At 35.9% G+C, this 47,508-nt stretch carries 44 protein-coding genes and 1 tRNA gene; 13 read left to right on the top strand and 32 right to left on the bottom strand.

Features of this window, described 5'->3' with window-relative positions; all coding sequences use genetic code 11:
- Positions 1 to 585: 585 nt before the first annotated feature.
- From Q4503_RS16910 to Q4503_RS16985, 16 genes are all read right to left on the bottom strand, one after another.
- Positions 586 to 2,040: a flagellin gene (locus tag Q4503_RS16910; protein WP_303602986.1), complete on the bottom strand. Its 1,455-nt coding sequence runs from the start codon at positions 2,038 to 2,040 to the stop codon at positions 586 to 588.
- 511 nt (positions 2,041 to 2,551) lie between these two features.
- Positions 2,552 to 4,024 (bottom strand): flagellin, encoded by a 1,473-nt coding sequence (locus Q4503_RS16915; RefSeq protein WP_303602987.1) that lies wholly within the window; start codon positions 4,022 to 4,024, stop codon positions 2,552 to 2,554.
- 410 nt (positions 4,025 to 4,434) lie between these two features.
- On the bottom strand, positions 4,435 to 5,886 hold the full coding sequence (locus Q4503_RS16920) for a flagellin (protein WP_303602988.1): 1,452 nt from the start codon (positions 5,884 to 5,886) through the stop codon (positions 4,435 to 4,437).
- A 125-nt stretch (positions 5,887 to 6,011) separates the two neighbouring features.
- Positions 6,012 to 7,226 (bottom strand): flagellar hook-associated protein FlgL, encoded by a 1,215-nt coding sequence (gene flgL, locus Q4503_RS16925; protein ID WP_303602989.1) that lies wholly within the window; start codon positions 7,224 to 7,226, stop codon positions 6,012 to 6,014.
- 10 nt (positions 7,227 to 7,236) lie between these two features.
- On the bottom strand, positions 7,237 to 9,225 hold the full coding sequence (flgK, locus tag Q4503_RS16930; protein WP_303602990.1) for a flagellar hook-associated protein FlgK: 1,989 nt from the start codon (positions 9,223 to 9,225) through the stop codon (positions 7,237 to 7,239).
- Positions 9,226 to 9,268: 43 nt separating this feature from the next.
- On the bottom strand, positions 9,269 to 10,351 hold the full coding sequence (flgJ, locus tag Q4503_RS16935) for a flagellar assembly peptidoglycan hydrolase FlgJ (RefSeq protein ID WP_303602991.1): 1,083 nt from the start codon (positions 10,349 to 10,351) through the stop codon (positions 9,269 to 9,271).
- 12 nt (positions 10,352 to 10,363) lie between these two features.
- Positions 10,364 to 11,446, bottom strand: coding sequence for a flagellar basal body P-ring protein FlgI (locus Q4503_RS16940; protein ID WP_215971389.1), 1,083 nt, complete (start codon positions 11,444 to 11,446; stop codon positions 10,364 to 10,366).
- A 70-nt stretch (positions 11,447 to 11,516) separates the two neighbouring features.
- Positions 11,517 to 12,224: a flagellar basal body L-ring protein FlgH gene (gene flgH, locus Q4503_RS16945; protein ID WP_215971390.1), complete on the bottom strand. Its 708-nt coding sequence runs from the start codon at positions 12,222 to 12,224 to the stop codon at positions 11,517 to 11,519.
- A gap of 45 nt (positions 12,225 to 12,269) precedes the next feature.
- Positions 12,270 to 13,058, bottom strand: a complete 789-nt coding sequence (flgG, locus tag Q4503_RS16950) for a flagellar basal-body rod protein FlgG (RefSeq protein WP_215971391.1) — start codon at positions 13,056 to 13,058, stop codon at positions 12,270 to 12,272.
- Between the two features lie 45 nt (positions 13,059 to 13,103).
- Positions 13,104 to 13,877 carry a flagellar basal body rod protein FlgF gene (locus Q4503_RS16955; protein WP_215971392.1) on the bottom strand — a complete coding sequence of 258 codons (774 nt, stop codon included), beginning with the start codon at positions 13,875 to 13,877 and terminating at the stop codon, positions 13,104 to 13,106.
- 233 nt (positions 13,878 to 14,110) lie between these two features.
- Complete coding sequence (gene flgE / locus Q4503_RS16960) at positions 14,111 to 15,406, bottom strand: flagellar hook protein FlgE (protein ID WP_303602992.1); 1,296 nt, start codon at positions 15,404 to 15,406, stop codon at positions 14,111 to 14,113.
- Positions 15,407 to 15,505: 99 nt separating this feature from the next.
- A complete protein-coding gene (locus tag Q4503_RS16965; RefSeq protein ID WP_303602993.1) occupies positions 15,506 to 16,192 on the bottom strand; it encodes a flagellar hook assembly protein FlgD in 687 nt (228 codons plus the stop codon).
- Between the two features lie 10 nt (positions 16,193 to 16,202).
- On the bottom strand, positions 16,203 to 16,622 hold the full coding sequence (gene flgC, locus Q4503_RS16970) for a flagellar basal body rod protein FlgC (RefSeq protein WP_215971394.1): 420 nt from the start codon (positions 16,620 to 16,622) through the stop codon (positions 16,203 to 16,205).
- A 2-nt stretch (positions 16,623 to 16,624) separates the two neighbouring features.
- Positions 16,625 to 17,020: a flagellar basal body rod protein FlgB gene (flgB, locus tag Q4503_RS16975; RefSeq protein ID WP_215971395.1), complete on the bottom strand. Its 396-nt coding sequence runs from the start codon at positions 17,018 to 17,020 to the stop codon at positions 16,625 to 16,627.
- A gap of 316 nt (positions 17,021 to 17,336) precedes the next feature.
- Positions 17,337 to 18,167 (bottom strand): protein-glutamate O-methyltransferase CheR, encoded by an 831-nt coding sequence (locus Q4503_RS16980; RefSeq protein WP_215971396.1) that lies wholly within the window; start codon positions 18,165 to 18,167, stop codon positions 17,337 to 17,339.
- Between the two features lie 39 nt (positions 18,168 to 18,206).
- Positions 18,207 to 19,136, bottom strand: coding sequence for a chemotaxis protein (locus tag Q4503_RS16985; protein WP_215971397.1), 930 nt, complete (start codon positions 19,134 to 19,136; stop codon positions 18,207 to 18,209).
- 255 nt (positions 19,137 to 19,391) lie between these two features.
- Between Q4503_RS16985 and flgA the strand changes: the two genes are divergently transcribed.
- The 3 genes from flgA to Q4503_RS17000 all read left to right on the top strand — a co-directional run bounded on the left by flgA (position 19,392) and on the right by Q4503_RS17000 (position 21,021).
- On the top strand, positions 19,392 to 20,084 hold the full coding sequence (flgA, locus tag Q4503_RS16990; RefSeq protein WP_215971398.1) for a flagellar basal body P-ring formation chaperone FlgA: 693 nt from the start codon (positions 19,392 to 19,394) through the stop codon (positions 20,082 to 20,084).
- A gap of 139 nt (positions 20,085 to 20,223) precedes the next feature.
- Entirely contained in the window at positions 20,224 to 20,529 is a 306-nt protein-coding gene (gene flgM / locus Q4503_RS16995; RefSeq protein ID WP_215971399.1) for a flagellar biosynthesis anti-sigma factor FlgM, read from the top strand.
- 60 nt (positions 20,530 to 20,589) lie between these two features.
- The gene (locus Q4503_RS17000; protein ID WP_215971400.1) at positions 20,590 to 21,021 is read left to right on the top strand and encodes a flagella synthesis protein FlgN; all 432 of its coding nucleotides are present in this window, start codon (positions 20,590 to 20,592) and stop codon (positions 21,019 to 21,021) included.
- A gap of 134 nt (positions 21,022 to 21,155) precedes the next feature.
- Here Q4503_RS17000 and Q4503_RS17005 read toward each other — a convergent pair whose 3' ends face one another.
- Both Q4503_RS17005 and Q4503_RS17010 read right to left on the bottom strand, forming a co-directional pair.
- A complete protein-coding gene (locus Q4503_RS17005; protein WP_215971401.1) occupies positions 21,156 to 21,623 on the bottom strand; it encodes an LPP20 family lipoprotein in 468 nt (155 codons plus the stop codon).
- A gap of 16 nt (positions 21,624 to 21,639) precedes the next feature.
- Positions 21,640 to 22,287, bottom strand: coding sequence for a FlgO family outer membrane protein (locus Q4503_RS17010; RefSeq protein ID WP_215971402.1), 648 nt, complete (start codon positions 22,285 to 22,287; stop codon positions 21,640 to 21,642).
- Positions 22,288 to 22,521: 234 nt separating this feature from the next.
- On the opposite strand from Q4503_RS17010, the gene Q4503_RS17015 reads away from it, so the two are divergent.
- Together Q4503_RS17015 and Q4503_RS17020 are read left to right on the top strand one after the other, a co-directional pair.
- The gene (locus tag Q4503_RS17015; RefSeq protein ID WP_303602994.1) at positions 22,522 to 23,697 is read left to right on the top strand and encodes a flagella assembly protein FlgT; all 1,176 of its coding nucleotides are present in this window, start codon (positions 22,522 to 22,524) and stop codon (positions 23,695 to 23,697) included.
- Between the two features lie 100 nt (positions 23,698 to 23,797).
- A tRNA-Arg gene (locus Q4503_RS17020) sits at positions 23,798 to 23,874 on the top strand.
- 353 nt (positions 23,875 to 24,227) lie between these two features.
- Here Q4503_RS17020 and Q4503_RS17025 read toward each other — a convergent pair.
- On the bottom strand, positions 24,228 to 24,908 hold the full coding sequence (locus Q4503_RS17025) for a hypothetical protein (protein ID WP_303602995.1): 681 nt from the start codon (positions 24,906 to 24,908) through the stop codon (positions 24,228 to 24,230).
- Positions 24,905 to 26,227: an SIR2 family protein gene (locus Q4503_RS17030; RefSeq protein WP_303602996.1), complete on the bottom strand. Its 1,323-nt coding sequence runs from the start codon at positions 26,225 to 26,227 to the stop codon at positions 24,905 to 24,907. The genes Q4503_RS17025 and Q4503_RS17030 overlap by 4 nt, the downstream gene beginning before the upstream one ends.
- A gap of 1,062 nt (positions 26,228 to 27,289) precedes the next feature.
- On the opposite strand from Q4503_RS17030, the gene Q4503_RS17035 reads away from it, so the two are divergent.
- Positions 27,290 to 28,138 (top strand): trypsin-like serine protease, encoded by an 849-nt coding sequence (locus Q4503_RS17035; protein ID WP_303602997.1) that lies wholly within the window; start codon positions 27,290 to 27,292, stop codon positions 28,136 to 28,138.
- Between the two features lie 442 nt (positions 28,139 to 28,580).
- On the opposite strand, the gene Q4503_RS17040 is transcribed toward Q4503_RS17035, so the two are convergent.
- Positions 28,581 to 28,916 carry a PBPRA1643 family SWIM/SEC-C metal-binding motif protein gene (locus tag Q4503_RS17040; protein ID WP_303602998.1) on the bottom strand — a complete coding sequence of 112 codons (336 nt, stop codon included), beginning with the start codon at positions 28,914 to 28,916 and terminating at the stop codon, positions 28,581 to 28,583.
- Between the two features lie 196 nt (positions 28,917 to 29,112).
- Here Q4503_RS17040 and Q4503_RS17045 point away from each other — a divergent pair, with 196 nt between their 5' ends.
- Together Q4503_RS17045 and Q4503_RS17050 are read left to right on the top strand one after the other, a co-directional pair.
- Positions 29,113 to 29,493, top strand: coding sequence for a hypothetical protein (locus tag Q4503_RS17045; protein ID WP_303602999.1), 381 nt, complete (start codon positions 29,113 to 29,115; stop codon positions 29,491 to 29,493).
- Positions 29,494 to 29,649: 156 nt separating this feature from the next.
- Positions 29,650 to 30,432 carry a hypothetical protein gene (locus Q4503_RS17050; RefSeq protein ID WP_303603000.1) on the top strand — a complete coding sequence of 261 codons (783 nt, stop codon included), beginning with the start codon at positions 29,650 to 29,652 and terminating at the stop codon, positions 30,430 to 30,432.
- 136 nt (positions 30,433 to 30,568) lie between these two features.
- On the opposite strand, the gene Q4503_RS17055 is transcribed toward Q4503_RS17050, so the two are convergent.
- The 4 genes from Q4503_RS17055 to Q4503_RS17070 all read right to left on the bottom strand — a co-directional run bounded on the left by Q4503_RS17055 (position 30,569) and on the right by Q4503_RS17070 (position 35,135).
- Positions 30,569 to 32,299: a hybrid sensor histidine kinase/response regulator gene (locus tag Q4503_RS17055; RefSeq protein WP_303603001.1), complete on the bottom strand. Its 1,731-nt coding sequence runs from the start codon at positions 32,297 to 32,299 to the stop codon at positions 30,569 to 30,571.
- A 78-nt stretch (positions 32,300 to 32,377) separates the two neighbouring features.
- Positions 32,378 to 33,016: a response regulator transcription factor gene (locus tag Q4503_RS17060; protein WP_303603002.1), complete on the bottom strand. Its 639-nt coding sequence runs from the start codon at positions 33,014 to 33,016 to the stop codon at positions 32,378 to 32,380.
- Between the two features lie 187 nt (positions 33,017 to 33,203).
- Positions 33,204 to 34,232: an ABC transporter permease gene (locus Q4503_RS17065; RefSeq protein ID WP_303603003.1), complete on the bottom strand. Its 1,029-nt coding sequence runs from the start codon at positions 34,230 to 34,232 to the stop codon at positions 33,204 to 33,206.
- Positions 34,233 to 34,238: 6 nt separating this feature from the next.
- Positions 34,239 to 35,135, bottom strand: coding sequence for an ABC transporter ATP-binding protein (locus Q4503_RS17070; protein ID WP_303603004.1), 897 nt, complete (start codon positions 35,133 to 35,135; stop codon positions 34,239 to 34,241).
- A 154-nt stretch (positions 35,136 to 35,289) separates the two neighbouring features.
- Between Q4503_RS17070 and Q4503_RS17075 the strand changes: the two genes are divergently transcribed.
- Together Q4503_RS17075 and Q4503_RS17080 are read left to right on the top strand one after the other, a co-directional pair.
- Positions 35,290 to 35,502 carry a hypothetical protein gene (locus Q4503_RS17075; protein WP_303603005.1) on the top strand — a complete coding sequence of 71 codons (213 nt, stop codon included), beginning with the start codon at positions 35,290 to 35,292 and terminating at the stop codon, positions 35,500 to 35,502.
- The gene (locus Q4503_RS17080; protein ID WP_303603006.1) at positions 35,493 to 35,732 is read left to right on the top strand and encodes a hypothetical protein; all 240 of its coding nucleotides are present in this window, start codon (positions 35,493 to 35,495) and stop codon (positions 35,730 to 35,732) included. The genes Q4503_RS17075 and Q4503_RS17080 overlap by 10 nt, the downstream gene beginning before the upstream one ends.
- A gap of 23 nt (positions 35,733 to 35,755) precedes the next feature.
- Here Q4503_RS17080 and Q4503_RS17085 read toward each other — a convergent pair whose 3' ends face one another.
- Positions 35,756 to 37,945: a tRNA(Met) cytidine acetyltransferase TmcA gene (locus Q4503_RS17085; RefSeq protein ID WP_303603007.1), complete on the bottom strand. Its 2,190-nt coding sequence runs from the start codon at positions 37,943 to 37,945 to the stop codon at positions 35,756 to 35,758.
- 151 nt (positions 37,946 to 38,096) lie between these two features.
- Here Q4503_RS17085 and Q4503_RS17090 point away from each other — a divergent pair, with 151 nt between their 5' ends.
- The 3 genes from Q4503_RS17090 (at position 38,097) to Q4503_RS17100 (ending at position 40,632) form a co-directional block, all read left to right on the top strand.
- On the top strand, positions 38,097 to 38,297 hold the full coding sequence (locus Q4503_RS17090; protein ID WP_215971412.1) for a PA3496 family putative envelope integrity protein: 201 nt from the start codon (positions 38,097 to 38,099) through the stop codon (positions 38,295 to 38,297).
- A gap of 252 nt (positions 38,298 to 38,549) precedes the next feature.
- Entirely contained in the window at positions 38,550 to 39,203 is a 654-nt protein-coding gene (pdxH, locus tag Q4503_RS17095) for a pyridoxamine 5'-phosphate oxidase (RefSeq protein WP_215971413.1), read from the top strand.
- A 55-nt stretch (positions 39,204 to 39,258) separates the two neighbouring features.
- Complete coding sequence (locus Q4503_RS17100; protein ID WP_215971414.1) at positions 39,259 to 40,632, top strand: sensor histidine kinase; 1,374 nt, start codon at positions 39,259 to 39,261, stop codon at positions 40,630 to 40,632.
- Positions 40,633 to 40,654: 22 nt separating this feature from the next.
- Here Q4503_RS17100 and Q4503_RS17105 read toward each other — a convergent pair whose 3' ends face one another.
- The 6 genes from Q4503_RS17105 to Q4503_RS17130 all read right to left on the bottom strand — a co-directional run bounded on the left by Q4503_RS17105 (position 40,655) and on the right by Q4503_RS17130 (position 46,865).
- Positions 40,655 to 41,479 carry a M48 family metallopeptidase gene (locus tag Q4503_RS17105; protein WP_303603008.1) on the bottom strand — a complete coding sequence of 275 codons (825 nt, stop codon included), beginning with the start codon at positions 41,477 to 41,479 and terminating at the stop codon, positions 40,655 to 40,657.
- 128 nt (positions 41,480 to 41,607) lie between these two features.
- Positions 41,608 to 42,738 carry a sodium ion-translocating decarboxylase subunit beta gene (locus Q4503_RS17110; protein WP_215971416.1) on the bottom strand — a complete coding sequence of 377 codons (1,131 nt, stop codon included), beginning with the start codon at positions 42,736 to 42,738 and terminating at the stop codon, positions 41,608 to 41,610.
- An 8-nt stretch (positions 42,739 to 42,746) separates the two neighbouring features.
- Positions 42,747 to 44,525 (bottom strand): sodium-extruding oxaloacetate decarboxylase subunit alpha, encoded by a 1,779-nt coding sequence (oadA, locus tag Q4503_RS17115; protein ID WP_215971417.1) that lies wholly within the window; start codon positions 44,523 to 44,525, stop codon positions 42,747 to 42,749.
- A gap of 10 nt (positions 44,526 to 44,535) precedes the next feature.
- Positions 44,536 to 44,820, bottom strand: coding sequence for an OadG family protein (locus Q4503_RS17120; protein WP_215971418.1), 285 nt, complete (start codon positions 44,818 to 44,820; stop codon positions 44,536 to 44,538).
- 873 nt (positions 44,821 to 45,693) lie between these two features.
- Positions 45,694 to 45,987, bottom strand: coding sequence for a hypothetical protein (locus Q4503_RS17125; RefSeq protein ID WP_303603009.1), 294 nt, complete (start codon positions 45,985 to 45,987; stop codon positions 45,694 to 45,696).
- Positions 45,988 to 46,208: 221 nt separating this feature from the next.
- Entirely contained in the window at positions 46,209 to 46,865 is a 657-nt protein-coding gene (locus Q4503_RS17130) for a PEP-CTERM sorting domain-containing protein (RefSeq protein WP_303603010.1), read from the bottom strand.
- Between the last annotated feature and the right edge of the window lie 643 nt (positions 46,866 to 47,508).

Consider the following 47,508-nt stretch of genomic DNA (forward strand, 5'->3'; position numbering starts at 1 on the left):
TTAATACGCATACCTGAAGATAAACGTTGCATTGATGTAGCCAAACCTTCACTTGATTTACTTAAGTTACGTTGTGCATTAATTGACGAGCTATTCGTAATTACTGATAAAGCCATGATGAACTCCTGATTACATAATGTAATGATTTAGTTAGTTGTATTAACCAGAAGCTGTTAATTAACCCATAAGAAAGTTACAAACAAATTAACCAAAGCAGCTCTGTACTAAATATGTTAACGGCAGCACTAAAATTAACTTGAATATTTTTTTAAAAAAAAACAAAATAAAAAGTAACAGGCTGTTAAATAACTAAATTAAAATACTTTTTATTGTTTTTATACTTTTATTTAGATAGGTTTTATAGCATTTCTTTGTGTTGGTAGACCCCATATTAAACCACTTATAAATGACAATATATTCGTGATTCTGAATTTGCTTCCACACCTCAAACGTTATGCTGCTTAGCAATAGGGAATTCGTATTAACACGCCTTGGGAATGACGAGAGAAGATCCTTAGAAAATAATAAAAAAGAGCTAAACCTTCACAGTTTAGCTCTTATAAACAAAAGAGTTATTATGTATTATTAACCAAGAAGACTTAATGCTGCTTGTGGTAATTGGTTAGACTGAGCCAATATAGTAGTACCCGCTTGTTGCAATATTTGGTTTTTCGTCATTGTTGCTGTTTCTGAAGCAAAATCAGTATCTTCAATACGGCTTCGTGACGCTGATACATTTTCTGCTACATTAGACAAGTTACTAATAGTGTGGCTAAAACGGTTTTGAACCGCACCTAAATCAGCACGTTGACTATCAATTTGTGCTAACGCTGCATCAATGGTTTCTATCGCAGATTGGGCACCAACACTTGTTGTACCCGATATATCGATATCTTCGACAGATGTTAAGGCACCTGTGCCACCTGTTGCCGCAAGTGCTACACCACCCGCGCCTTTACCTAATATTTCATTAACGGTTGTACCTGAAATACCAATTTTATCAGGAGAAGATAAACTTATAGAAGATGAAACTGACATATTAGCATTAGCACTTGCTAACAATGCACCAGTATTTAGATTATTATTTAATGATAAGGTTGAAGTTGTAGTAGTAGACCCTGCAACTTCAATACCATCAACATCTTCAGCTTTTAAAGTGAGTGTCGTGCCATCAACAATAGCATCATAGCCGTCAGCCTGTAAATCTTCTGCTAAGCGCTCAATATCACCACCGTAATCAGCTAAGTCGTAATCATCTACAGCATTACCACCTTTCATCATACTTATGGTGCCATCATCACCGGAAGATAATGCACTAATTGTAACATCTAATTTAGCCGTTGCTGTTACACCCGTTGCTTTAGCATTAATTGCATCTGCAATATCGGCAGCGCCTATATCAGCAGCTACTGTGACTTCAGTACCATTCATACTTATTGTATCATTAGTTACATCACCAAGCTGAGTATCTAAAATTGTAGCTTCCGCAGCTACACCCAAAACGGTACCAGAACCTGCAACGCCATAAGCTCCTATAGAGTCTGCAGCCATATTACCTAACGAAACATTAATGGTTTCATTCGCATTTGAACCTACTTGGAATTGTTTTGTACCAAAAGTACCATCAAGTAATGCTGTAGCACCAAACTTAGTGGTTTCAGAGATACGGGTTAATTCTTGTTGCAGTGCACCTACTTCTTTTTGAAGCGCGGCACGGTCATCTGCACCATTTGAGCCGTTAGCTGATTGTAAGGCTAAATCACGCATACGTTGTAAAATAGCTGACGATTCTTGCATTGCACCTTCAGCTGTTTGCGCCATTGAAATACCGTCATTAGCATTACGTTGCGCTACACCTAAACCATTAACCTGAGAAGTTAAACGGTTAGCAATTTGCATACCCGCAGCATCATCTTTTGCGCTATTAATACGCATACCTGAAGATAAACGTTGCATTGATGTAGCCAAACCTTCACTTGATTTACTTAAGTTACGTTGTGCGTTAATTGACGAGCTATTCGTAATTACTGATAAAGCCATGATGAACTCCTGATTACATAATGTAATGATTTAGTTAGTTGTATTAACCAGAAGCTGTTAATTAACCCATAAGAAAGTTACAAACAAATTAACCAAAGCAGCTCTGTACTAAATATGTTAACGGCTGAGCTAAAATTAACTTGATGTTTTTTTTATGAAAAAAATGATAAAAAAACAAATAAGGAATTAATACATTGTTAAATAAAGATAAATAATTTAATTTTTATTCGGAATGTATTGTTTTATTAATTGTTATTATCAGAGCCTGTATTAAGCCACCTAAGAATGACGGCGTTCTTTTCCGCCTGAACTCGATTTAGAATCTTAATCGTTATACTACGTAGTCTTTTCGGTTCAATATTTCACAGATTATACGACCACAGGCGTGGGATTCCGTATTAAGTAATCTACGGAATGATAGGCTTTACAACTACGGAACGACGAATATTAAAAAGGCTAAGTTTTCAAACCTAGCCCTTCTACAATATTTTAATGCATCTCCCTATTTAACTTATCCACCTAGTAAACTAATCGCCGCTTGTGGTATCTGATTCGCTTGCGCTAAAATAGTGGTGCCTGCTTGTTGTAGTATTTGGTTTTTGGTCATTACAGCTGTTTCCTGTGCAAAGTCAGTATCTTGAATACGACTTCTAGACGCTGAAACGTTTTCTTGAACATTCGCTAGGTTACTAATAGTATGCGTGAAGCGATTTTGTACCGCACCTAAGCCCGCGCGGTTCGAGTCTATCTGTGCTAATGCAGCATCTATAATTTCAATAGCTGCCTGAGAGTTAACTGCAGTAACACCTGAAATATCTATATCTTCTACCGAATTTAAGGCACTTGCACCACCACTAGCCGCTATATTATTACCATCAAAGCCCTGCCCAAGAATTTCATTAACAGTAGTACCTGAGATACCAATTTTTTCTGCTGATGATAAATGCAGTTCTGCAGAGTGGGATAAAGCGCCAGTTCCTGATGCTAGTAAAGCAGCTGCCGGCCCCATTTCTACAGTACCCGTAGGAGAAGCGGTAATCTCAAAACCATCGATATCTGTTGCGATAACATCTATACCACCAGATCCAGAGTTTAAATCTTGATCAAATACAGCATTGTAACCAGCCGCTTGTAGATCTTCAGTAAGGCGCTCCATATCACCACCGTATGAAGCTAGCTCAAATGTATCTTCAATAGCACCTTCCTTATAAATGTTAAATGTGCCTGAATCGGAAGCGGATAAGCCCTGTATGCGAGTGGTTAACACAGCTTGAGCTGTCACACCTGTGGATTCATCATTAATATTTGCAGCGATAGTAGAAGCACCATCACCACCATTAAAAGATACATCTGTCCCATTAATATTCCAAGTATCTCCTGATGTTCCCATATTAGCTGCTAATAAAGACGCCTCAGCATCACCGATATTATTTGTTGCCGTAGCTGAGGTACCAGCCCCGTTAATTTGATGAGCACCAATAGCATCTGCAGCTGTATTACCTAAAGTAACATTGATAGTTTCATTCGCATTAGCACCTACTTGAAATTGCTTAGTGCCAAAGCTACCATCAAGCAAACTCGTTGTACCAAATTTTGTCGTCTCAGCGATACGTGTCAGCTCTTGTTGTAGAGCCCCTATTTCTTTTTGTAATGAATCTCTATCATCTGAAGAATTTGAACCATTCGCTGATTGCAAAGCTAAATCACGCATACGTTGTAAAATAGCTGATGATTCTTGCATTGCACCTTCAGCAGTTTGCGCCATTGAAATACCATCGTTAGCATTACGTTGAGCTACCGCCAAACCATTTACTTGTGACGTTAATCGGTTAGCAATTTGCATACCCGCAGCATCATCTTTGGCGCTATTAATACGCATACCTGAAGATAAACGTTGCATAGATGTTGCTAAGCCATCACCTGATTTAGTTAGATTTCTTTGGGCGTTAAGTGATGAAATATTTGTGATTACTGATAAAGCCATAATAAACTCCTACTAATTATCGTTAGAAGCTTATTAATAGTAAAAGCCTCCTTACCTTTTTATTTACTGAACGTACTTACTTTGGTTCTTTATTTAAGTAATTCAAGAAGTAAGCCAACCTTAGCTCAGGTGACAAACAAAAAACAAAACACATAAAAAACAACAGCATGCGCAGGTATTATTAGAAAATAAAAGCATATTAGATTGGTATGTATGGAATACTCTTATCTGACGTTTATTAAAGTCAAATAATTGGCAAGTCATGAATAATTAAGTATATTTTGATTATTTTTTGCTATCAAATAAAGCAAAAAAGGAAACCTTACAAGGTTTCCTTTCAATAAATAAATCAAATAAACTGCTAATTTATAGTTTTAAATACTCACAATTGTATAGGAATAACATCAATATTATCCGAGTAATGTCAAGGCAGCTTGAGGTATTTGGTTAGCTTGTGACAACATAGTTGTACCCGCTTGTTGCAGTATTTGATTCTTAGTCATGGTCGCTGTTTCTGCGGCAAAATCAGTATCTTCTATACGACTCCGTGATGCTGATACGTTTTCTGCAACGTTAGCTAAATTACTGATAGTATGAGAAAAACGGTTTTGCACCGCACCTAAAGCGGCTCGTGAACTATCAATTTGTGCTAAAGCAGCATCAATTACGGTTATTGCATCTTGTGCACCTGCAGAAGTCGTTCCTGATATATCAAGGTCCTCTACAGTTGTTAGAACGCCTGTTCCACCAGTAGCCGTTATAGTTGTCCCTTCTGCCATAATGTCATCAACATCAGTACCCGACATACCAATTTTTTGAGATGATGATAACGTTAACGTAGATGATATACTAATATCATTATTAGTTGCACCACCAGCTACAGCAGCACCACCAGTAGCATTATTTGCTAATGTTGCTGTACCTGCGGTACCCGACATTTGAATACCATCAACGTCTGTTGCTTTAACGACTAAAGTGTCACCTTCAACAATGGCATCATACCCATCCGCTAGCATCTCTTCAGCTAGACGATCTAAATCACCACCAAAGCTTGCTAATTCATAGGTATCTACAGCACTACCTGCTTTTTGAAAAGTTAAGGTACTATCATCAGCTGAAGTTAAGCCCGCAAGGGTTACATCTAATTTAGCAGTAGCTATTACGCCTGCAGATGCGTCATTAATCGTATCCGCTATTTCCGCAGCACCTTTACCTGTTACACCAGCATTAGGAATATCAGTACCATTAATGTTTAAATCTGCCGTAGCAACAGCGCCTGTAGTTGCCGATAATAGCCCTGTTGCAGTAGCCGCATTACCTAGCACAGTTGCAGAATCATTAACTTCATAAGCACCAATCGCATCAGCTGCCATATTTCCTAAAGAAACATTAATAGTTTCATTGGCATTGGCACCAACTTGAAATTGTTTCGTACCAAAGCTACCATCAAGTAAACTAGTAGCACCAAACTTAGTCGTTTCAGCTATACGAGTTAATTCTTGTTGTAGCGCACCTACTTCTTTTTGCAGGGCTGCTCTATCTTCAGCGCCATTCGAACCATTTGCTGATTGTAAGGCTAAATCACGCATACGCTGTAAAATAGCTGACGACTCTTGCATCGCACCTTCAGCCGTTTGCGCCATTGAAATACCGTCGTTAGCATTACGTTGTGCTACACCTAAACCATTTACTTGTGACGTTAAACGATTAGCAATTTGCATCCCCGCAGCATCATCTTTAGCGCTGTTAATACGCATACCTGAAGATAAACGCTGCATTGAAGTCGCAAGTCCATCGCCAGATTTAGTTAGGTTACGTTGTGCATTAATTGATGCTGTATTCGTGACTACTGATAAAGCCATAATAAACTCCTAATGTGTCAATTATTTATTAGAAGCTTGTACTGCAAGCCTCTTACTGGTACTTTCTATTATTGATTAAGAATGAAGCATAAATAATGCCAGTTTTAAAAAATTAATATATTTAATTAAATATAGTTAAATAAACTTAGACCTTGCACCGTGGTAAACGTTTGCTGAGAAGCTTGCAAGGCTATTTGTGATTGCTCAAATTCTGAGATTGCTTTTGCATAATCTAAATCTTGTAATTGTCCAAGGTTTACCGCTGTAGCTAACTCTGTATCTAAATGTCTATTTTCCTGGGTTTCAAGAACTTGCAAACGCACACCTGCATCCACTCGCCTAGAGGTCATATGGCTAGAAGCTGCATTAAGCTGAGTAAGTAACGTGCTGTAATCTACTTGATGCTGCTCTGGGTTGTCGTCATCTGAAATCACTCCACGCTCCATCCATTCAATAGCGCCATTAATGGTTTCAAAAATACTAATTTCTTCCTCTTCACTGATAACAAAGCTATCACCCGGCAAAGGGTTGCCGCTTAACGTTACATCAACACCGTCAAAGGTAATTGTTTGCCCCGCTGTATACGGTGTAGGAGGATAAACGATACTGCCAGCACTATCAGTGACTGTTAAATCATTGGTTACGGCATCAAAAGCAAAAGTGTAATCATGAGGATTAGCAGCGCCATTATAGACATTGCGATCAGCAACTTTAGCGCTCTCAACCGCTACTCCTGATGTATTGGTAATGTAATCAGCAGTAAAGTCACCAATAGCATTTTCAATATTTAAAAAAGCTGCATCACCGGTTTGATTGGTTTCTATGGTTATATTTTTAGAGATTTGTAATTCATTTATGCCTGTATCACCAGTATAAACAACTGATCCGTCAGTATTTTGACTAAAAGGTTGTAAGTTATTTTGGAAACCAGCAAATATATAATCACCGTTTTCATTCTGTGTGTTAGCAATATCAAGTAATTGATCAAAACTATCTCTTACTTCATTTGCCAGCGTTTGTAAGGCCTCCGTATCGTAAACACCGTTATTCGCCAATAGCATTGTCTCTGTAATTCTGTTCAGAATGAGCTCAGCATTACCAAAAACAACATCTTGTAAGTTATTATCACTTTCAGCCATAATAATATTACTTTTGTATTTTTCAATATTGGCTAAATCGTCTTTCAAACCTGATAATGTACCATAAGAAACCGCATCATCTTTCGCAGTATGTACACGTAAACCACTCGATATATGTGCCATTTGATCACTTACTTCCGATGTTTTTTGGCTCATTATCTGAGAGCTTTGAAAGTAAAATTGAGCTGTAGATACACGCATGAAAAACTCCTTACCTTACGGCAGCTAAAATGGTGTCAAAAATAGTATTTGCCGTAGTAATTATTTGTGATGCCGCTTGATAAGCCTGTTGAAATTTCAGAAGATTAGCGGCTTCTTCATCAAGGTTAACGCCTGATGTTGCTTGGTTTCTATTATAAGCTTGTGTGTATAATGCTTGCGCAGTATCTGCGACTAATTCTGCATTACTCGCTTTCGCCCCAACAACAGCAGTTGACGTAGCCAAACTTTGACTAAAAGTTTCTTCGCCTCCGTCAGTAACCCCTTCTTCTTGTGTTTTTGCCATAGCAAGAGCGTGTGTAGCATTACCAACACCAAATGCATCACCTATCGTAAAGGTTTCACGAGCATTAACACCTTCACCAGCAAGGTCTCCTGTAATTTCAATTTGAAAAACAGGTGAGCCTGACGGAATATCAACCGTTGCACTAGCACCAGCAACATAACTACCTGAAGCAATCGTAGGTGCAGGTGGTGGTGTGCTACTGTCATAAACACGATAGCTAAAAGTACCAGGTGTACTTTCATAAACATCAACGGTGACGTCGTAAGTTCTCGCAACTTCTGGGTCTATCACATTGGTTATTGCTATTGTGCCATCACTAACGTTATTAGTACTTGCTGTAACAGCAACGGCACTACTTGCAGCAATGCCTGTACCATCAGTTAGTGTTGTTTGCATTAATGCCGCACTATTTCTTGTTGGCTCGATAATGAACACATCTCCAGCAACCGGTGTACCAGTTTCCACAAATGAAAAACCATAATCTGGATTAGTCGGGGTATGTGTGCCTGCAGGGGTTCCCCCACCTGGAGGGCCTAAATTTTCGCTACCACCTGTAGTTAAATTGTGTATTGTAAAATCAGTACCATCAAAACGTACTTCAAACTCATCAGTTGTTACTAATGACACGTCATTAATAGTAACTTGTGCTGATGTTGTACCGGTATTAGAAGAAGGCGATAACACTCTACTTTGCTGTAGCTGAGTAGTATTGATGTCAGTGAACATGTTGGCACCTTGCAGACCATTTAAATCTAAACCACTGGCTTGCGTGTCATTCAATGTTGAAGAAATGGCCATAGCTAAACGATCAATTTCTACTCCTATCTCTCTTAAATCTTCATCTCTAAATTCAAAATTAGCCCCTAATGAGCCACCTAACTTTTGAGCATCAAGCGATACACTAATAGCACCACTCACTAAACTTATTTGTGTTTGCTTTACATCAGGATCACCAACATTAACTTGCAAAGTAAAAGGGGTAATTCCTGCCACTAACGTTGTACCCTGGCCGATCATTACTGTTTGAACACCATACTGATCTTCGAGCGTGGTCACTTTTGTATAACTACTTAGTTCTGTAATTAATTGATCACGTTTATCAAGTAAGTCATTAGGTTGACCTGAGACACCTTGTGAATGCGCCATAGTTTCATTCAACTTAGCTAATTCATATGAAATCTCAGAGATTCTAGTCGCAACTTGTGTAATCTCACCATTTACTGCATCTGTCATTTTATCAAAAGTATCGCTCAACTCATTAAAATCGTTACTTAAAATATTGGCTTGATTAAGTACTATGCTACGTAAACCAGCATCGCCAGGATTATCTGCAATACTATTAACTGCTTGATAAAAGTTCTCTAAAGAAGTAACAACAGCACCACCGCCGGTATTCATAATTTGATCAAGCTGTGTTAAACGCCTATCAAATAAATCAGCGTTACTTAAATTACTTTGACTGAGCGTTTGTTCTTTGTACGAGAATTCATCGTATACTCGGGTAATGTCTTGAACATAAGTACCAGTACCAATGTAATTACCACCGGTGACTAACCCCATTGATGCATCTTGTTCAGCACGCTGTCGGTTATAGCCCTCAGTATTTACATTAGCAATGTTATTGCTTGTAGTAGCCAACTGTTGTTGGGCTGCTGACAAGCCACTCACGCCGCTTTGATATAAACTTACTGACATAATGATAGTCTCAACATTTACCGTAGTAGCCTACGATTTATATTTATTTGGTGATTAAATTTGAGACTGTACGAAGCGTTGCCATTATTTTATTGGCGTATTGTGGATCGGTCGCATAGCCTGCCTGCTGTAAACCTTGCAAAAAGTGCTCCACATTGCCAGAGTTTTGTAATGCACCTTGATATCTGTCGTTATTGGTCAGAAAATTAGCGTAATCATTAAAACTATCATTAAGCGATTCGTAAGCTCTAAATGGTGCTGATTTTTTTACCATGGCACCTTGTTCAAATTCTAAAGTATCTTTTTGAATATGCTCGCCATCCCAGCGATTATCAGCCTTTATATTAAATAAATTATTTGAACTACTGCCTTGCTGATCTTTAATTATCTTTTGTCCCCAACCAGTTTCAAGTGCGGCTTGAGCAATAACAACTTGGAAAGGTACCCCTATTTTTTCTTCTACTTTTTTTGCTGGCTCTATTAAAGCAGTAACAAAATCTTTAGGCTCGGCAAACGATGGCGTTGAAAAATTGACGATTTTATCGTCACCTGATGATCCCTCTGTCGTCATTTTTAATGGTCTAAATGGCGCTTGGCTCAAACTATCATTTGATGTTTGTGTCGCTAGATTTGAGGTTGATTTACTTCCAGCAGATTGATTATCTTCAGAGAATATTGCAAAAGGATTAGCATTGGGTAAATGAGTACTAGCAGGTTCACGCGTTAAATTTATATTTTCAAGATTAGCATCATTACGTAATACTGTCCTTGGGGTGAAATTATCATCTCCACCACCTAACTGTCTTACAATTAAATCGGTTAAACCTAATGAACCATTTGAAGATAATTCAACCGCCATTTGTTGATCGCTCATATCACGATAAAACTTAGTTGACTCAGAATTAAAAGGGCTGTCAGACTCCAATACATCTTGTGCTTTACGCATGCTTTTCAGTAGCATTTGCATAAAAATTGCTTCAAACTGCTGTGCGGCTTCTTGTAAAGCTGCTTTTTTACTGTCACCATCAGTTTCTTTCGACTGCTGACGAATAGCATTCAAACCATTCAGCTCTAAAAAGTTTCTCGATTGCTCAAAGTTAGATGAGTTAATTAGATTATCAGCCATAAGTTTCTACCGTTAAATAACGATAAGCTGGCCACGAATAGCGCCCGCTTGATCTAACGCTTCTAAAATAGCCATAACATCGCCTGGCCCCGCACCAACTTCATTTATGGCTCTCACTAAGGTATCAAGCGATACGCCCGGATCAAAGACAAACATACGTGCATCTTCTTGTGTAACATTAACACTAGATTCGTTAGCAATTGCAGTTTCGCCTTCGGCAAAAGCCCCTGGTTGTACGACATTTTGCACTTCATTTATCGTAACCGTAATACCACCATGGGTAATAGCCGCAGCAAGTAATTGAACTTCAGATCCAATAACAATAGTGCCTGTACGAGAATTAACGATAATTTTAGCGGCAGGTGATGCAGGTTCAAATTCTAAATTTTCTAATACCGACAAGAAACTAACTCTGTCAGCAATATCTCTTGGTGCTGTTACTTGTACCGACGTTGCATCAATTGCTTTTGCTGAGCCCGCAATAAGGTCATTAATAGTATCAGACAGTCGTTTGGCCGTGGTAAAGTCTGATTTATGTAAATTAAAAGTGATATGATCCCCCATTGAAAAAGGTGATTTAATTTCACGTTCAACTGTCGCGCCATTGGCTATACGCCCTACAGTTGGTGTATTTACTAATATTTTTGAACCATCAAGACCACCAGCACCTAAACCACTGACCACTAAACTGCCTTGTGCGACAGCGTAAGCATTACCATCAAGCCCCATCATCATGGTTTGTAATAATGTACCACCACGTAAACTTTCGGCACTCCCCATACTGGAAACAGTTACATCAATAGTTTGTCCTGCTTTGGCAAAAGCTGTTAATTCTGCATGAACAGCGACAGCAGCGACGTTTTTAATCTTTGGTTTAAGATCTTCAGGCATAGTAATTCCGAAATTACTTAACATTGTTTTGAAGCTTTGCTCGGTAAAAGGACTTTGCTCACCTGTCCCCGGTAACCCCACCACTAATCCATAACCAACAAGTTGATTAGATCGTACGCCTGCAACATCAGTTAAATCTTTAATACGCTGCGCATGACTGGAAAAGGCCATCAACATAATGATAATTGTAAATACTGCTTTCATAATATTACCTTTTTTAATTATAGGATTATCTACTGACAAATTTTTCATAACTCAGCAGGATAGTTCACACCTATAATGGCCACCATGAACTATTAAAGAATTTAGTTAACCAACCTTGCTCGTTGGCATCGGCAAAACTACCAGTACCAGCATATTGAATGCGAGCATTAGCAACTTTGGTTGATAAAATAGTGTTGTTTGAATTGATATCTTTAGGACGAATAACACCTGTTAACCTGATGTATTCATCGCCATTATTTAACGTAAGCCATTTTTCTCCACGTATCATTAAGTTACCGTTAGGAAGAACTTTTAAAACATGTACCGAAATATCACCACTTAAGCTATTACCCTGATCAGCTTTTGAATCGCCTTTAAAGTTAGAGTTTTGATTCAAGCCAAATTCTAATGTATTACCATTAAGTGTAAATGGATTGCCACCTAAGCCCATAACAGTATCAAGCTCACTGCTGTTTTCTTTTTTCAGCTCTGTTTTCGCATTTTTATTTGCTTGAGTACTTTCACTTAAGATCACCGAAATGATATCGCCAGTACGGTGTGCTTTAGAATCAGAATAAATATTGTTAACGTAATTTGCTTTAAATAACGAACCTGTCGGAATAATTGCTGCTTCTTCTTCCTCAGGTAAAATAGGCGCAAAATCAGGATCATTAGGTAAGACTTTACTTAATTCCACAGTGTTACTACAAGCACTTAACAGCGCTATTAACATCATTACAATTAAATTAAAGCTACATTTGTATAGTTTGTTTTTCATTATTGCCTCCTACCTTATTTCCTACCTGTTTAAACTAAAAATAAATTACAGTTGTTGGTTGATATAACTTAACATTTCATCAACAGCAGAAATTACTTTCGAATTCATTTCGTAAACACGTTGAGACTCGATTAAGTTCACCAGCTCTTCGGTAGTATTTACGTTAGAGGTTTCTAAAGCGCCTTGCACTAGCATACCGTAGCCCTCTAGACCTGGAATACCTTCTTGTGGAGCACCACTTACAGCGGTTTCAGTAAATAAGTTTTGTCCTATTGGCTCAAGCCCTGTTGGGTTAACAAAATTAACCGTGTTAATTTGTCCAATTACCGCAGGCTCTGCCTGGCCTTGTTGTGTTACTGACACTTCACCGTCTTGTGAGATGACAATACTGATTGCGTCCTCAGGGATAGTAATCTGTGGCTGTAACGCATAACCAGCGCCTGGCGTAACCATATTACCTTCTTCATCCATGGTAAATTGACCATTACGGCTGTAAGCAGATGAACCGTCAGGTAACAAAATTTCAAAGAAGCCTTCACCTTGAATCATAAGATCTAACGAATTATCTGTTGTTAGCATATCGCCTTGCGTATGGATTTTTTGCGTAGCAACAACTTTAGTACCTGCACCTAGCATTAAACCTGAAGGTGCTTCACTATCATTAGCCGTTCGTCCACCTGGTTGGTTTATGTTTTGGTAAAGCAAATCTTCAAATACTGCTCTGCTCTTTTTAAAACCAACAGTGCTGGCATTCGCTAAGTTATTAGAAATAACTGCGATATCTTTGGTTTGAGCGTCTAAACCTGTTTTACTTATCCATAATGCTGGGTTCATACATCACCTCTAAAAATTTTATTGCTTTCATGCATTTCTTTAAGACTAGAATGCACGTAATAATGAAGAACTGCTTGAATCAATTTCTTCTGCTGTTTTCATTAATTTTAAGTGCATTTCAAATTGTCTTTGTAATGCGATCATGTCTGTCATTTCAGACAAAGGATTAACATTACTTGACTCAAGAGCACCGCCTTGGACTTGTACATTGACACTAGCCAGTTCTGCTTGACCATCTTTACGTCTAAATAGGCCATCAGCGCCTTTTTCTAATAAACGAACATCAGGGTCAACTAATTTAATGCGGCCAATTTCTTCCTGTACACTACTTGGCGCCCCTTCAGGCTGAACCATAATAGTTCCATCAGATGAGATTTGAATATTGCTAACCGGTAAAGGAACAATAATAGGACCATTGTCTCCTAATACAACTTCACCACTGGTCGTTTCTAAGGTGCCATTTTCTGTTAAACGTAAATGTCCTTGCCTACTATAAGCTTCACTTTGTCCAAAAGGATCAGCGGCACTATTCATTACTTGCGGCGTCTGTACAGCAAACCAACCGTCGCCTTTGATTGCGATATCAAGCGGGCGTCCAGTCGTTAATAAAGAGCCAGAGTCAAAATTTTGGCTTGCGCGTTCAGTCATGGCAAAAACACGTGTTGGTTGACCTTCACCAAACGCTTGCATGGTTCGCGCTTGTGCTAAATCAGCTTTAAAGCCTGTAGTTTTGGCATTTGCGAGGTTATTAGCGTTAATTGCTAGCGCCTGCATATTTTGTTTGGCACCGCTCATGGCGACATAAAGCATCTTATCCATAATGGTTTCCAGAAAATAAAAATTGTTACGTTAATAAATGCAAGGACAATGCCAAAGATGTATTAAGAAGTTTATGCTATGTTTTTCTGCACTTTGAAAAGAAATATATAGAGGAAATAGATAAGAGAATAAAAGAAAAAGCTGCTGCCCCCAATAACATAGTCATCGAGAGCTAGCAGCTTAAAGATAATTTTGTTCAATAATACAACAGTTAAAATAAAATCACTGCTTAACTATCTAATTTGTAAAATAGTATTATTTAAATCATTATCCACTTCTAACGAACGAGAGTTAGCTTGGAAGTTTCGTTGTGCTGAAATTAAATCAATCAACTCTGTGGTTAAATTGACATTTGACTGTTCTAAGGCTGATGAGTTAATTTCACCAAACGTACCCGAGCCCGCCTCACCCGCTATCGGGTCACCAGAAGTAATACTTTCTTTCCAAGATGTACCACCTATTTGAGTTAAGCCCTGTTCGTTAGCAAAACTCACTAATGCTATACGTGCTAAAGCCTCTGCCGTACCATTACTATAGGTAGCTTCTACTAAACCATCAGTACCTATCTCAATACCGGTTAATCGACCAACCGCTAAACCATCGTCTTCTAATCCATTAAGTGAAAATTCACCTGTCCATTGTGTTGGTTCTTCACCAGATACACCTAAATTAAAATCAATAATTATTTGTTGAAGAGGATCTGCGCCATTGTTTAATATAGCTCCACCTAATGCTGCCGTTTCAATCAAAGCAGGATCTTGACTTGTAAAACCACCACTAGAATTGAACACTAATTGTGCTCCATTAATACCAGCACCATTATTAACTGGCCCGCCTGGTATATCGACTAAGTCACCATCTACTGCTGTATACATATCCCAAGTATTATCCGCTGTTTTTGCGAAATAATACGTCACAATATGACTTTGACCTAGCGAATCAAAAATGTTGGATGCGGTTGACTCTGAAAATGTTGAACTATCATTTATATCAAAAGGAGCAGTAATAATCTCTGCGCTTGCAGGTAAGTTCATTTTGATGTCTACTTCACTGGTTGGGGTTGGCGCACCTGATGAAGTAGGTATTTGTAGTGGTGATGCAGTACTTAAGGCAACCGATGAAGACGAGCCGTCTGAGTTAACATCAAACGCTAACAAATATTCGCCAGCCGAGTTAACAACAAAGTTACTTTTATTTAATTTATATTCACCCGCTCGCGTATAAGATGTTTCTAAGCTACCAATATCAGGTACTGTTGCAAAGAAACCATTCCCCGTAATTGCTAAATCAAGCGAGTTAGTCGTAAAAGCGATACTACCTTGTGAGAATTGTTGAGCAACTTCAGATGTTAAGACACCATCACCCACTTTTGTTTTACTTGATGACAATAAAGATGTTGCATATACATCTACAAATTCAGCACGCGATTCTTTAAAGCCCGTGGTATTAACGTTAGCTATATTGTTAGACGTAACATCTAAATCTTTTTGTGCTGCGTTTAACCCACTTAATGCTATATTAAATGACATAATTTAATCCTCTTAAAAATTCATTGCTTTATTAGGCTACATTTCATTCTAATGCTAACCTGTAAAATTTATCTTTTTGTTGAGTTTTGCCCCAATCAATTAACCTTCTGCAACTTCAACTACATCTTCTAATTTCATCGCACTACCACCATTAAGATTAAGTACAATACCGTTTGAACCGGCAAGCGTAACACTATCTACCTTACGATAAGTCATTGCTTGCAATTCAGACGCTTGTCCATCAACAAGACCAACAACTCTAAAACGATAAGCCCCAGTAGTTGCGGCTTCCCCTTCAGACGTTTGGCCATCCCAAGTAAAGGCGGCACCACCTTCAGCCATATCGCCAACAGGTACCGTTTGAACAATTTCACCTGCAACGTTTTCAACGTAAATAGTGATATTACTTGCCGCCTCAGTAGTAACTATTTTCCCTTGAACTGAATCGCCTTCGCTCATGCCAAAAACATTATCTTCAACTAAAACACTTCGACCTACCAAAGATGAGGCTTGTAAGGCTTGACTTGAAGTCATCGAACTAGCAAAACCAGCAAAAGATTCATTCAACTGACTTACACCGTCTGTTGTAGAGAATGCGGTCATTTGAGAGATCATTTCATTGTTATCTGCAGGTTCGGTTGGATCTTGGTTTGCTAATTCTTGTGTTAACAACGCAAAAAAATCAGCCTGTGTGAGCATGCCATTGCCACCACTATCAGCAGTTTCATATTCTTCTTTTTGCCAATAAAGAGAGTCAAGGCCATTTGTACCACTAACAGTTTCCATTTCCTACTCCTTATGACTGACCAAGTTGCAGTGTTTTAGTTAACATGTTTTTTGCTGACTCTGCTAATTGCACATTAGTTTGATATGAACGAGACGCAGAAATCATATTGGTCATTTCTTCAATAACATTAACATTAGGTTTATAAATATAACCGTCTTTGTCTGACATAGGGTGTTCAGGTGCGTATTCAACATTTAGAGGTTTGTTACTTTCAACTATCCCTAATACTTGTACACCAACACTACTTTCTTGTCCCCCGGCAGCTTTTTGCATAGCAGCGGCAAAAACTGGATGCCTAGCACGATATGTTTCACTTACACTTGAACTAACACTGTCAGCATTAGCAATGTTACTTGCCGTGGTATTTAAACGCATTGACTGCGCACTCATACCACTACCTGTGATGTTAAATACGTTAAAAAGGCTCATTATTAAGCACCTCCTGAGATGACATTTTTCAGGGCTTTTATTTTTCCGTTAAGAAACTGAACCCCAGCTTGATACTCTAATGTGTTTTCTAGATACAAGTTTCGTTCCACTTGTACATCTACCGTGTTACCGTCTCCGGTATCGGGCTGATCTGGATTGCGAAAAGCAATGTTATTATTTATTTCAGTACGCACATCAAAGTGTTTAGCGTGAGTTTTACTCATGCCAATTTGTTGTTGACCAGCTTGTTGCATCGCTTTTTGAAAGTCCATGCCCTTTGCTTTATAACCAGGGGTATCAGCATTAGCAATATTGCTAGCGATCACTTCCGCTCGCTGAGATCGCAAAAGCATTCCCTTTGCGTGAAGTTCAAAACCTTTATCAAAGCTAATAGCCATAATAACTCACCATTAATTATATTTAACATTGAGTCATTCAATAATTATGCCAATAAAGATGATACAAATTAAAAAGAAAGTAAAATGCTGCCAACGACCTTACTAGTAGTAAATAAAAAAGTATTAAGCAATGAAAGTATGTTGCAGGGATAAATAAGAGGGGAGTATGTGGTTTGTAAAGTTAATATCCAGTGAAATAGCAGGTTGTAGATTAAGTAAATACTAAGTTGTGAAGTTTATCTAACTTCTAATTATTGTAAATTTCACAACTATAGTGGTTACAGCACATTAATAATAAAAGGAGATTATTCCCTTTTTATTTTTTTTGATAAATAATACCTGGGTTACAACGCAGCATCTCAAAATCAGCATTTAATCCAGAAAGTGATTCCGAAGCACCTAAAAACAAATACCCTCTTTCATTCAAAGTGCCATGAATTTGACTTATTATTTGAGTTTTGATTTCTGTTGAAAAATAAATCAGCACATTTCGACAGAAAACAACATCAAAACGTCCCATCAAACTATAGCTATTAAGTAAATTAAGCGGGCGAAAACTTACCATTTTTTTCACTTCATCTTTTACCTTCAGCATGCCATTATCACCATTTTCAAAAAACTGTCTTTTTCTTTCTTCAGACAAACCACGTGCTAACGCAAGTGAATCATAATGTCCATATTTGCAGTGTTCCAGCATAGTACTTGAAATATCAGTACCAATAATTTGTATACCTCTTGAGAAGCTGCCAGGATTACTTTTTTGATACTCTAAAATTGACATCGCAATAGAGTATGCTTCTTGCCCAGACGAACTCGCTGCTGACCAAATTTTGACAGGCGTTTTACGTTGAGCTAATTCGGGCAATATTTTACTTTTTAATAGCTTAAAAGGGTAATCATCACGAAACCATAGTGTTTCATTAGTCGTCATGGCATCGATCACTGCAGCTCGTAGTTGTCGCTCTACGGGTGACAACGTTCGAGTCACTAATTCTCCAAGCGAATTAACACCAAACTTGCTCATTAACGGAGCTAAGCGGCTTTTAACTAGATATTGCTTACTTTCACCTAGTACAATGCCACACTGTTGCTCTAAAAAAACTCTAAATTGATGATAACTTTTATCGTCAAGTTGTCTTACTGACACTAGTACTACTTCCTAATTTATTTGATATGGTGACTATTTTTATAATGGATGGTTTAGCCACTTTTTAACCGCTGTTGCTAGTTCATCTGGATGAAATTTAGCAATAAAATCATCAGCACCAACTTTTTGAACCATGGCATTGTTAAACACACCGCTCAGTGATGTATGCAAAATAATTGGCATTTTAGCCATACGTTCATTACCTTTCACTTCAGCGGTTAGCGTATAGCCATCCATTTCTGGCATTTCGATATCAGAAACCATTAAAGCTACTTTCTCAGTAATGCTATGCTCACACGTTTCAGCAATAGCAATGAGTTGATCTAATGCCTCTTGCCCATTTTTTGCTAACGCCATTTTAATACCTAATGGCTCTAATGCTCTTTTTACTTGATTACGTGCCACGGTTGAATCATCCGCTATCATCACTATTCGTTCACCGAGATCTTCGCCCACACTTTTATCAACAACACCATCACTTAAATCAGTTGAAACAGGGCTAATTTCATTCAATATTTTTTCTACATCTAAAATAGAAACCATTTGATTGTCAATTTCAGTAACAGCAGTTAAATAGCTAGACTTCCCTGTTCCTTCAGGAGGTGGCATCATGTCTTTCCAGCTTAACGTAACAATCCGCTCAACACCTGCCACTAGAAAGCCTTGAATACTACGATTATATTCAGCAATAATAATAAAAGAATCTTCAGTTTGCGTTATCGCTGGCCCACCAATAGCTTTACTCATATCAATAACTGAAATAGTTTGTCCACGAATATGAGCAACCCCTTTAATAAAAGAGTCTTGTTTAGGAATCATGGTTAATTTAGGACACTGTAATACTTCCCTTACTTTAAAAACGTTAATTCCAAAACGTTGGCGACCTACCAATTTAAAAAGTAGTAGTTCCAATCTATTTTGACCAACCAATTGTGTTCGCTGATTGACCGAGTCTAATATACCTGCCATAAAAACCTCATTTATAATCAAGAGCGCTATCATTAATCCTATATTGAATAGAACAAAAAGGCACAATTCTTGATTGTATTTACTGTATGTCAAAATAAGTGACAAAAAACTGATGCTTAGTATGTCACTATATTATAAGTAATGAATATAATTAATATACTCATAGTATAAACTTAATGTGCCAATAACTATGTTACCCTAGTTAAGAGCATAGTCGAGTATTTGAATTAACCTAAAAATATATGGCAAAAAATCATGCGTACAAGTATCGTTTATCTTTCTTTTATCTGCTTATTAATGCTTTTACCCTCCATCAGTTTAGCGACAACATGGGATAGAGCTTATATAGAGTCATTTGCAAAAAAATACCTAGAAGCCAATATACCTGCGCCAGCTGATGGACGAATATCCTTTAATGTTACCAATATAGATACAAGAATAATAATAAAACCTTGCCAAGTACCTATTAAAGCAAATATACCTGAAAATACCAATCGTAGGAATGTTAATGTTAATATAACTTGTGATGATGCAACTCCTTGGCAATTATACTTACCTGCTAAAATTGAAAGAACCTTTGCAGTTGTTGTTACAACGAGTACGATTGAGAAAGGTGAAGTGCTCACTAAAGAGAATATTGCAATAGATTACATTGCCACAAACAAAATACGTGGTGAAAGGATTACCGATATAAACTCAGTGTTGGGTAGTAAAGCAGAAAAAAGAATCGGCAATGAACGCACCATTACTAAATCAAACATATGTTTAGTTTGTAAAGGAGACGTTATTACTATTATTGCAAAAAACGATAACTTTTTAATTAAAACAAAAGGTACTGCACTAAGCTCAGGTAATTTACATGAACAGATTGAGGTTAAAAACTCACGTTCTGGTCGAATAATTAAGCCTCAAATTAGTGCTGTTAATCAGGTTACTATTAACCTATAATTTTTAAGATCTAATCTTTACAGTCGGAAATTATTTTACCCTAAAATTTTTAGTGTATTTTATTTAAGTTATCTTACTTTTTGCCGATATAAAGTTAATGAATAAACTTTAGAAGAACTTTTTACCGTAGGGTAATATTATGACTATAAATATCAATAACTTAAATAACCAAGCACAGATCAACCAAAATAAGCAGTCTCATGCTAAACAAGATGTGGCTCAAACTACAGCACATAGCCCACAAACTAAACATGTTGCTCGCGACTCTGTTTCCTTGACGCCACAAGCGCAACAGTTCAAAGAATTACAAAAAAAATCAGCTGATGCACCTGTGATTAATCAAGAGAAAATTGAAGAGCTGAAAAAAACAATTGCCTCTGGTGAGTATAAAATAGATCCGCAAAAGCTTGCTGCTAGCATGGCTAAGTTTGAATTTACGTTATAATTTGATATAACCGTGGGACTGGGTGATAATCACCCTTTGCTATAATAAAGGTGTACTTACATGTCAGCTTCCCCTCAATCAATAGAGTTAATTTCTCAACAATTTGCTCAATTACAAGAACTAGAGCAAATTATTAGTAGCGAAAAACTTATTTTACAGCAACATCAACCTGACGCATTACTAGAAATTAGTGAGCAAAAAAACTTATTGTTGGTTGCTATTCAAGATTTAGATAAAAAAATTAGTCTTAACCAAGCTTTTTCAATAGATAAAAAAGCCGGGGTTCTTGATGAAAAACTCACTGAAATTGAAGATCTATTACACCTTTGCCAACAAAAAAACAAAATAAATGGCCAAATAATAGCGCAATCTCAGCTAGCTGTTCAGCGTATGAAAACAACGTTATTAGAAAATAACAATAAATCATCAATGACTTATGATAGTAAAGGTAAGAAATCTGGTGGATTAAGCAGCATAGAGATGAAAGCTTAGATAAGTCATATACTTCAGTTATTCAAATTATTAGCTATTAGAATAACTGACTCAAAATAACCTCAAGTCAATATTTCATTAATACAAAACAAGCCTCTATAATGAAGCTTGGTTGAATCGAGTGTACCCTACGTTTAAAAGTATTCGACCTTCTTAATTTCTTTTCGCTGTAAATTTGCTTGATATATTTCATACACGTCTTTGAAATCAAGCTGTAATTCTGTTGTATAAGTATCCCCTACCGGATAACTTTTTACGACTTTAGCGCCTCTAATTAAGCCTTTTATAGATGAAACTAATTGTTGGTTTTCAATTAACATATCAGCCATAGTTGTTGAACTACTAATTTGTTGCCCATAAACTTGCTCTGCTAACTCTGAATAAGCGGCAATTTTCGACGCTTTAATGGCCATTAGCATCCGTTGAGTTTTGTTATCAGATTTTTGTAAACTTATTGGTGCGTAACCAATACCGTGAATAATAGGAAATACTTGTGGTTCAACTACTTGCCATTGTACATGCTTATCGTACATGCTTGTGCAAGAAGCAATAAACAGTAAACTTACAACAGCAGTTATTATTTTAAAGCGTGCATTTATCATTATTTCACCTCTTAAATTACTGTTGAATAGCAACAGCGCGCTGCTCTTTAATTAATTTATGATTACTGCGAATCATCATACCGTCTTTCATTATGACATGTTCACCATGATTTTTTTCTGCACCTACAACCCATTTAGGAATAAAAGATTGTGCTGTAGCAACAACAACATGAGATTGAATGCCAATCATACGTGCATTAACGATAATCCCGTCTTCTTGCTCCATCATAGTTCCTGTGACTACATAGTCAATAATCTGACGTTCAGGAAGCTCTTCCCAATCACGACTAAAAACATAGTCGCCTGCTTTTGTAACACGAATATGACCTGTAGCCTTGTAGTCAATAATGACCAAACCATGACTCTGTAATTCATGCACAAAGCTTTCTGCTATTTGATTTCCTAGCCAATTAGTTGACTCAAGATCCTCTAAATTCACAAACGAAGCAACAGCCACCGGCGTTTTCGCGTTAACAAAACTACTATTTGCTAACATTTGATACGCTAAACCTTTTACTAAATCATTAATGGCATGCTTAGGTAAGTTATAACTATCTATCTCACTTTTATCTGTTTGCTTTATCTTATAAAAGTTATCTTCTTTTACTGTATTGCTACAAGATAAAAGAGTCGGCAGCAGTAATGGTATCAGCCACTTTATCATAGTGAACCCCTTAATAATTCAACATTTATGCTATATTTCGCTAGCTTAAGCAATGAACTTTTTATCTATTCGATTATTTATTGCTATAAAACAATGCACATTTCAAGCCAATTAAACTTCAAGTACAAGGTTAGTTAAAATAAACAGGCACACATTGTGCATAAGCTCTATAGTTAAGTTCCTTGTAAATTGCACTATGCCTAAAACAGGCTTTTAATTTTCATGAGAGAGTATATGTATACTATATCTAAAAAAATCATTTTATCTATCAGCTTAATGTTAACTAGCGCTATTACTAATGCACAATGGTATGAGGCTCAAGGCTATGCATCAACAGCTAAAGACTCGGTTGAAGTAGCGCGAACTAAGGCAATGGAAAATGCGTTAAAAAAAGCATTACTTGTCGCTGGTGCTAGCGTTTCAAGCATTCAACAAGTGGTGAATGGTTTGCTCACTCAAGATCAAATAAGTATACGTGCTAGTGGCAGTGTGAATTCAATTGAATTAATAGAAGAGCTTCATAGTAACGATATGATTAGCGTTACTATACGTGCCGATATTTTTCCTCAAGAAAAAAAGTGTTTCTCGTTAGATTACAAAAAATCAATTTTGATCACCAAAAGCCACTTACTTCAAAGAGAACACGCAAACCTTGGCAAAATATATCAAATTGATTCCGCCATGATCAAACAGCTAAATAAAAAACTTAAAAATCAAAGTAGCTATAGCGGGGGTAAATTATTACTTAAAAGCTCAACAGAATTCTCGCGTTTAAATAATAGTTTCAATGAAGAAAAAATAAAACAACTCACAATCTCTCTAGCTGAAAATACCGACAGCCAATATGTTCTTTTTAGTGAAATTAACGATATGTCTTTGCAAGAGCAAAGAACAAATTCATTAAAAGTATGGCAACAACCGACCTACCCTAGGAATTTCGATTTTACCCTTTATTTATACAATGGTTTTAGTGGCGAACAAATATGGCAAGGTAATTACCAAGACTCTGCGGTTTGGGATTTCAATAAAAGAAGAAGTATTGATGTACACGCCACCACCTTTTGGCAGAGCGATTACGGTAATATGATTGATGCTTTACTTAGTCGGACAATAAATGATATTGACGAAAATGTTATGTGTGAGCCGAATGAAGGAAAAATAATACAAGTCCAAGGCAACCAAATTACAATAAATTTAGGTAAAAATCATGGCGTGAAAGTTGGTGATGAGTTCACGTTACTCCATAGTAGCACTTTCGTTAGTCAACAAGGAAAAAGCTATACAGGTTACAATATTAGCCCACACAAAGTTAAAATAACCAAACTTACATCGCAAAGTGCGACAGCAAAAACACTGAATAATGATTTATTAGATAATATCCAAATAAATGATGTAGCGGTGCGATATTAAAAAAAAGTATATAAAGCAAAGGTAAAGCTTAACTTTATGCTCATAAAGCAATAGAATATGCAGCATAAAGTAGCGTAGCTATTTTTATTCGTTTCAAAACGCCTTTGTAGCTCAGCAGGATAGAGCAAGCGCCTCCTAAGCGCTAGGTCGGAAGTTCGAATCTTCTCAAGGGCGCCATAAAAATCAACGACTTATATCAAAAGACACTTCAAAGAAAACACGAATAAAATAATTATGTAGCACATGTGTAGCAGATTTATTTGTGATCGGGATATACTTCATGGAAGGAGTATTTCTAATAAGCTGTTGTGGGGTAATTATCTTACTGACAGCTTGTTATTATATTGATTTAAAAAAACTTTTAAATCAATATAATAACAACAAAACACATAACAGTGTAGACAATATGTAGTCTATACAAAACGATTGTTAATGATAAAGGTGTTATCTATTTTTACATTAAATTTAATCTTATGACAACTCATGCCACATTCGAGACATTAGACACAATGGTAACATCAGTTTTTAGATTATATTTGCTCTGTACTCTCAATCGAAATAATATCTTTATTAGTTAAATTTATTACCTCTTGCTTTCTAATTCCATTTATTTTTGATTTTCGCGATTCTATGTCAATGGTATTGTTTTTATTAAAAACAACGGTAGCATCAATCATTAGGCAAACTTCTTTAAATAAGCGGAATAAATTTGTATGCCTAGAAATTCCAGTTACCGGAAGTATTGCAATGTCTGGACTTATGTTTATTTCGATATTAATTCCTGAAAAATCCATGAGTTTTTTAACAAAGGCATCAAAAGTTATATTTTTAAACTCTTGCACTGACGAAATTTCTAACAGTGAAAGTCTAAAAAACGAATGTATAGATTCAATCTTTAAAGATAAGCAATCCGGTTTAGATGTGGAATTCGTTTCTTTTTTAAAGAACTCACCTTCAAACATTTTCATATATTCATCTTCACCATTCTGGGCAATAGAAAGGCGAATTTGATCATTCTTAGAGTAAGTTATAAAAACACTGTTCAGTTCAGGGCTTGTCGACTTAAACGAAAATATAGGAAATGAATCTATAGAGCTGCTTGTAGACATTTCTAGAACATCATTACCAGACTCCATATTAGGCTCTATAGTGTTAATAACCTTATTATTACGTATTAACTCAAGACGCGTTTTATGCTTATTATCTCTCATGATTGTCCTCCGACTAATCCAATGCTCATTGGAAAAGAGACTTTACCCTCTTGTTGAAAAACATTCGATAGACCTAGAGGTGAATAAAAATCAATCAACTTCCAAATTGTGGAAGTTGATATTTCTTTTGCCGCAAACTTGTTTGCATCGATAAAACTTACTTTTGCTTTTATTAATATTCTTTGTGATTCATCAAAGTTAGAACTTGGGGCTGTTCGAGCTATTGCAGAAATATTAAGATTACTCAAAATTGAACAATCAAAATTCATTAACTTTATAATTGATAAAAACTCTTTTTGTATCTCACCTTTAGTTTCTCCTGATGGGGTAAATGACAAATATATTTCATCGTTAGAGTAAAATATTGAAAATGGAGAATTTACGAAAGCCTCTTTAGCTAATTCATGTAAATGATTTACAAGATCATCTGAGGTAGATAATTCTATATTTTCACTCTTTTTTACTTGTTCTGGGATCTGCCCTGTTTCATGACTCAAAGCTCTGATGAGTTCGGTCACTTCAGGGTGGCTAGCATCTGATGGCGTATAAGAGATAACTTTGACACCATACTTTCGTGCAAATGAAGAAATCTTAAAGCTTGAGTTTTCATTGAGGAGAATATAGTGAGACAAAGGCATTCCATTATTGATTGACCTAATGTTATCTAAAATCACATCAATATGAGGATCTGATAATGAGAAGCCTACAAACACTAGAATCTTGGTTGACAATAAGCTACTTAGTAATAACCTCGTGCTTTGATTGCCATTAATTATTTTCTGATAATCACTAGTCGTTAATACAATACTAGATTGATCAATTATATCTCCATGCATTTTAAAAACAGAGTTTTTTCCATCTGAAACAAAGCGTGAGGCTTCAGGTGCATTTTTATTCGTATTTATTCGATATTTTCCTCTTCCCGCAATCTCAGGGATTCGATCATAGTTTGTTGTTATAATTGTTTTTGGAGCAAGTTCCATTAACGCTCTATAACTTTCTGGAACTTCATCCTCAGAAAAGTCTTTATCAAAAATTTTCTCCATTACATCTCTATAACGCACAGTTCCCATAGCATTAACGCAAACTTCCGCCACATCTAAGTAGCTTTCGCCTTTTTCAATTAGATCTAATATTTCGTTTTCTTCGTGTGGTAATTCACCTTCTTTTGCTTGTTCAAGAAAGTTTTCTAATAATGATTTCCATGAAGGAAAAAGAGGCTGAGAAAGACCAGCGCCAACAAAAAAAATAAATTTTTCGGGGTTTTCGTGATATGAAGTAACTAGCTCCATGAATGTATTCTTTGTATTAATTGGCACTCTGAATCCTTTTCGATGCGAAGAAAATTTAACAACTTATTCAAAGACAAAAGCCATTGTTTAAATATTGGTTTTGCCTTCTTTCATAATATTTGATTTATTAGAATATAGGTGAAGATTGAATAAATCAATCTATTAGAAGATTGACTAATTTTATAAAGATATGAAATAGAATTTATGCCTTGTTTCACACAATTAGCATTAGAAAATATAAGGCAAAAAAATTAAGTGTCATTTCCGCTTAACGCACCTTCTTGCCTTTCAATATTGATAATTAGTACAGTTATTTACAGAACTCCAAGTAAAAGCATCTCTGCCATTCTGGCAATCGACTTAAAAAGATTAAAAAATTAGTATTGGAGTGTTTTGGTTTGCGCTAAAGCTTAATTTTTAGCTAAAGGCTGTTTTTAGGTTTACTTGAGTTGTTCTTATTTGCAGGTTTACGGCTAAATGAGGCTAAAGCCAAATTTAAGTCGAGTTTAGGCTAACCTAAGACGTTTACGATTTTTATATTTTCCACTGATAGTGACGCGTGAGAATAGCTTTACCTAGAAACCATAACCCTTTAACTTTGAGTATTAGTTCATCATAATAGCTTTGCAGGCATTCACCTGTTTGCTCATTAATATTCAAAGCGTAATGTAACTGAATTGGTCTATCTTTTTTTTCGTATGTAGTCCACCCATAGTAAGAGTCTAACCTTGCCAGTCGCTATTATCCGCAGCAAATCGAACTTGCTCTAATAAGCTGTCCCTTTTATCGATAAACTTAGTGCGTAATCGTCTTAGTTCACGCCAAACAGACACACTCGCCCCACCAATTTGTTGAAACTGACGAATACAATCTATTTACCAAAAAGCTACCTATGTATTTGATCGTGATGACGTAGAATACACTATGGAAAAAATAGATACATTTAAACAAAAATGTAGAAAAGAAATATAATAAGCTAATAAATAAGAAAAAAAAACAGTTGGCTTTTGCTCTTTCGTCGCATATGTTAATCACCTATTGTTTACCTCTTAGTGAGGCATCAGAGCAACTTTTAGAAATGGAGTTCACTTGAAAGTATTTCAAATTTTAATTTTATTAATCACTCTTATTACACCGTTAGTAGCTGGTGCAATAGTCATTCGGCATGATGTTTCTGACGAAACTTATCATGCTGTACCGTCAGACTTCCCCCCACTAGCAACGTTATATAATATCGGTGTTCACGGAACATTAATCCACCCTGAATGGGTTGTAACAGCAGCTCATGCTGTTTTTTGCATGAATCCTGGACAGAAGATAAAAGTGGGAAATGAACTTGTATCTATTTCTAACAGATATAGCTATCCAAAATATCAATTGGGCGGTGAACATGACATCGCTTTAATAAAGCTTAATTCTCCTGTTACTAATATTAAACCAGCTGATTTATATAACGGTAATACTGAAAGCGGAGTTATTACTTGGTTTATAGGTGTTGGGGGAACAGGAACAGGTAAAGTAGGACAAACAATAAGCTACAAAGAAAATAATGGCAAATTGAGAAAAGCTCAAAATAAAATTATTGATACAACTGATACCGATATCGTTTTTAAATTTGAGAAAGGTTTAAACGGAGAAGCTCTAGAAGGGGTTTCTGGTAACGGAGACAGTGGCGGCCCGGCATATATTAAAAGCGGGAGTAAATATATATTACTTGGTGTAAGTTCACGCACTGACTCATGGTTTTATGATATTGGAGAGTATGGTGTTACTGAGCTATACACTCGTATCTCCTCCTATAACGATTGGATACAACAAGTCATTTCAGCAAAAAGCAACTTAGCCAGAGAGCAAATTACTACTCAGAATCCTTTTCTACATGATGGTATGGATTCAAAAAGCATGGATAATTTGTGTTCTTCGCTTGAGGTGAGATGAGATGAGATGAATATACCTTGCTCTAACAAGAGACTATGACGTTAATCGTTAATCGTTAATCGTTAATTTAGGGTACTTATTACCAAACCTGGCTTACGTCATTACTGAATATTAAATAATTTAACACTGACGATTGTTTTTATGATGGTTGTAGTTAACTTATTAGAACTTAAGCCTAAATCATTATAATAAACCACTCAAGCAGGACAAATAATAATTGGCATTTAAACATCAAACCTTTAATCGTTTAAATGATATTACCGTTAAGGTTGTCGCTGTAATGTTATGTTCGGGCTCTAAATGATTTCCTTAATGTTCTTTTGCGTTCTAACAAGACGACCACTTCCATGAGCTTTTAATAAGTTGGTTAATAAACGCAATTAGCCAACTTATTAAAAGCTCAATTTCATTGAATAAGAAAAGATGCTGGTTAAACTTAATCTTACTTACCACAACACTTTTTGTATTTTTTGCCACTACCACACGAACATGGTTCGTTACGGTTAGGTGTTTTCTCGAAGGTAGTTGTCTTTGGTGTATTTAATACTGCATCAAGCTCGCTAATATTCTCATCAATAGAGTCATCAACACTGATATCAGCATAAAATTTATTTTCCGTAACAATAGCCTCAACTTCTGTTTTTCTTATTTCACTACCAACAACTAGCGTTAATGGATTTTTTTCTGTCCCTAGCTTAGCATTGCGTTCATTTTTAAACCCTGTTTTTACATGGTTTTCTCTAGTGTGAATTCGACCTTTATAATATAAATTGTGCACAATATCTCCGCTATTTTAATTCTGTATTTAATACGTTCATTTTATCGCGGCAGTATAGCGTAACGCGGTGAATAGTCGACTATTGAATCAATGATAAGTTTTATTATCAATTTTTTTATATTTGAATTACAGTAAATATAACACTACAGTTAATAAACCAAAGCATCAATAAATGCACCAAGGAGCCCTAATTATAATGGAAATAGAACACGGAGAAGTAACAATTACTGTTGATAAAAATATTATTATAGTAAAGCTAGAAGGTGCTTTTAACGAATTTGGTGCGAAAAAGTATACTGTTGGTATAAAACAAATAATTGATACCTTTCAAGGAAAACCTTTTTCTATTTTAATCAATAATCTGGAAGTATTAGGTGGTACGCCAGAGGCATATGAAGAACTTGAAAAATATAATCAATGGCTAAACACGCAAAATTTAGTTGCCAAAGCAATGGTAATATCTTCTATTACGACTCTTGATATTATTAACTTGCTCTCCCCTTCTAGACAATCACAACAAAGTAAGAATTTTGATAATGAAGAAGATGCTATGCAATGGCTAGCAACACTAACTTAATCTTTTAAATTAGTATCATTTCTTATAAAAGTTAATGTAAACAAAAAACTATAATGATAATCAGGTTCATACTAAAGTATGAAATTTTCCCTGATACTACTTTTATTTATATATAGTTATTCGAAATAATTACCCGTAGTAACAAGGAATAAAACAATGAAGTTAAGTAAAGTATCTATTTTAATGGGTTTGGCAATGTCATTAAGCGTTGCAAGTGCTCATGCAGACCTTTTTGGTAGTTTAAAAAACAAGCTAACCGGTGAAGCTAAAAAAGAAGTACAGAAAACGGCTAAATCAACCAGTGAAAACGCCAGTGTTAGCAATGTTGCAGGCCCAAGCTTAGAAGGCGGACCAGATGCAAGCTTAACATCAATGACGACTTGTACTGATTTTAAACCTGAAAATATAATAATAGGTAACCTAGGTACATATACATTTCAGAAAGGGTTTTCTAAAGAGAAACGTACAGGTTTGTTAAATAGAAAGCCAGCCGAATTAACTAACGGTTGTATTTTACCTTCACTTGAATCACGTCAAGTAGCTTATATGGAAGTTGACACAAAAAAATATGAAGCATTAGGTAATTCAAATGATTGGTCTATGCAGTGTATTAGATCAGCGAACCCTGGTGCTGGTGCATTAGGCGAAACTGAACGAAAAGATGAATATTCATACAGCGTAGACTTTATCACAGGTAAAGCTATGTTACTTCATTGTGGTAACTCTGAAGGGATAGAAGAATGCGCCGAAGGAAGTAATAGTTCTCGAAGCGGTATATGGGATAAAAAACTTAAGGCTAAAGGAAAAACAATGTTAAGCGTTCACGCTAACACAAGTTCGTTAGCCCCTAAACAAGGTGAAAAACTATACTGCCAATACTATAATCAAACGTCTGGAAAAAGTTTATTTGCTTTTGAATACTTAAGATTAAATAACTAATATGCTTTTAATGTCTCTAGTTGCAACGTTCATGCAACTAGAGACAGTTAATTCACTATCCCCTCTCAGTGCGACTAAACCTTCGTAGAAAAAACTGATAGAAAAAGCTTAATAGAAAAGAAATGTCATCAAGTCACTATAGATCTTTCATTTTTCGTGTAATCACCACTCTCAATTTTGCCGGTTTAATCGGTTTATGTAACCAACTCACGCCTTCGGCTTCTATCGCTTTTATTACCTCTGGCGAGGTATCACCACTCATTAATATTGATTTAATCGGATAATTTAAGGTTAATTTAACCTGCTTTATAGCCGCAATGCCTGTCTTGTGATTGCGTAATCGATAATCGGATATCAGTAAATTAGGAGCCCAATCAGGTAAACCGTTAATGGCGCGACAAGCCTCTTCTGCAGATTCAAAAGCGTGCACTTTACAGCCCCAATTCGCCAGAGTATGGCTTAAACTAAAACGAATACCTTCATGATCATCTATAACAATGATATCTATAGCACTCAAATTTTTATTCATATCAACGATATCGGCAACTTCAACCTGCTTGTTATCCCCCTCAGGTATGTTAATACTAAAACAACTGCCAGTGCCCAGTTCAGAGTTAAGTGATAACGGCCAATGTTGCAATTCACATAAGCGTTTAACAATAGATAAACCTAAACCTAAACCTTTATTTTGATCACGTTCTGGATTGTGCAGTTGTCGAAACTCTAAAAATATAACCTCTTGATCTTCTACGCATATCCCTACACCAGTATCTTTTATACTAAGCTTAACTCCCTCTGAATCTTTAGTGACAAAGAGTTTAACACCGCCAACATTTGTATAACGAATAGCATTTGATACCAAATTATTTAATACTTGTTTTAATAAAACAGGATCCGCCAACACCGTGCAGTCTTCAACATCAAGCTCTACAGTAATTCCTTTCTTTTTGGCTAGTGGTTCAAACTCTCCTTGTAATTTAACCAAGAAGGTTCTTAAACATAAATGCTGTGGCTTAGGAATAATAACCTGTGCATCTAATTCAGAAACATCAAGCAAGCTATTCAGTAATTCAGACATACTATTAACACTACTTTCTAAACGTTCAAATAATACATCATCTTTAGGATTACTATTTCCTGACTTAAGCGTATTCACAATAAGATTAACCGCTTGCAGTGGTTGGCGAATATCATGACTTGCCGCCGCAATAAATTGCGACTTTTCGGCATTAAGTCGCTCAGCATTTGCTCGTGCCTGTACATGTTCAAACTTTAAAAAAATTGCGTCTATTAATGATTTATTAACACCATGGAAAAAGGCCATTAATCCAGTCCAAACCAAAATTAATGCGATATAAATATCGACACCATGATCTACTTCCATCATATACAACTTAATAACCAATGATAATAAAGGCAATATCGAAAAAAAGACTACTCGATAAAAATAATAAGCAAGTGCATGCGCTATCGTTCCCGTTAATGCAATGATCATAATAAGCATGGTATACAAATAAATATCAGTTTCTGAATGTAATAGTAACCAAGGAGCAGAAGCTATATATGCACTAAAAATAAGCAGAGGAATATCGCTAAGGTTTACCCAAGAAGAAGGATTAAATTTAGCAGGATATTTATAAAACAGATAAAAAGTAACGAGCACACTTACCAATAATATGGCATCGAGGGTAAACCATATATTGATAGAATTTTCTGATGTTTGCGCTTTAAAAATAAAGTAGTAAAGCGGTAAACCAACAATGATAGAGCCTATGTAAATCCTCAACATTTCTTTCATGTATAAAGAGAAACTTTCTTTTTGAATTAACTCTGTATTTATTTTTTGTTCAAGATCTAATGTAAGCAATGTTAATAGCCTTTATCAAAATGATATTTATTTTGTTCAATTTTCAGTATCAGCTTGGTTATACCAATTCCAATAAGTTTATCTAAGCGCTGGCAGTACTCTTAAATGTTCTGCTTTACGGATACAGTCCATTCTATTTTTAGCGCCTAATATTTTGAATATTCGCTGTAAATGTGACTTTACCGTTGCTTCACTGATATACAAAACAGCAGCAATACCTGCATTTGTTAACCCAGACTGTACCATTTTCAATATTTCTAATTGCCTTTCGCTAAGTGATGACTGAGTATTTTCTATGGAGTTTTTCGACATTATTGCTAAGGAGTTGGCAATATGATCAGGAATAACAATCTCACCATTGATGATTTTAGTTAATGCTTCACTTAATTGATTTACCGTCCATGTTTTAGGGAGAAAGCCTAATGCGCCAAGACTTAAACACTCTGATAAGGTCACTAAATCTTCTTTTGCAGACATAATCACCACAGGGATATCAATTTTTCTGGAGATAAGTGATTTCATAAAAGAAACACCATTCATGTCTGGCATGGATAAGTCTAATATCAACAAATCAAAGTCGGTATTTTTTTTTAAAAGTGCTAGTGCTTCTTGTGCATTTAAGGCTGAGGTAATATCACATTCCTGCATATAGGCAGACAAAGACGCTTTCAACCCTTGGCTAAAGATAGGGTGATCATCCAAGCTCAATATTTTCATTATAAATTCTTAATGGGTAAGTTTGCTATAAAAGACATAAAGCTAGAATATATATTTTTATAGCAATTTAATATTAAAAGTTCAAAAACCTATAATAAATTACGTTTGATTATCATTATTTAATGATAATCAAACGTTCAAGTTACCAATTTATTATTAATTGGGCAAAGGAGATAATACAACTGTGTTAACGCTCAGTATTCCAACTAAAAAAGTAAGCACCAAGAGACAAAAATATCGCACTCATCACTAATAAACTCGTAACATGATAACTAATGTCACCTAAAGTAGCGCCTTCAGTAATTATTTGCCTAGCACCAGCCACTAAATGTGTTAAAGGTAAAAAGTCTGCCACGGTTTTTAACGCTGATGGTGCCCCTTCTAAGCTAAACCAGACACCTGAAAGCATCATCATAGGCCAAGAAGTTAGATTTAATAAGCCCCCAATAAGCTCTTCACTTTTACTTCTACTGGCAACTAATAAACCCAAACTGATTAAACAAAAAGCGCCTAACATGCCAATAATAATTAAATCGAAATAGCTACCGATCATTAAAAAATCAAACAAAAAGTTACAGCCGCTATACACTACCGTAGATATAAATATCACGATAAATAAACGAGATAATAACTGCGCTGAGACAAACTCAAACGCCGATAGAGGTGTTGCCTTTAAGCGTTTTAATACGGCATTTTTACGGTAACGCACAATCACATAGCCCACACCAAATAAGCAACTAAACATCATATTCATGCCTAGAATTCCGGGTAACACCCAATCTATATAACGAATTTCTTTTCCTACCGTTTCTAAACGGATATAGTTTTTTAATGGGACATTAAGTATTTTTTCTACTAGATAGCTCTTAGATGATTCGTTATTAACCCAATATTGGCTTGTTGAAACATCAATCACTAAATCTATGGTGTGATGACTTAACTTTTTATTAGCAAGCTCTACAGTGTCGTAATTAATATAATCAATAAACCGAATATTTTTAAATGAATCTTGTACACTTTCTGCTTGAGCCTTGCCTTCGGTCACACTATTAATAATGCCAACTTTATATGCTGGACGCCCATCCCCTGAAAAAATAACCGAAAAACCGATAAGTAATAACACAGGAAATATTAAGTTCCAGCCTAGCGATGATCTATCACGAAAAAATTCAATGTTGCGGGCTTTGAACACCGCATAAAAACGCTTTATATTCATATTGCTCTATTCTCTTAAAGACTGGCCAGTTAAATGTAAAAATAAATCATCTAAATTAGCAGACTTTACATGAAGGCCTTCTAATGAAACGTGATTCTGTATCAGCATTAATAATGTTTGTTCAACGTTGCTTGTGGTAATTTCAACCCTATCCGATACAACTTCCCAATGATGAGTTTGAATTAATGAAGCAGGAACTTGTTGTGCAGGTAAATAGATAAACACCTCTTTAAAGTGCTTACTTAGTAGTTGTTGCGGGGATCCCGATTCAATAACTTTCCCTTCAGCCATAATCACAATATCATCACAAAGCTGCTCAGCTTCATCCATATAATGTGTTGTCAGAATAATAGTTTTGTTTTGTGCTTTAATATTTTTTATTAATTGCCAAAAGTTTCGTCTTGCTTGTGGATCTAACCCCGTTGTTGGTTCATCTAAAAAAATAATTTCAGGGTCATTAATTAATGCTAAGGCAAGTAATAAACGTTGTCTTTGCCCGCCTGATAATAATCGATTATCTCGATCTAAAAAATCACCTAAATCGCAGAGCTCAATAATTTTTTGTTGCGATAATGTATGTTCATAAAAAGCAGAAAACAAATTCAATGTTTCTTTGACAGTTAAAAAGTCTTGTAAAGCGGTATGTTGAAACTGAATTCCTATTTGCTGGGAAATATAATTATCGACTTCTTTTGGTTGTTTCTCATGGTTTTTATAAACAACTGAGCCTGAACTAGCCGAAATAATTCCTTCCATAATTTCTATCGTCGTTGTCTTGCCGGCACCATTAGGCCCTAAAAGCCCAAAACAATGACCTTGTTTAACATTGAAGCTGATATTATTGACCGCAATAACATCTTTATACTTCTTAGTTAGTGCCTCAACACAAATTGCAACACTCATAATTTATTGATCCTTATACTGCTCTTAACTTTATTGTACTGCACTTATTCAAAAAAACATTAGATTTCCCACAAATAGTAATAATTATCATTTGCATTTAATTTGTAGTTGGTTTATTTTAAGGATTAAGAAAATGTACATTAAAGGATGAAATATGACTTCTGAAATTTCTAGCGCCGACATTAATGACACGAAAGTTCAAGTTGAATTATCAAGTAATATGTTACATCAATTGCTTAAATCAGGAGTACTACACGGTGGCGATTGTAAATGCTTAAACGCAAGTGCCAAAAAAGTTCTGTGGCAAGCCTTATTAGCAACCAGTACAGATGATGGAATAAATGTGGAGCAATATCTATGCGCTTAAAAACCTCTGGAGAATTTTTACAGCTTGAACACTGGTTAACTATTTTAATTGAAACCTATAAAGACTACCCAACTTACGGATTAGCTAAAACAATCAATTATTACGTAGATCGCTTATTGCATCATGAAGATATTCACCTTTGCGACCAAAGGTCTGGGGAAAGCGGTAATGATAAACGCTGTGAGTATTTGGGTATGAAAAAGTTCTGGGAATGGCAGGCAAGAAGCTAATCAACTATTCTACTGATTAACAGCTAACGACTTAATAATAGTTTAACTTTTGCTCTAAAAAATTGTTCAAGCGCTTTTTTACCAGTAAAACCATAGGTGTTACAAACATCATTAATGCTATGTTTCTGGAAGATGCGACTGATAAATACTAGCAAGTCTTGATCTTCAGCATATTTCACATCAGAAAGAACCATTTTCAGCCATAAATGTAAACTAAAAACACAACTTGAATACTGACCATATCCCTTAGCAAAATCAACAATATTTGCTTGATCACGCTCGCTCAGTTCAGTGCAAGTTAACTTAGGGTAGTTTCTTATAATTAATGCCACTAATTCGGCAGACAATAGCTTATATTCATCTGTTAATAAATATTCAAAACTGCGATAAAACGTTGAATTGATATCCGTAAGTGCCACTGCTGCTGTTGAAGACAACGCTTTAAGTACGAGTGCAGATTGTTCACCACTTGCTTTATCTTTTTGAAAACCTATACGCGCTAACTTAAAATTATTCACTAGCCAAAAAGAAAGTAACGGCTTAGTCGCACCAAAACTAGACGCTAAAAAATCAACATTTTGTAATGCGGCAAAATTTTCTATTTTATCTAAAAAATAACTGCCAACGCCTTGCTGCTGTAGTTGTGGATGTACTGCTATTCGCATTATTCTGATGTAGTGATAATCAAAGGCATATTCAATTCCACATTGAGTTAATAGTGATTGCGGCACAAAATGATTTTTTAAGCGCCTTTTAGATTGCTGAATCGCATTCACTAATTCACTATCGATAACAATAGGATCTGAGCTAGCGCTAGAGTTAGAGTTGAAACTACCTTCATTAATTAAGAGTGCAACCGCGACTACATTTAGCTTCGTTAATTCTTTAGACAATAAACAAACAAGCTGTACTTGCTCATTATCTAAAAGCATTTTTACATCACTAGGCTTAGTTTGATAATGTGCAGTCACGAGCACCGAAAAAACTTGTTTAAACAATGACTCGTCGTGGGCTAATTCAGTCGCGCTAAATTGCTTAAATACTAGCGAAGACAAGCTATTTATTGATGAGTCCTCCGCGATACTTGGCAGTTCAGCATTCAACAAACAGGCATCAAAAACTAATTGTTCAAGTGGGTCATTAATTCGCCATCGAATAGGCTCATTAATATGTAAACTTTGCCAATGAGGATATTGAGCCGCTAGCGTACCTTGAAACTTTAAGGTAAAGCCACGACCTGCCCCTTCGTAACCATGAATAGTGGTAGCAAACACCAAGCGCGAATTATTCGACAATAACTGTTCGAGCAAATAGATAGGAATAGCCGCTGCTTCATCAACTAGCAACACACTAGCATTTACCGGTTGTTTAATTAATTGGTCAACAGCAATAAACTCAACTGAACCATGTAACATTGTAAACTTACGCTTTTGAAACTCGCCTTCAGGCAAGCAACGAATCAAGTGGTTGAAGAAAACGGTTAATGACTCTATATCTGCTGACGTAATAACTAACCGCAAGTGATATTCTTTAGTTGCCGATTTCAACAACTCGGCGCACGCAATTGCTAAAGCAGTAGACTTCCCTCTACCTCTATCAGCCGTTAATACTAAAGGTTTATTACGCTTACCCTTAAACACCTTTATAATTGAATCAACGGCAAGTACTTGTTCTTGAGTAACACAATTATAGGGTAATAAAGAGTCATTACGTTCAAATGTATTATCCGTTGTTTGCGTTGGTAGCAAAGTAGGTAATACAAATTGGTTTTTTTCAATAATCACATGTTCAGGAAAACTTTTTAATAAGTCAAAAAATCGCTGATAAAAAAGGCTCTCTGCTATCTGTGATCTATCGTTTATTAATAGAAAAAATATACCGCCTGCCACTAGTGTGCCTGACAAACAAGCAAAAGCATCAATAGATAAGTCTGGATCTTGAAAAATGACAAAATTGCTTTCGCTACCTAATTTATCGCGAAAACGCTGCTTAGCAATATTTGCTTCAATATTATCGCTATCACCGTAAATCAGCCACTTACTGTCACTACTATTTTTCTCATCAGCACTATCAATACTTTTTAATATAGAATTCGACCAAGCATTATCTCCCACCAATACAATTAGACGGCGCTCATTTAACATCAACGCTTGTTGTTGATAACAATTAAACCAAGAAGAAAAATCGAGACTTTGCATATAAGATAAGTTCATATCATTAATTCTATATAGCCCAATAGTTTATCAAGCAATTGCTAGCACACCAATAAAATAAAATAGAAAGTTCTTCCAAAAAAAGTTTGAAATAGTATCATTAGCCCCCTATGTTGATATTGAATACAAGATTTTTTTAAGAGCGAAGACAATGGTAGAAGATGACTTTTTAGATGACATAAATGACGACGATGAAACACTCAATAAAAATATTGATATTGAGTCAGTTGAACTCACCGAAAAAACAGCAGCAGAACAAGCACAAAGAAACTTGCTCGCTCGTAAACGTATCGATGAATTAATGGAGAAAAAAAGACTAAAAGAATTATTAGACGATGAAAATGATTGGTAATTGCACCAAAATAACTTTAGTTTATTAACAAGAAATATCATGTCTTTATATAAAAAATAAAGACGCTTTTATAACAATAATGCAACGAATAAATCCAGAGCATAATGCCCGGCCCCCCGCCAATATAGTATTTGATTATAATGAATATAGGTAATGTCACTAAAATGAGCATTATCAATTGAAAATTATCACTTTTTTTTACTGTAAATGCTGATAACATAGATTTTATTTCAAAGATAACTTATTAGCCTTATGACTTTATTTGAAAAACTTCGTTGCTTACTTACTTTTGGGCAAGGTGTAGCCTTGCCTTTACCTGAGATACCTACCAACTCAACTCCTTTCCCATTATTTAAGCAATGGTTTGAAGATGCCAATAAGTCAGGAATATTACTTCCTGAAGCTGTGTCGGTGAGTACTTGTGGCCACAATGGCCAACCCAGCTCTCGAATGGTGCTATTAAAAAAATTCGACGAGCAAGGTTTTGTATTTTTCACCAATTATGGCAGTAGAAAAAGTCAGGAATTGAATGAAAATGATAAAGTCGCCTTACTATTTCATTGGAATGTATTACAGCGACAAATACGCATTGAAGGAACTGTTGAAAAAGTTTCAACACAAGAGTCTGCAGACTATTTTCATAGCCGAGATCGAGGTAGTCAAGTAGGTGCTTGGGCGTCAAAGCAGAGCCAGAAATTAACTGATGACGACGAACTAAAAAAACGAATGGCTATTTTTAGTGATAAGTACGCGACAGGCGAAGTGCCACATCCAGAATTTTGGGGTGGTTGGCGAGTAAAACCAACATATATTGAATTTTGGCAAGGACGCTCAAACCGCTTACATGATCGTGTGTGTTTTGAAAAACAAAACAATGAATGGGTTAATTTTAAACTACACCCTTAACAAGCTTTTGACTAAACGTATTTAGTAATATGATTTTCAAACACAGAAGTATTATATGGATAAAGTAACCCCGGTAGATATCGACTCACTAAACATACCTAAAAATAGGTTAATTAAACTATTTTGGGCCGTTCAATCTGCTCTCGCAATAATTGCCATACAATACTTATTTACTGATAACCAGCAAATAATCTATGCCATTATATTCACTATTATTATCATCATGCCCGTTTATTTTTTAGCCCAAAGAAATAAACTTGAATTAGGCACAAATATACTTCTTTTACTTTTAACGGTTATATTACTTGCCTTTGTTTGGATATATAACGGTTTAAGAGACGAAATACTCTTTGCTTTCCCTGCGCTTATAATGATATCTCTACTAAAAGGTAGCCATCGTTTAGCTTTTTTTCTCTATATCTTAGTTGCTATTAACCTTTTATCTATCGGTTACCTAAACGAGATGGGATACATCCATAATGAGACTAAAGAAAGTGATATACATTCCGCTATTTTACTAATCATTATATTAAGCTTTATCAGCTATATTGCTTGGCTTATTGCTGTAGAAATAAAACAGACTAATCAAGCATTAATAGACAATAAGAATGAATTAGAAAACCGTGTTAAACAACGAACAATAGAACTAGAACAATCAATCAATAACCTCAAAAATACGCAAGAACAATTAATTCAAACAGAAAAAATGGCATCTCTTGGTCGCTTAGTAGCGGGGGTAGCACATGAAATTAATACGCCGATAGGAATTACCATTACAGCATCATCACACTTAGAAGATGCGACCAATGATTTTTATAAACTTTATCAAAATGACAATATTACCAAAAAAGCGCTCGTTAACTACGTTGAAACAGCTACTGCTAGCTCAAAATTATTACAATCAAACTTAAATAGAGCCGCTGATTTAATTCAAGGTTTTAAAGAAGTCGCTATAGATCAATCAAATGAAGAAATTAGAGAGTTCAAATTAAAAGCTTATATCAATGATGTGTTGTCAAGTTTACGTCCTAAAATAGCACGTAGTGGTATTCAAGTTAATCTGAACAGTCCTGATGATTTAGTTATCAAAACCTCTCCAGGCGCGATAGCACAAATTATTACCAATTTAGTGATAAACGCGATTACTCATGCCTTTGAACAAGAAAAAGGTGGCACAATCACCATTAATATAGAACAGAAAGATCAGCAAATAAACATGCAATTCAAAGATTCTGGGTGTGGCATACCAACAGAAAATCTAGGTAAAATCTTTGAACCATTCTTCACTACCAAACGTGGTCAAGGAGGTAGTGGTTTAGGTATGCATATCGTTTACAATTTAGTAACCCAATCACTCCATGGAAATATCACATGTTCTAGTAACCTAGGGAAAGGAACCTGCTTCCATATAAACTTCCCGAGACAATAAACAATACAATAAACCTTAGTGTTTAACTCTTGGGCTTTGGAATAACATTAGGTTTTACACATTTAGGTAGCGTATTAGCACTTTTTTTAGCTAAATAATAAGGCTTAGAAACGGTTAAGTGATCAGTGAGTTGTTTAATGCGCGTTTCATTTGATGGATGAGTCGACATAAACTCTGGTGACTCCGCACTATTCAACTTCGACATGTTTTTCCATAACTGAACACTAGCCTCGGGTGCAAAACCAGAACGAGCCATTAAATCTTGGCCAACAATATCAGCTTCACTTTCATGGGAGCGGCTATAAGGCATAATAACACCATATTGAACGCCGATCCCTAAACCTGCAACCCATAACCCTTTATTATCAATGTCGCTTGCCCCAAGCGCAATAGTGGCAACAGCTAAGCCAACATTCGAGAGCTGACTGGCAGATAAGCGCTCATTAGAGTGCCTTTCGAGCACATGCCCTACTTCGTGTCCCATAATTGCAGCGAGTTGATCTTGATCTTCTGTAACATTCAAAATACCAGTGTAAACACCTATTTTTCCACCAGGTAAAGCAAAAGCATTTACTTGTGCTGAATCAAATACAACCACTTCCCATTCACCAGGAAATACAGATTCTGGCACATTGCCAATAATAGCTTCAGCAACACATAAGACAAAGTCATTAGTTGCTCGGTCTGTACTAATAGGTATTTCTTGCTTCATTTGTTCAAATGAAGTTACCCCCATTTTATTTAACTCAGAATCAGAATAAAGCGCTACTTGATTACGGCCAGTTGAAGACGTAGAACAGCCTGACAAACTAACAAGTGCAAAACATATAATAAGAAAATATTTCATATGGGTTAGGTATCATTTGGATAAAAACTAATATTAGCATTTGCACATAAAAAAACCGAGACATGCTCGGTTTTTTTTAATATAAATCAAGTTTATCTCTGCATAAGGAGACATAGCATTAGGGAAGCTTAACCTACAAGAGCAAGTAATATACCTGCGGCTACAGCTGAACCAAGTACCCCAGCCACATTTGGACCCATAGCATGCATAAGCAAGAAGTTATGAGGGTTAGCCTCTAAACCAACTTTATTAGCAACACGAGCCGCCATAGGAACAGCAGAAACACCAGCAGCACCAATTAATGGGTTAACTTTCTCTTTAGAAAACTTATTCATTAGTTTAGCCATTAGTACCCCAGAAGCAGTACCGATAGAAAAGGCTACTGCGCCAAGGCCTAAAATACCCAATGTTTGAACATTTAAGAAAGCTTCTGCACTTAACTTTGAACCAACACCTAAACCTAAAAATATAGTTGTAATGTTAATTAACTCATTTTGCGAAGTAGAGCTTAAACGGTCAACCACACCCGACTCACGCATCAAGTTACCTAAACAGAACATCCCGACTAAAGGCGTTGCTGATGGTAAAAAGAAAATAGTCATTAACAACACACCCAGTGGGAAAATAATTTTTTCTACTTTCGTTACTGGACGAAGTTGCGCCATTTCAATTTTACGTTCATCTTCTGTTGTTAAAGCTTTCATAATAGGCGGTTGAATAATAGGTACTAATGCCATGTATGAATATGCTGCAACCGCAATTGCGCCAAGTAATTCAGGTGCTAATTTTGAAGCCAAAAATATTGCTGTAGGTCCATCAGCACCACCAATAATAGCAATTGCTGAAGCATCTTTTAAACTAAACTCAATTCCTGGTATACCATTTAAAGCAATAGCACCAAATAACGTAGCAAAAATACCAAATTGCGCTGACGCTCCTAACAATAAAGTTTTAGGGTTCGCAATCAAGGCGCCAAAGTCGGTCATAGCACCGACTCCCATAAAGATTATTAATGGGAATATGCCTGTATCTATCCCTGCATAATAAATATAGTGTAGTAAGCCACCTACTTCAGAAAACCCAGCAACTGGAATATTCGTTAATATAGCCCCAAAGCCCATAGGAAGGAGTAATAACGGTTCGAAATTTCTTGCAATAGCAAGATACAACAAGCCACAGCCAACCAACATCATGATGACTTGCCCTAGCTCAAAGTTAGCTAAGCCTGTTGATAGCCATAATTTAGTTAATGAATCCATAAGATCCTCTACGAAAAGCTAAGTAAAGCATCACCAACAGCAACAGAGTCACCTTCTTTGGTATGCAAACTAGTAATAACACCGGCATGAACTGCACGAATTTCTGTTTCCATTTTCATGGCTTCCATAATGATGACAACATCACCGGCTTCAACAGAATCACCTTCATTAACAAGTACTTTAAATATATTACCTGAAAGTGGTGCATTCAGCGTTTCTTCAGCAGAAATAGAGGTTGACTGTTTAATCGCATCATCACCCGCTGGTAATGTAATCGAGTCGATAGAGCCACCTGGAGCGACAACAACATTATAAACTTTACCATCAACGCTAACATCGTAACTTTCTGGTGCTGTTGTATCTTTTGGCTCAGATGATTCAACTGTCTTAGCACTTGCTTTTGTTGGGATTGGTTCAAATGCTGACGGGTTATTTCTGTTCTCTAAAAACTTCAAACCTATTTGTGGAAATAAAGCATAAGTTAATACATCGTCAATAACGTCATTAGCTAAATCAATATTCTTCTCTTTAGCTAACAGCTGTAATTCTGTTGATAACTTATCTAACTCTGGATCAATTAAATCAGCAGGACGACAAGTAATGACTTCATCACCATCTAACACACGTGCTTGTAATTCCGCATTAACAGGAGCAGCAGTTGCACCATACTCACCTTTAAGTACGCCTGCAGTTTCTTTTGTAATAGACTTGTAACGCTCACCTGTAAGTATATTAAGTACTGCTTGTGTACCAACAATCTGAGATGTTGGAGTAACGAGTGGAATATAACCTAAATCTTTACGTACTTTAGGAATCTCAGTTAACACTTCATCGAATTTATCTGCAGCACCTTGCTCTTTAAGTTGGTTTTCCATGTTAGTTAACATGCCACCAGGTACTTGCGCCGTCAATATTCTTGCATCTACCCCTTTCAAACTACCTTCAAATTCAGCATATTTTTCACGAACATCACGGAAATAAGCTGCAACTTCAGCCATTTTTTCAATGTTTAAACCAGTATCACGTGCGCTACCCTCAACAATAGAAGCAATTGTTTCTGTTGGTGAATGGCCGTAAGTCATACTCATAGAAGAAATAGAGGTATCGATTACATCAATATCACTGTCAATTGCTTTCATTTGAGTTGCTACACTTAACCCTGTTGTTGCATGACAGTGCAACGCAATAGGTAAAGCAACAGTTTCTTTAAGACGAGTAATTAATTCTGCGGCATTGTATGGTTTTAACAACCCTGACATATCTTTAATACATAAAGAGTGTGCACCCATATCTTCAAGTTGCTTAGCCATAGTTAACCAACCTTCAAGTGTATGTACAGGGCTTTCGGTATAACTTAATGTACCTTGAGCATGTGCACCAACTTTAACTGCAGCTTTAATAGATGTTTTAAGGTTACGAACATCATTCATCGCATCAAAAATACGGAAAACATCAACACCGTTAAGGTGAGCACGTTCAACAAACTTTTCTACAACATCGTCAGCATAATGACGGTAGCCTAAAATATTTTGACCACGAAATAACATTTGCTGTTTTGTATTTGGCATCGCCTTTTTTAAAGCACGAATACGTTCCCAAGGATCTTCACCTAAATAACGAATACAAGAATCAAATGTTGCACCACCCCATGACTCAATTGACCAATAGCCAACTTCATCTAATGTTGACGCTATTGGCAACATATCTGCTAAACGCAGACGGGTAGCAAGAATTGACTGATGACCATCTCTTAAGACAACTTCGGTAATACCTAATGGTTTGCTCATGATTGTACCCTTATCTCTTTGACTTATACTGTGTAGAATGTTTGTGACGATATTGGCTTATAGAGCCACTAATTGCAGCAACTATTGCAGGTGAAATTTCACCGCTTACTGCCTTTTTATTTTTTGTACTAGAATGACTTCTGCTAGGTGTAATAGCATCCGGAAACTTCACTGCTAATCTAGCTAACACGGTATTAATAAAAATAATTAATAAGCTTAAAAAAGCAAACACAAATACCATTCCAGCAAGCATAAGTGTACCTGCTTCTATAAATTGATGCTCCATACTGTTCATTTTTTGTTCTCACTCGTAAGTTAGTGAAATTAGAATAATCACTCCATTTATGAAAAACAAACATTATTTTGCAGTTTCAGAAAAATAATACTTCGTCAATAGGCAAAAGGATGGATATTCAGTCTTTTTTACTAAATATTCAGGTAAATTTGCATAATAAGATATTGTATACAATATGAAACACATAAATACCTGAGATATAGAGTGATTTTAATTTATAATATACAATATACACATGTGGTAAAATTATTCATAATGAATGCATAATATGCATAGTGAATATAAAGCCATGACTACTATTTATTTAATCCAATAAAAGCAAAGTATTTTTATTCGACTAATGGCATAAAAAGCGCCTTTTAATAACAAAATTCTTACCGGTTAAAACATAACCTGTATAGCTTTTAACTTGTCCTTATCAATTTAATTAATTTTCATACTTAAGTGTTGATTAACCATTGCTTCAAGCCTTCCCGACCTGCCTATGTCAATAAGTGTGCTCGTTTACATTTATGAAAAACATAATTATTTATCAGCTAAGACATTTACAAATAAAAAGCGATAACAACACTGAGCCGTCTAACGAGCACTTATGCGATGAATAAAGATTTAGCCAATGCTTTAGTTTTGATGTTTTATCGTATAAGAATACATAAATAGTGAGAACGTAACTCGCTTGTTACCTAAAAGCTACTTTGAAAGTCCACTCATTTTTCAAGTGTGCTTCTGAAAAAATATTAAACAATTAAAAATGTAAGCGACTCGTTCAATAACTTTATTAATAGTTGAGATAGCGCTAGCTAATTAACTTTACTTAATCTTATTATTTATAACGTAAGTATAAAAGAAAGCGTTTATCGTTTAACTTGAACTTTAAACTGCTAGCTTACTACGTAATAATTTATCAACATGAGCACACCAAGCCTTAGTATTTCGTTGGGGAATATTGGTATTACCGCGAATACCAAGTTTAAATTCAACGACAGACTTCCACTCATCAGATCCAAGATCAGGGCCATGTCCTTTACCATCACCTGTTGGAATGTTCTCATGAATAAAGCGCTCCCATGAATCGGTGCACAGGTTTTCACTTTCTGAAATTGACTGACAGCTTATGGCAACCATAGCACTAACCAGTGAGAAAAGTATAACTAACCACTTTTTCATAAAAGCCTCACAAGTTTAAATCTTCAACAGGTAAAATAATACTTCGCCACAGACACATTCTCTTCTTAATATTTTTTGAAATTATGAATAGAACCAGGTCACAACAGAGAACATGACTCTCAACGATAGCCTGAGCATATCAAGCACTAAACACTATCACCAGTTCAGAAAAAAAAAGCAGCACTAATTGTGCTGCCTTTCAATTAATAAAAATCATAAAGCTACTTTTTACGGGATTTTATTCTAGTCATACCCAGTAAAGCTAAACCAAACAAGGCTAGCATGCTTGGCTCTGGAACAGCCGTTGCAGTACCCTCTATTTTTAAAGTAGCACTAAACAAATTAAAATTATTAGCGCCAAGAGCGTCGTCACCAAGCCAAAAGCCAAATTCGTTCTTAGCTAAAATATCACTAAAAACAGAGGTGTTGCTCGCATTAAAAATAAAGTCTTGTGATGTTTTACCGTCCACGGAAGCGATATCTCTTTTATTAACCGTATCAGCATTATTACCGCCGGAAGCAGCCATAACTTTCCAATCTTCAGGAAAGATGAAAAAAAATGCATCATTAGTAGCAGAAAAGGTTAATGATAGCGTAAAGCTATCAATTGAATCATAGTTCACAGTTTCTAAATCAAAGTAATCATAAAAACGATTACAACCATCAGAACTTTTTGTGTCTGTTATCTTAATTGAGTCCGACTGTAATGAATTACAGTTAGTCCCGCCAAAATGATTCAATCCACCAGCAGGTGTAACTAAAGAACTAATATTACCATAATTATTAGTAATTTCAGTTATTAAAGCTGCTTGTGAAGTGTTGGCAACAAAACAAAAAGCTAAAATAGAAATAAATCTATTTAATAAACAATTTTTCATACGACATCCTCATTAACAATTAATAACAACACAAATGAAAACACGACTATCCATCAGTGCAATTAACTCAACATTTCATATTATGGATAAAATTAAAGCATTTATTACGCCAACCTTTAAAGTGGTGCTGTACACAATTGTTTTTAATGTGAATATTTATTTTTTAGGTTTTAGTAATGTAAAACATTTCTAAAAGTGTAAAATTTCATGACAAATACTACGTATAAAATAAAAATCATAAAGAGTCACTATCATTAATGTAATTGAGGGGTGGTAAGAATATTCATATTGAGCAGATATATATTTTATTGTTTATCAAATTACAGACGAAAAAAAACCAATCATAAGATTGGTTTTTTAGTTTCTCTTTAAGAGAGAAATGTGGCGATTGCTACAGGAGTCGAACCCTTTACGTACATCAGCGCTTGGTTCGTCGCCAAGTCCCTTTGTACGCCGTCCAGCTGAGCTACGTGTCACTTCTTTCAACACTCATTCATTTGTTAAATTTTAGACGAAAAAAAACCAATCATAAGATTGGTTTTTTAGTTTCTCTTTAAGAGAGAAATGTGGCGGACGCGGCAGGAGTCGAACCTGCGACCGCCTGGTTCGTAGCCAGGTACTCTATCCAGCTGAGCTACGCGTC

The sequence above is a fragment of the Colwellia sp. 6_MG-2023 genome (assembly GCF_030547765.1).
Taxonomy (GTDB): Bacteria; Pseudomonadota; Gammaproteobacteria; order Enterobacterales; family Alteromonadaceae; genus Colwellia.

Excerpts from the sequence above, each read along its gene's own strand:
- Q4503_RS16910 (WP_303602986.1), bottom strand. The coding sequence starts at position 2,040 with ATGGCTTTATCAGTAATTACGAATAGCTCGTCAATTAACGCACAACGT.
- Q4503_RS16915 (WP_303602987.1), bottom strand. The coding sequence starts at position 4,024 with ATGGCTTTATCAGTAATCACAAATATTTCATCACTTAACGCCCAAAGA.
- Q4503_RS16920 (WP_303602988.1), bottom strand. The coding sequence starts at position 5,886 with ATGGCTTTATCAGTAGTCACGAATACAGCATCAATTAATGCACAACGT.
- flgL (WP_303602989.1), bottom strand. The coding sequence starts at position 7,226 with ATGCGTGTATCTACAGCTCAATTTTACTTTCAAAGCTCTCAGATAATG.
- flgK (WP_303602990.1), bottom strand. The coding sequence starts at position 9,225 with ATGTCAGTAAGTTTATATCAAAGCGGCGTGAGTGGCTTGTCAGCAGCC.
- flgJ (WP_303602991.1), bottom strand. The coding sequence starts at position 10,351 with ATGGCTGATAATCTAATTAACTCATCTAACTTTGAGCAATCGAGAAAC.
- Q4503_RS16940 (WP_215971389.1), bottom strand. The coding sequence starts at position 11,446 with ATGAAAGCAGTATTTACAATTATCATTATGTTGATGGCCTTTTCCAGT.
- flgH (WP_215971390.1), bottom strand. The coding sequence starts at position 12,224 with ATGAAAAACAAACTATACAAATGTAGCTTTAATTTAATTGTAATGATG.
- flgG (WP_215971391.1), bottom strand. The coding sequence starts at position 13,058 with ATGAACCCAGCATTATGGATAAGTAAAACAGGTTTAGACGCTCAAACC.
- Q4503_RS16955 (WP_215971392.1), bottom strand. The coding sequence starts at position 13,877 with ATGGATAAGATGCTTTATGTCGCCATGAGCGGTGCCAAACAAAATATG.
- flgE (WP_303602992.1), bottom strand. The coding sequence starts at position 15,406 with ATGTCATTTAATATAGCATTAAGTGGGTTAAACGCAGCACAAAAAGAT.
- Q4503_RS16965 (WP_303602993.1), bottom strand. The coding sequence starts at position 16,192 with ATGGAAACTGTTAGTGGTACAAATGGCCTTGACTCTCTTTATTGGCAA.
- flgC (WP_215971394.1), bottom strand. The coding sequence starts at position 16,622 with ATGAGCCTTTTTAACGTATTTAACATCACAGGTAGTGGTATGAGTGCG.
- flgB (WP_215971395.1), bottom strand. The coding sequence starts at position 17,020 with ATGGCTATTAGCTTTGATAAAGGTTTTGAACTTCACGCAAAGGGAATG.
- Q4503_RS16985 (WP_215971397.1), bottom strand. The coding sequence starts at position 19,136 with ATGGCAGGTATATTAGACTCGGTCAATCAGCGAACACAATTGGTTGGT.
- flgA (WP_215971398.1), top strand. The coding sequence starts at position 19,392 with ATGCGTACAAGTATCGTTTATCTTTCTTTTATCTGCTTATTAATGCTT.
- flgM (WP_215971399.1), top strand. The coding sequence starts at position 20,224 with ATGACTATAAATATCAATAACTTAAATAACCAAGCACAGATCAACCAA.
- Q4503_RS17000 (WP_215971400.1), top strand. The coding sequence starts at position 20,590 with ATGTCAGCTTCCCCTCAATCAATAGAGTTAATTTCTCAACAATTTGCT.
- Q4503_RS17005 (WP_215971401.1), bottom strand. The coding sequence starts at position 21,623 with ATGATAAATGCACGCTTTAAAATAATAACTGCTGTTGTAAGTTTACTG.
- Q4503_RS17010 (WP_215971402.1), bottom strand. The coding sequence starts at position 22,287 with ATGATAAAGTGGCTGATACCATTACTGCTGCCGACTCTTTTATCTTGT.
- Q4503_RS17015 (WP_303602994.1), top strand. The coding sequence starts at position 22,522 with ATGTATACTATATCTAAAAAAATCATTTTATCTATCAGCTTAATGTTA.
- Q4503_RS17025 (WP_303602995.1), bottom strand. The coding sequence starts at position 24,908 with ATGAGAGATAATAAGCATAAAACGCGTCTTGAGTTAATACGTAATAAT.
- Q4503_RS17045 (WP_303602999.1), top strand. The coding sequence starts at position 29,113 with ATGGAAATAGAACACGGAGAAGTAACAATTACTGTTGATAAAAATATT.
- Q4503_RS17050 (WP_303603000.1), top strand. The coding sequence starts at position 29,650 with ATGAAGTTAAGTAAAGTATCTATTTTAATGGGTTTGGCAATGTCATTA.
- Q4503_RS17060 (WP_303603002.1), bottom strand. The coding sequence starts at position 33,016 with ATGAAAATATTGAGCTTGGATGATCACCCTATCTTTAGCCAAGGGTTG.
- Q4503_RS17065 (WP_303603003.1), bottom strand. The coding sequence starts at position 34,232 with ATGAATATAAAGCGTTTTTATGCGGTGTTCAAAGCCCGCAACATTGAA.
- Q4503_RS17070 (WP_303603004.1), bottom strand. The coding sequence starts at position 35,135 with ATGAGTGTTGCAATTTGTGTTGAGGCACTAACTAAGAAGTATAAAGAT.
- Q4503_RS17075 (WP_303603005.1), top strand. The coding sequence starts at position 35,290 with ATGACTTCTGAAATTTCTAGCGCCGACATTAATGACACGAAAGTTCAA.
- Q4503_RS17080 (WP_303603006.1), top strand. The coding sequence starts at position 35,493 with ATGCGCTTAAAAACCTCTGGAGAATTTTTACAGCTTGAACACTGGTTA.
- Q4503_RS17085 (WP_303603007.1), bottom strand. The coding sequence starts at position 37,945 with ATGAACTTATCTTATATGCAAAGTCTCGATTTTTCTTCTTGGTTTAAT.
- Q4503_RS17090 (WP_215971412.1), top strand. The coding sequence starts at position 38,097 with ATGGTAGAAGATGACTTTTTAGATGACATAAATGACGACGATGAAACA.
- pdxH (WP_215971413.1), top strand. The coding sequence starts at position 38,550 with ATGACTTTATTTGAAAAACTTCGTTGCTTACTTACTTTTGGGCAAGGT.
- Q4503_RS17100 (WP_215971414.1), top strand. The coding sequence starts at position 39,259 with ATGGATAAAGTAACCCCGGTAGATATCGACTCACTAAACATACCTAAA.
- Q4503_RS17105 (WP_303603008.1), bottom strand. The coding sequence starts at position 41,479 with ATGAAATATTTTCTTATTATATGTTTTGCACTTGTTAGTTTGTCAGGC.
- Q4503_RS17110 (WP_215971416.1), bottom strand. The coding sequence starts at position 42,738 with ATGGATTCATTAACTAAATTATGGCTATCAACAGGCTTAGCTAACTTT.
- oadA (WP_215971417.1), bottom strand. The coding sequence starts at position 44,525 with ATGAGCAAACCATTAGGTATTACCGAAGTTGTCTTAAGAGATGGTCAT.
- Q4503_RS17120 (WP_215971418.1), bottom strand. The coding sequence starts at position 44,820 with ATGAACAGTATGGAGCATCAATTTATAGAAGCAGGTACACTTATGCTT.
- Q4503_RS17125 (WP_303603009.1), bottom strand. The coding sequence starts at position 45,987 with ATGAAAAAGTGGTTAGTTATACTTTTCTCACTGGTTAGTGCTATGGTT.
- Q4503_RS17130 (WP_303603010.1), bottom strand. The coding sequence starts at position 46,865 with ATGAAAAATTGTTTATTAAATAGATTTATTTCTATTTTAGCTTTTTGT.